Below are 53,069 nucleotides of genomic sequence, written 5' to 3' on the forward strand. Positions count from 1 at the left end.
TCGAGCAGCGCCTCGTACATCTCCCGCGTCATCGCGTTGTGGCGTTCGGGGCGATGGATCACGATCTCGGCCACGCCCGAGGCGTGAACGCGGAGCTGCACGCATTCAGCTGAACTCACAAGGCCTCCGCCGCGCCGGCTGGCGTGTTGATCTCGGCCAGGATTTCCTCGTTGTGTTCGCCCAGCAATGGCGGATGCCGGCGCACCTGCTGCGGCGTACCCAGCAGCTTGACGGGAAAGCCGATGTTCTTGACCTTGCCCTCGATCGGATGGTCGATCTCCATGCACATGCGGCGGTGCGTGCCGTGCTCGCCCTCGAAGGCCTCCGGGTACGACAGGATGGGGCCGGCCGGGATGCCGGCGGCCAGCATGGCGTCGATCCAGTCGGCGCTGTCGCGCTGGCCGAACTCCCGTTCGAGCGCCTCGATCAGCGCCTCGCGGTGCTTCAGGCGCAGCGACACGCTCGCGTAGTCCGGGTGCGCGGCGAGGTCCGGCCGCCGCAGCAGCTCGCACAGCCGGGTCCAGAGCTTCTGGTTGGTCGCGCCCATCACGAAGTAGCCGTCGCGCGCCTTGACCGCCTGGTAGGGCGCGCTCATCTTGTTGCTGGTGCCCAGCGGCGCCGGCGGCACGCCCGTGCCCCAGTACGCGGACATGTCCCAGACAGAGAAGGCCATGGCCGCGTCGAACAGCGAGGCGTCGATGTGCTGGCCCACGCCCGACTTCTGCGCGCCGATGTAGGCCGCGAGCAGCGCGTAGGTGGCAAACAGCGCGCAGCCGATGTCGGCCACCGGCACGCCGGCCTTGACCGGCTTCTCGCCGGGGTAGCCGGTCACGCTCATCACGCCGGACATGGCCTGCGCCATCAGGTCGAAGCCCGGCCGCTCGGCCCAGGGGCCGCTCTGGCCGAAGCCGGAGATGCTGACGTACACGATCTTCGGGTGGATCTTTTTGATCGACTCGTAGTCGATGCCCAGGCGCTGCACCGCGCCGGGACGGTAGTTCTCGACGATCACATCGGCGGTCCGGGCCAGCTTGTAGAAGGACGCGCGGTCCTCCTCGTTCTTGAGGTCCAGCGTCAGCGAGCGCTTGTTGCGGTTCATGTTCAGGAAGCCCATGCTGTCCGGCCCCTTCATCTTGAAGCCCATGGCGCCGCGGGTCTGGTCGCCGCCCGGCGGCTCGACCTTGATCACGTCGGCGCCCAGGTCGGCCAGCAGCATGCAGGCGAACGGCCCGGCCATGACCTGGCTCACGTCCAGCACCCGGATGCCCTGCAGCGGCAGTTGTCGCGCGTGGTTCATTTTTTCAGCCCTCCTCTGTGACCTTGGCGGTGCGCACCACGTCGCCCCATTTCTTGAACTCGGCAGCCATGAAGGCCGCGAACTTGTCGACCGATCCGCCGCCGTCCTCCACGCCATAGCCGTCGAAGCGCGCCACCACATCGGGCAGCGCCAGCACCTTGTTGATGTCGGCGTTGATCTGCAGGGCCAGGTCCCTGGACATGTCCCTGGGGCCCACCACGCCATACCAGCTGGACACGTCGAAGCCCTTGAAGCCCTGCTCGTCCATGGTCGGCAGCTCCGGAAAGCCCTTGGCGCGCTGCAGGCGCGTCTGCACGATGCCCGCCATGCGCCCGGCCTTGACCTGCGCCGTGGCCGCCGTCATGGTGTCGAAGCTGTAGTCGATCTGGCCGCCGATCAGGTCCGTCTGCATCGGGCCCGAGCCCTTGTAGGGCACGTGGATGCTCTTGACCTCGGCCGCCATGTTGAACATCGCGGCCGCCAGGTGCTGCACCGATCCCGTGCCGGAGGAGCCGAAGCTGATCTTCCCCGGGCTTTGCCTGCACTGCTCGACCACTTCCTTGACCGAGCCGGCGGAGTTCTTCGCGCGGGTCACCAGTATGTGCGGCGTGGCGCCGACCATGGCAATGGGCGCGAAGTCCTTCAGCGGGTCGTAGCTGATGCTCTTGAAGATGTGCGGCGAGATGGCATGCGTGTTGACGTGCGCCATCAGCAGGTTCACGCCCTCGGTGAAGCGGGTGCGCGCAAAGAAGTCCGCGGCCAGCGCGCCGGTGGCGCCGGGCTTGTTCTCGACCACCACCGAGCGGCCCCACAGCTGCGACAGCTGCTGGCCCACGATGCGCGCGAACACGTCGGTGCCGCCGCCGGGCGCCCAGCCCACGTAGATCTTGACGATGCCCTTGGGCAGCTCCGTGGCCGCAAGGGCCCAGGGCGCGGCCAGCGCGCCGGCGCTGGCTGCGATGAAGTCTCGGCGTTTCATGTGTGCGTCCTCTGTCTCTGCTGTAGTAGTGCCGCTACTCTCCCGTAGCGCAGAGGACGTCGCAAGAACGTGGAAGGCATGCCTGACTTCGTGATCCGCGAAGCCAGGGCCGCAGGAACGCTGCTTTCTTCTTCTAGGTGCTGATGCCGATCAGCTGGGCCACCACGTTGCGCAAGGTCTGCTCCTGCGCATGGCCTTCGACACACGACAGCACATAGGCGCGCTGGTGCCAGTCGCCCTCGATCTCGGCCGAGCCCAGGTCGTCTTCCGGATGGAAGCTGCGCAGCACCTCGGGCGGCATCAGGCCCACACCCAGGCCATGGCGCACCAGCGCCAGCATGGTGTCGAAGCCGCTGGTCGAGAAGTTGTTGGGGAACGACCGGCCGCGGCTGCGGTAGGCCCCCTGCAAGGCCGACAGGATCGCCGAGCCCTTGCCGAGGCTCACCACCGGCAGGTCCAGGAAGTCGTCGATGCCCACCGGCCGCTGCGCCGCAAACTGGAAATGCCGGCGGCTGTACACGAGCACCAGCCGGTCCTGCCGGTAGTCGAACTTCGGCAGGTCCAGGAACCCGCTCTTCTTCTCGTAGATGCCGACGTCGATCACCTTGTCGCGCAGCAGCTGCTGCACGATCTTGCTGTTCTCTTCCAGGATCTTCAGCGTGATCTGCGGATAGGCGTCACGCAGCCGGGCGATGTCCTTCGCCAGGAACTGGATGATGGCTGCCTTCGGCGCGCCGATGAGAATGCGCCCGTCCTGCCCGCGCCCCAGCACCTGGGCATCGCCCTCGAGCCGGCCGATGAGGTTGTCGATCTGCCGGATGTGCGCCATCAGCCGGTTGCCGGCCTCGGTGACGAGCTCGCCGTGCGCCACCCGCTTGAACAGCCTGGCGCCCAGCTGCGCCTCCAGGTCGCTCACGCGCTTGGAGGCGGCCGCCACCGCCAGGTTCAGCCGGTCGGCAGCCCGGGAAATGCTGCCTTCCTCGGCGATGCACAGGACCAGCTGGACGGTGGTGGAGTCGAGCTTCATGGCGCCGCCGGCCGCACCGTCAGCTGAACACGCTCTCCAGATCGGCTTCTTCCGCGCTGCTGTCCAGCTTCAGGCTCTGCTCGATGTGGTCGAGGTGATGGAGCATCAGCTTCTCGGCGCGCTGGGCGTCGCCGCGATTCACTGCCGCGACGATTTCCTCGTGCTCGTCCGCGCGGCAGCTGGTGGCGGTGGGCGCGTCGTACAGCGAGATGATCAGGCAGGTCAGCGCCGACAGCTCGCGCATCGAGCGCGCCAGCGCGGAGTTGCCTGCCAGCTCGGCCAGCAGCACATGGAATTCGCCCGAGAGGCGCACGATGGCGCGCTTGTCGTCGCGGCTGCGCGCCTCGGCCTCCAGGTCGATGTGGCGGCGCAGGCGCTGGCGCTTGACGTCGTCGAGCGTGCGGACGAGCCGGCGCAGAACGCCCGGCTCGATCAGCCGGCGTGCCTCGAACACGTCCTGCGCCTGCTCGATGGTCGGCTTGGCGACGAAGGCCCCCTTCTGCGGAACCAGCTCGACGATCTGCTCGTGCGCCAGCCGGGCCAGCACTTCGCGCACCTTCGCGCGGCTGGTGGCGAAGATCGCGGCCAGCCGGTCCTCGCCGAGCTTGGTGCCCGGCGCGAGCCGGTGCTCGAGGATCGCCGCCGAGATCTTCTCGGCAATCTCGTCGACGCTGTGCTCGCGGGAGTTGGCGGCACTGGTCTTGCGTACTGAAGCTTTGGTGGACATCGCAGCCGATTCTATCGACGAGCCCTCCCCGCAGCCGGCTGGCGCGCGGCGCCCCCGGCGGCCTCAGGCGCGGCCGGCATCGCGGGCCAGGAGGCGTGACAGTGCATCGGGCAGTCCCTGGTTCGGCTTGACCGGCGGCGGCGCGAAACTGCCCCTGCGCGCCGGCGCGGGCGCCAGCGATGCGAGCGTCTGCGCATGGCAGACGGCGCTGGACACGCCGTCCACCACGGGCACCGGGATCCGGTCCTTGATCGAGCGCGCAAGGCCCGCCAGCGGCGCGCCGGCGATGATGATCACGTCCGCGCCGTCGTCCTCGACGGCCGACATGCACAGGGCCTCGAGACGCTCGCCATGGTCGTCCTGCACGCTGCCGATGTCCTTGAGCGGCCCCTCCAGGCTGCGGATGCTCGCAAGCCGCTCCAGGAGCCCGTTGGCCTGCACGCACTCGCGGTACCAGGCCGTGATGCGGCGCGAGATCGCGATGATGGAGAAGCGCTTGCCCAGCAGGCAGGCGCTCATCAGCGCGGCCTCGGTGAGGCCGACCACGGGAATGTCGAGCGCCTCGCGCAGGCCGTCGATGCCGGGGTCGCCGAAGGCCGCGACCACGATCGCATCGTGCCGCGCGTGGTGCTCCGCGGCCAGCGTGGCGGCCGCATAGGCGCCGATCAGCGACTCGAACCGGGTCTCGATGTAGGCGACGCCGAAGGGCGCCGTCAGCACCTCGATGCGCGTGTCGCCGGCGGCCGCGCGGCGGGCCTCGGCCGCGATCAGGTCCGAGACGCTTTGCGAGGTGTTGGGGTTGATCAGCAGCAGGTTCATGGCAATGTCTCCAGCGTGAGGCTTAGGCGGGTCGACGGGTGGGCAGCAAGGTGGGCCCGGCCCGGCGCAGGAATTCGCCGCGCCCGGCGCGCGGATGGAAGCGCTCGCCGTCCCACACGACTTCGCCGCGCGCCAATGTCAGCGCGGGCCATGCCTTGACGTCGATGCCTTCGTAGGGCGTGTAGTCGACCGCATGATGCAGGTCAGCGTTGCGGATGGCGCGCGGCGTGGTGCCCCAGACCACGAGGTCGGCGTCGGCGCCGACGGCGATCGTGCCCTTGCGCGGATGCAGGCCGTAGGCCTTGGCGGGATTGGTGGAGGTGAGCTCGACGAAGCGGTTGATCGTGATGCGCCCGTCGAGCACGCCGTGCGAGAACAAAAGCGGCAGCCGCGTCTCGATGCCCGGAATGCCGTTGGGAATGTGGCGGAAGGCCACCTCTTCGCCGCCGGGCTTCTTGCCCTCGGGCGCGTCGTAGCGAAACGGCGCGTGGTCCGACGAGAAGATGGTGAACAGCCCGTCGGCGAGGCCGTTCCAGATCACCTGCTGGTTCTCGCGGTTGCGCGGCGGCGGGCTGCAGACGCAGCGCGCGCCCTGGTAGCTGTCGTCGATGCCCAGGTCCTCGGCCGTCAGGAACAGGTACTGCGGGCAGGTCTCGGCAAACACGCTCAGGCCGTGCGCGCGCGCCCAGCGGATCTGCTCGACGGCTTCGCGGCCCGACACGTGCACGATCATGATCGGCACGTCGACCAGCTCCGACAGCGCGATCGCGCGGTGGGTCGCCTCGCGCTCCACCAGCATCGGCCGCGCATGCGCATGGAAGCGCGGCGCGGTGCGGCCGCTGGCTTCGAGCCGCTTGGTCAGCCATTCGATGCAGTCGGCGTTCTCGGCATGGATCATGGCCATCGCGCCGTGCTCCCTGGCCACCGCCAGCACGTCGAGGATCTGGCCGTCGTCCAGCTTCAGGTCGTCGTAGGTCATGTAGATCTTGAACGAGGTGTAGCCCTCGGCGATCAGCTGCGGCAGCTCGTGCTTGAGCACCTCCTCGGTCGGGTCGCTCACGATCAGGTGGAAGGCATGGTCGACGTGGGCACGGCCTTCGGCGCGCTGGTGGTAGTCCTGCACGGCGGCGCGCAGCGACTGGCCCTTGTGCTGCGCCGCGAACGGGATCACCGTGGTGGTGCCGCCGCAGGCCGCGGCGCGGGTGCCGGTGTCGAAGTCGTCGGCCATGCGCACGGGCGGCTCCATCGGCTGGTCGAGGTGGCAGTGGGCATCGACGCCGCCCGGCGTCACGTAGCGGCCGGCGGCGTCGATCTCGCGCCGCCCGGGGGGCAGCGCGAGGCCCAGCTGCACGATGCGGCCGTCGCGGATGCCGATGTCCGAGTCGAAGGTGTCGCTGGCGGTGGCAACGCGGGCGTTGCGCACCACGAGGTCGAGGTCGCGGAAGGTCATGGTCTTTCTTCTGTGAGTCTGTCTGTGTCTTGTCTGCGCGGCTGCGCGAAGGCGTTCAGGCCGGCGGCCCGAACAGCCGGCCCCAGCCCCGCACGGCGCGGGGATCGATGCCGACGGTCTTCAGCGCCCGCCACACCACGGTGGCGACGGAGTCGTAGATCGGGATGCCGAGCTCGCGCTCCATCTCTTCCACCAGCTGCGCGCCGTGCAGGTTGGTGCACATGATGGTGATCGCGTCGGGCCGCTGCTGCGCCACTTCGCGCAGCATGCGGCGCAGCGTGTCGGCATCGACCTCGCTGAATGCGAAGTTCACCGTCAGCCCGAGATGGCGCTCGGCCACGCAGTCGATGCCGATGCCCGCGTAGTTGGCGACGATGCGCCGCTGCACGTCCTCGACATAGGGCGACACCAGGCCGAGCGTGCGCGCGCCCTGCGCAGCCAGCAGCTCGTTGAGCGCCAGCACCGAGGTGCTGGCCGCAATGCCGGTCGCCTCGGTGATGCGGGCGCACAGCGCCTGGTCCTTCTCGAAGCCGAGCCAGCTCGCCGAGGTGCCGCTCCAGCAGATCGTGTCGACGCGCGCGTCGGCCAGCAGCCGCGCGGCCTCGAGGATCTTGCTGTCGTCGAACTGGCTGAGCGAGGCGCCGCGCATCGAGATCTCGGTGACGGTGAAGCGCGAGAAGTGCGCCGACACGCCGGGCACGCCGCTCACCATCGCGCTGGTCAGCGGCTCCAGCGCGGTGTTCGAGGAAGGCGTGAGCACGCCGATGAGTTTGCGTGGGGTCATGGTCGTCTTCAGAGGCGAGGGGTATCGGTCGGGTCGGCCGGTGCGGCCGGCTTTCCCTGGTGGCGCGAGGCCAGGTCGAGCTCGTGCGCCAGGGCCTTGCGGCGGGCGGGCGTCGGCCCGGCATGCGAGGGATTGTCGAGCGCGGGCAGCACGAAGTCATTGACCATCTTGCGGATCGCCAGCACGTTCTTCGACTCGCGCAGGCCGCCTTCGATGGGCAGCATGCTGGTCATCACGACCACCGCGTTGCGCTCGGGCAGCGCCACGATGAACTGGCCCTTGAAGCCCATGGCATGCACTTCGGGCTCGGTGGCGACGATGTCGTTGATCCACCAGAACTGGCCGTACCACGGCGCGGACGACGGCGCGGTCATGGTCCGCATCCAGGCCTGCGACACGATCTGCCGGCCGTTCCAGCGCCCGCCCGAGAGCACCAGCATGCCGAGCTTGGCCATGTCGACCGCGCGCAGCCGCAGGCCCCAGCCGGCCGACACCAGCCCCTTGCCGTCGGCGCGCTCCCAGGCATAGTGCGCCATGCCCATCGGCTTGAAGATCTTCTGCTCAGCAAAGGCCTGCAGCGGCATGCCGGCATCGGCGCCCAGCGTTGCGCTCGCAAGGATCGGGTTGACGTCGGTGTAGTCGAAGGCCTCGCCGGGCGGGCGCCTGGGTGTGGTCTCGGCGGCGAGCTTCAGGCGGTCGGGGGCGCCGTAATAGATCGGGTCGTCGGTCGGCTTGAAGTCGTAGAACAGGCCGGTCGACATCGACATCACGTGCCGCAGCTCGATGGCCTGCTTGTCCGCGAGCGCCGTCTTCAGGTCCGGGCGCGCCTTGGCCAGCACGGGCGCCACCTTCTCGTCGAGGCGGCTGCGGCCTTCGTCGATCAGCACGCCCGCGGCCAGCGCGGTGACGTTCTTGGTGATCGAGTACAGCTCGTAGTTGTGGTCGCGGCCGAGCCCCCAGCTGTAGCGCTCGAAGACCAGTTTGCCGTCCTTGACCACGAGGAAGCTGCGCACGTCGAGATCTTCCTTGCGGATCCACTCGGACAGCCGCACCAGCGGACGCGAATCGACGCCGACGGCCTCGGGCACTGCGGCGGCGATGGCGGGCCCGGCGTCATCGGCCGGGGCCACGGATTGGGCCAGCGCGGCACCGGCCGAGGCCAGGTTCAGGGCCAGCGCGATGGCCGCAAGGCGGACATGGGACATGGACATGGTTGTCTTCTCCTGGAGGGTTGCGTGCCTCAGACCGGCAGCTTCTTGCTGTAGTCGATCAGCATCGTCGAGCAGACGAACAAGCCCGCGCCCGCGGCCGTGAACAGCATCAGCGCCATGAAGTACGAGCCGGTGGCCTGCACGATCAGGCCCACCACGATCGGCACGCCGATGCCCGCCACGTTGCCGCCCAGGTTCATGGTGCCGCCGAGAAAGCCGACCCGGGCGCGCGTGCCGAGGATCGAGGGCACGCACCAGAACAGGCCGCACCAGCGCAGGAAGAACAGCGTCACCGACAGCAGCACGACCACGGCGATCGGGTCCTTGATCTGCGTCACCATGAAGATGGCGATGGTCGCGATGATCGACGAGATGCCGAACAGCGTGCGCAGCACCTTGCTCTGCGAGGCGCCGGCCGCCTGCCACTTGTCGGCCAGCCAGCCGCCGAACATCTCGCCCACGAAGCCCGAGAAGAACATGATGAACACCGCGCCGCCCATCTGCTTGATGTCGAAGCCGTGCACCTTCGACAGGTAGTTGGGCATCCAGGTGAGCAGGCCGTAGAACAGCGCGTTGAAGCACATCCAGCCGAAGAACATGCCCCACACGGAGCGGAAGCGGAAGAAGTCGAGCACCCGTCCGCTCGCGTCCGCCGATTCCTTGGCCGCGTCGGCCGCATGGCTGGCCTCGATGAAGCGCGCCTCGGCCTCGTTCACGCCGGGATGCTGGCGCGGATGGTTGCGGATGTAGCGCCAGGCGAAGTAGCCGGCCAGCACGGTCCCGCCGCCGGCAATGGCGAACGCCATGCGCCAGGAGCCGAGCACGGCGATCAGCCCCGAGATCAGGATCGCGCCGAGCGCGGCGCCCAGCGGCGCGCCGCCATCGAGCAAGGTGGCGCCGCGGCCCCGTTCGGTCTGGGTCATCCAGATGCCGTTGAGCTTGCCGCCCGCAGGGTAGATCGGCGCCTCGGCCGCCCCCAGCCCCAGGCGGGTCAGCAGCAGCGGAACCCAGCCCGTGCAGGCGGCGGCAATCGCCTGGAAGAAGCCCCAGCCCAGCGTCGCGCCAGCGATGACGACGCGCGGACCGAAACGGTCGGCCAGCATGCCGCCGGGAATCTGCATCAGCGCATAGGTCCAGAAGAAGGAGCTGAGCAGCAGGCCCTGCACCGCGGGGCCGATGTCGAATTCCTTGGCGATCAGCGGCATGGCCACCGACAGCGAGGCGCGGTCGATGTAGTTGATCGAGATCAGGAACAACATCATCAGGAAGATCTTCCAGCGCACCTTGGTGGGCTGGTGGGCTGGATTGGCGGTCGCCGCGGGCGCCGATACCGTCGTTGTCGATTGCATTGGTTGTCTCCTTGGAGGCGCACTGCCGCGGGGCCTGGACCCCGGCGCAATGGCGCTTCCCATCGCATGGTTGAAGCACGGCAAGCCGCTGTGCAAAGAGGCCCGTGCGCTCTTCGGCGCATCGGGGCTCCGCGGCCCATCGGCAGGACTGCAGCCGGCGCCGCTGCCGCTCTTCAGGCGTCGAACACAGGCTGTGGAGCGAATCTAAGTTTCGTCGACAGTGTTGTCAACAATGATGTTGATATTTTTATCGACACTATCGTAAACACTTAGAGTGCCCCGACGTGGCGCCCAAGCTGCGACTTGTAGACAGCACAAAACGCGTCACGCGTCCGGACGCAGCAGCCATCACCGAACTCAGCCTGTCAGCAGCCCGCGAAATGCTGCCGTCCTCGGTGCAGAACAGACCGGTGGACTGGTGTGGAGTCGCGCACTTCAGCAGAACACCAGGAAGCGCGCTGATGCGATCAGCAGTTGATCTCTTTGTCGAAAATATTTAAACAATCCACTATTTGCAAACAGAAGAACATTTTAATTAACCAAGGTATTTGCAAAGTTAGATCGTCACCAATGACGCAATATCCATTCGCCAGCCGTCTCGCTATGATGTTGAGTTTCAATCGGGGAGAACTCATGTCCACGGAGACAAATTCAGCAGCGCGCGCTCAACATTCGGAGCCAACCATCACCCTCTATGGCCGCGTTGCGGCAGGATGGCTTGGGAAAGTTAGCTTTCCAGATCCGTACGATCTTCACTTCTCTATCGTCATAGATGACGCATACAGCGGAATCAAAGTAATTGACGGACAACCGTCGATGCTGGAGGCAGGCTATCAGAATTTCTTCCTGATCAAAACAAATCGCTACGACAACGCACTTCCTGCCGAGATAAAAGTCCGCATCCCTTTGGAACCACCGTCGGGCATGTCACAAAGAGAATTTGCCCAGAAAATAATTGATCGATCGCAAAGATTTTCAAGCTATGTGGCCCCGTACTCATTCCCGAAAAATCTGAGAGAATCAGCGATGCGTCCCGGCGAATACAATAGCAGTTCGTACGTCGCAGGATTACTCAGAAGCGTAATGGGATATGTGCCGCTCATTTCCACCCCAGGGTTCCAATCACCAGGGTGGGAAAATCCTCTGCCTCTGCACTACTACAAAGGCGAAGCGATAAGATGAAAATCAGTTGGCTTCTTCCTTTAAACGTGCTTCTGTGGGGCGCGTCGATTCCCGCAATGAATTACGGCGCAATGGCCTTGAGCGAGCATCGAATCGCCAAAGTGCCAGAAGCAGTTTTACCAATTTTCATTTTTGCACTTGTTCTTTGGGCTGGATTTATTTATTGGCGTCTTGTTCCGACGATGCGGAATCCATATCAAAGAATAGTCGTTCTGGTGCTTTTTGTCGGTACGATGTGTTTGGTCGCACTAGGGGCACTTTGGGTGGCGTTCGTGGTTGCAGTTGCAACCTTTGGCTTGTGACGCATCCCAATGCAAAAGTCCCGTCGCATGGACTGCGCGGGACTTTTGGAAACTTGCTCAGATTCATTCTGGCGGAGAGTGTGGAAGCAAAAACTGCAATAGTATCAACGAGTTAAGTCAACGATACCATCGCGCGTACCATCAAATCGGTTCGGCTGCAGCCACCTCCAGCTTAGAAGTGCAATTGCACCTTTTCCGCTGCGAAGTATGCCGCCAATGCGGGGTCCTGAGGGTCTGTAACTTTTTGCTGGACGTAGTCAGCCCGACTCTGCAACGGTTGCCAAACGTCCGTGGACAGCCCGACTCGCAATGCTGACTCTTTCGCAAAAAGCACACAGGCCTGACTAACTTTTAATAAAGTTTGCAAGCGACCGCTAAAACAATTCGGAACGTTTTGCGGATCGAATGATGTATCGAAGTCAAGTGCCGCCTGAAGTGCTTCCTGCGGATAATAATTTACATCGTTTCGAGCATCTATCAGCCAAGTCTTTGTATTGAAGACGGGGGTTTTGGCAATTACGGCTTCGGGACTGGTTAAGAACGCGGATAGCCTCGCAACCATATCATAGTAGGCATCCCACGTCACCTTATGCGAGCCTCTCAACGTTCCATAGGCTGCAGTACGGTATTGAAGCAAAAATGAGCCGCTATTCCCATTCGCTACTTCAATCCAAGATTTTGGACCGCCCATCCAGCATCCATAGGTGCCCATGACGGTTTTTATTGCGAAAAATGCGGCGTAGTAAAAGCTCACACTGGACCAAAAAGACGAACCCGCGCGCAGTCCTTCCAGCCCGCGTGCGTAGCAATTGCTCGCCATGATGAGACTCTGTTCCGCCTCCCTCAACAAGCAATACCGCAGTTCATCAAATGGAAGCGTACCCTCCCGGAATTGGTTCTGCCTGACAGAGTTCAGATAGTCTCGCACCCCCACTCCTGCAACAGAGGGTTGGGGTGTATACCCGGCCACGAACGCCAGCGAAGCAGTCGTTGAAAGGGATCTCATTTGGTCAAACAATTACTTGAGCAACAAGCGTGTCGTAAATCGCCTTAATTCCCGCGGTGCCTTGACTAGCCTTAATTTCTTCCGAACTAAGAGAATTGAGATCGATCCGCTGCAAATACTTGTAGAAGGTAGTCGCCTTCAAGGTAATTACATCTTTCCCCGTGTCATCAACGATGTCATTAAAAAGCCGCATAACAGCTCGAAATACTCGTGCTCCATAGAGGGGCGATGTAGCATTGTCCCAACCCGCAGGATCACATTCCCTCATGGCGGCAATGTAGTCGAATAGCAATTTCAACTGGACGTCGTAGCCAAGCCCGGCAAGTGTTGACTTACCTGAAATTAAACTCTTTACAGCTGGCGCGACTGAGCCCTGTTTTAGAGAAATTCCGGGCTGCTCGCCAGTTAGATCTATACGCTGATAGAGAGTGCTCTTGTCGTCACTCGCGAGATCAAATACCAAGTCTGATGTCCGAACTCCTATCGGATCATCATCGGGCCTTGTTAAACGGAACAAGTCCCATCGCAAGGACGAAGGAACTCGCTTTTGATTGTCATTGATCTCAAGGAAGAGCGCCGCCATTTCTTTTTCCGTCAATCCCAAGTGAATAACGCACATAAAGGGCGCATCAAAATCGGAAAAAGTTTGGGAGTAGAGCCGATGCTGCCCATCAACGATAAGAAACTTAGACTTATCAGAGAACGAAATCAAATTGTCCTTGATACTTCCGATCTTCATATCCGAAGCAAGCACAATCGCGTTTGGGAAGGTCCGCTTTTGGTCAAGGACGGCGACGGCGATTGCTTGCGCTCGCTCTTTATTTACAACTCTCTGAAATCCATCCAATGGCTGCATTATTCGCCACGTTGGAGTGCAATGCGCCAAGAGCCAGCTTCCCGGAATGACAGCAGAGAGCACCATAGGAGAACTCTGCACTAATATGCATGGGAAATTTTGTGTCATAGATTTGATCTGGATTACCCGCTTATGAGCAACTCCGAATACTTCCCCCGGACAGCATTCGTCCCGCCGATGGGACTAAATCTTTTCAGTGCCGTGGTTTTGAAATTTCCAGAATAAAGCTCTCTCACTGACTCGTGGTCTGCGTTTGTGACGAAGACTCTTGCACCTCGAGCTTGCGCTCTTTCCAAAGAGTCTTTCAGTCTTACTTGATCTTGCCAAACAAACAACTGTTCGTTGTATTTAACAAAGCCATTGTTATTATGGCGAACAGTGTAGGGTGGATCGCAAAAAACAACGTCACCCGCCTGCGCTTGATCAATAGCCACCTCAAAATCCCCAGCAATCAATGTTGCTGACTGAAGCGTCTGAGAAGTCGAAGGAAAATCGTCGCTTCCCAAAAGAACTGAGGTCTTAGTGCCAATGGGAACATTAAACTCGCCGTTTAGATTGACACGGTACAGTCCGTTCCAGCACGTTCTATTCAAGTAGATGAAGCGTGCAGCCTTTTGGGCGAAGCCTTCAGGCACGGCTGACCTAACCTTGTAATAGTATTCCTTGCCGTGCAAAGAGTGATGAAGCGCTAGATGCCTCGCCACGGCAAACGGCTGTAGCTGTATTGCTCGATACGTCGCCACAAGCTCCCGGTTGCTATCCGAAAGAATTGCGCTGCGGGGACGCAAAGAAAAGAATACAGCACCACTTCCAAGAAATGGCTCAATATACCGCCCACCAATTGAGCCGACCACTTCCTTCAAGTGAGAGCAAAGCCAGCGTTTTCCACCCGCCCATTTAAGAAAGGGAAGTATGGAATTCGAATCAATAGTTTCGCAGGGGTTCACCGTCTCTTTAATTTTGATCTCCGACTTTGGAGCAGATTTTTTTTCGGGCGAGAGCATACGAGTGATTGACTGAATGTAACGTAAAATTTCGAGAGCCTAGTCCGGGAAACCTAGTGGTCCATGACAGCGGGAAGACGTGAGCCTACCGACGCCGGATGATATATAGCGTGCGCCAGCCGGCTAGGCGCACGCGCATGGCGCGCACCAGCGCCCCAATCGATGAGGCGACCAGCGCACATCACCCGAGTTGCCTCTAGCAGCCCTAACCGCGGTTCAAACTTGGTCAGCGCAACAGCACTTCGATGCCTCGGATCACGCTGCTAGTCTGTGTTCGTAGTACGGCCTTTCCTTGTCTTCAAGGATCTCATCTAGCTGATCAAGCGAGCGCGCCTGCGGAGTCAGCCACGCTTCTACGTTCTCAGGGCGAAGCTGAATGATGCACCGGTCGTGGCCCGCGTCCGCGACCTCGGGGGGCGGCTCATCGGTGACGGCTGCGAACGACCACAGAGCTTCTTCATCTGAACCCTCAGGCGGCGTCCAGTGTGAGTAGACGCATGCAATCAGCATGTCCTGCGTCGGCCGCGGCCGAAACTCGAGCACCACGTTCTCAGGCTCCTCACCTGGCCGGAGCGCGCGGTGCTCTCTGTCGTGCACCTTCACGTTCTCGTAGAAGCCGTTCACGATCATCAGCCCGTGCGTGCGGCCGAACTGCCCCTTCCAAAAGTTTCGAAGATTGTCGCGACGCGCGTTGTAAATCCCGGGGTATTTCGTGTCGTAGAAGGCCGGCTTGCCTGCCGGTCTGCAGAGATAACGCATCGGCTTGAGGACCAACTCGCCCTCATCCATTACCAGCACTGGCGCATACCAGCCCGGGAATATGCGCGAGTCGCGCGGCTTCAGTTCGACGCGCTTCAAATCGTCGATCTTGGCCAGCGCGTTAGCGATCTTGTCGGTGGCAACTCGCTTGTCGGTAAGAGCCTTTTTCGTCTCTTTCACCAGCAACTTCCTGTCAGCGTCCACCAAGCGGACGCGCTGGGCGAACAGGGTCTGCTCGTGCACCATCGCCTGAGTGACATTGAACTCATCGATAAGCGCCTTGACCGCACGCTCTTCTTCGCTCGCTGGGTTGGCGAACAGGGCATCCATCGCCCTCGGGAATCGCAGCATCGGCTGTTGCTTGCGCCTCCAGTACGCCGCGAAGAAGTCCTTGATGGACACCCTCGTGCCAGGAAAGAGGCGCTGGAACGCCGCATAGTCGGCCCGGACCTCGGCGGAATAGCACATCGCGAATCCTTTCCCAGTTGCCCGACAAGGCCAGTAAGTAATCAGTTTGACATCGTGGCGGCAGCCCGACCTATACTGTATGTATGAACAGTATTTTGGCGCAAGCAGTTCCGGTGCCCCTCGGCACCGAGAGCCTGATGCTGCCGATTGCCGACGCGACCGTCCACGCCGGCTTTCCCTCCCCTGCCGAAGACTTTCTTGTAAAGCGCATAGACCTGAACACTGTGCTGGTCACCCATCCTCAGGCCACATTCATGCTCCGAGTCGCCGGCGACAGCATGCGAGACATGGGCATCGACAACGGCGATTTGCTGGTGGTCAATCGCGCGCTGAAGCCGCGGCACGGGCAAATTGTTGTGGCCATTGTTGATGGCGAGTTCGCAGTCAAGCAGCTCTACCTTCGCGCCGGCCGCCTCAAGCTCAAGGCTGGCAACCCGACCTATCCCGAGATAACGCCCTCTGAGGGCCAGTCGGTCGAGGTGTGGGGCGTGGTCACGAGCTGCATCAAACAGTTCTCGACGTGAAATGTTCGCCCTGGTCGATGGCAACAATTTCTACGTGTCCTGCGAGCGGGTCTTTCGACCGAGCCTGCAGGGGCGCCCCGTCGTCGTCCTGAGCAACAACGACGGTTGCGCGATCAGTCGCAGCGACGAGGCGAAGGCTCTGGGCGTCAAGATGGCGCAGCCACATTTCGAATTTCGCCACCTTGAAGAGCAAGCGGGCCTGGTGGCACTGTCGGCCAACTTCACGCTGTACGGCGACATGAGCGACCGCATGATGAGCCTCGCCGCCGGGCTTGGCGCGGAACAGGAGATTTACTCGATAGACGAGTCGTTCATCGACTTGTCGGGCATTTCAGGCGATCTGCGCGGCCGCGCACGTGCCGTGCGCGAGCGCATTCTTCAATGGATAGGCATCCCCTGCTGCGTAGGCATCGGCCCGACAAAGACCCTTGCGAAACTCGCGAACCACATCGCAAAGGTCGCCGAGCGCAAGCCTGGCACCTACCCCGTCCCGCAGGCCCAGGTCTGCGACCTCTCAACACTGACGCCGGACGAGGTGAGTTCGCTGCTGGCGAGCACAGAGGTGGGCGAAGTGTGGGGCGTCGGCCGGCGCATCGGCGATCAGTTGCGCGAGGGCGGCATAACCACCGCCTTGGAGCTATCCCGCCTCGATCCCGCAACGGTCCGCCGCCGCTGGTCTATCGTGTTGGAGCGAACTGTCCGCGAGCTACAAGGCCTGCCCTGCATAGAGATGGATGACGCGCCGGCTCCGAAGAAAGAGATTGCCTGCACTCGGTCATTCGGCCATCCGATACGCGAGCTACCGCCGTTGGTGGAAGCAGTGAGCGAGTTCGCGGCGCGCGCGGCCGAAAAGCTTCGTCGGCAAGGCAGCGTAGCGGCCATGGTGCTGGTGTTCGCCCACACGTCGCCATTCCGGCCCGGCCGTCGCTTCGCACGTTCATTGACAGTCCCGCTGCGTCGGCCAACGTCCGACACTGCCGCGATCACGCAGGCTGCGGTGCTGGGTTTGGAGTGTCTGTTTGAGCCAGGCTACGACCTCGCGAAAGCAGGCGTGATGCTGCTCGAATTGAGCGACGGCAGCATCTTGCAGGGCGAGCTGGATCTCGAAGCGGAAGAGGGCCGCGAGCGCGGCAAGCTGAATCGTGCCGTTGACGTTCTCAACGACCGCTACGGCAAGGGTACGCTGCGACTCGCCAGCACGGGAACAGAAGGCGACAGGCGCGAATGGACGATGAGACAGCAGCGCCGAACGCCCCAATACACGACCGACTGGCGCCAGGCGCCAATCGCTCGGGCGTAGCAGCGTACAGTGCGCAAAGCCCGCTCACTACCCACACTTCGAAATGCTCACCGCCGCCACGATCGCCAGCTTCAATGCCCTGTGCGAGGGAATACAAGCCAAAGCCGCTCAGCACTTCGAACAGCTCGCCCTTCAAATTCAGTCAGAGATGGTGCGGGCAGGCTCCTTCTTGTCCAGCATGACAGTGCAGCGGATGGACCGTGCGACCGCCGACGTCATCGAGGCATCAGCCCAAAAGATTTTCGACGCCCTCTCCATTGCCATTGGAGTTGAGAAACTCAGCAACGATCCGTCCATCGTGAGTCAAATCCAAACGCTGTATGGCGCCCGCCTCAACGAGCTGGCCGAGATGCTGATCGCAGCCCGCGACATGAGGACAAAACCCGTTGGCTTACGAATGACGACGGGTCTCGAACTGCCGAAAGCGCGAGAGGCCCTCGCTGTGGAACTTAAAACTCAGTCGGCCAAAATTCATCTGCTACTCACAGGTATGAAGTCGACCGGCCAGACCGCGCAAGCCGTCAGCAACACATTCAACATTGGCGGCGCGGTGGGTGCCATTCAAACCGGCCCGGGCGCAATCGCACATGTGACCCAAACACAAACCACCTCTCTGCAGGAATTGACTCAGGCGCTCGAGTTGATCCAAGTCCATTTGTCAACGCAAGCCAGCCTTGACCCAGTTCGACGGGCAGAAGCACTGGACATTCTCGATGACGTCAAAAAAGAGTCGGCAAAAGAGAAACCGAACAGCGCAAAAGTCGGCGCTCTTCTAGGCGGAATCAAAGACACGATTCAGACCATTCCCACAATTGCCCCGGCATGGACACAGGTTCAGGCGTGGTACGAGTCCATCAAGGCTCTGGTCAGCTAGCCCGCTCCAGGCGCAGCGCAGGCGTCAAGCCTTCAATACCACTTACAGACAGTAAACGCCAAATACAACTCAAGGGTGGTATCCCCACGAGCGCGGGCAGCGGGCCAACGGCGACAATCGTCGCATGAGCAAGACTGATTTTTTCCCCGTCCCCACCACGATCCTGCGCGCACCTGTGTGGTACGACGATGCGGTGCGCGATGACCACCCGCTTCCGCTCTTGCCAGGAGACTACAAGGTCACGCCCGGTGCGGGCAACGAGCGTTGGACCGTCGCCAACCTGAAGACTGGTGAAACGGTCTACAACGGAACAGGCCCAGTCGAGATCCTGCGCGAGCGCGCCTGAGCCAGATCCTCAAGATCAAATCCGGCCACCCTAGCCAACGCGATCAGGTTCGCATACGCGGCCGGCTCGGGAGCCTCAATCGGGAATAGCTGATGTCGCCGCGAATTGCAAAGGCGATGGGCTGCGACGATGTTCTCGCGCGTGTCCTTGCCACCGTCGCGTCGAGCTTGGAGATGCTCCGCGGTAACGTCGCCGCGCATCGGCTGCAAGCAGTAGTAGCAGACGCCGCCCTGCTCGCGACAAGCAGCACGCCTCAAAGATTGAAGATGTCGAGCCCGCATTGGGGAACTCCTAAGGATTAACTTGGAAGTCCCCGGATGCGCATCGCGCGCAGAGCGGGCACCGGTGCGTCGCGCTTGCCGGCGGTGCACTGCCTTCTGGCAGCGCGGTCGGGTGAAAGCCCGAGCATGCAAATTCTAAGACCCAGGCGCCACTTAGACAATCGTCCGGTGGCAGCCCCCGCTCGACGCCATGACCGCCAGCGCGGCCTGGTGGTCGCACTAGGGTGTCGCCAGCAGATCGCGGTCGTTCTTCACGGTGCCAAGCAGAAGCTGCACTTCGTTGTCTCGCCCCTCAACAACGAGTCGACCTCGCTCAAGTAGCTCTCGACCTCGTGCAGCCATGGCTGCGAGGACTGCGGATCGATCCGCGACACGCTGGCAGGCAGCGGGGTCGCTTGCGGCTTGGTCCCGATCACGGGCGGCGAAGTCGGCAAATTGCTTGCGCATCCGCTCAGCATCGCCAGCAGCAGCACGGCGGCGGCCATCGAGCACGGCCAGTTTCTTTTCGTAGGCATTGACGTTTTCCTGTTGAGCTTTGGCATGGGCGGCCTGCATTGCGAGCACGCGCTGCAGATCCTCGAGCGCGGCAAGCGCGCGGCGGGTGTTCTCGGCCTGACGGTCGAGCTTTTCGTCGGAGACGGCTTTCAGTGCCTTGGACACATCCGCACGCGCCTTGAGCACCTGCGTGCGCTCGAGGCCTATCACGGCCAGGGCCAATACCAACAGCAGCGCCCACAACCATGACGGAACGATGTCGAGAAATTTCGTCATACGTTGGCCCAGTCGGGTAGGTCAACGGTCTGCCCGGCAAGGGCATGCGTACAGTCCCCAAGGAACTGGATGCGGCCATCCGTCACGTATGAATGGCACACGGTGCGCACCCTCGCCTGAGGCCACGGCGCACGCTGCCACTCCTCGAGGTTCTCCGCCGTCACGGGCGGCGTCCAAGTCTCCGAGCGCACGAGAATGGAAGGCGTGAACGTGGGAGCCTCGGGATTGCCGTTGCATCCCCAACGCGCATCGTTCTCGTGAAGCTTCGGCCCCACAGCAACCTGATGCGCACCATCGCAGCCAGGACACCAGAACGTGAGCCGGCCGCCCTCTGCGTCACGCAATATCCGGGACAGGGCGCTCATTTGCTCAGCACCTTGTACGCGCGCGATGTGATCGCCTTGCGCTCGGCCAATTTGAGGCGCGCTGCACCGTTCACCCGGCCGGTAATCTCATAGACATCGCCCCGCTCGGCCGCGGGCAAGCAGCCCTTGTAGACCGCAAAGAACCAGCACGCCGTAAGCGCCGCGTGCAGAGGCTCGAGCACAAGGCCAGGACTGCCCACGTAGTCAAACCCCAGCGCATCGCTGGCCGCCCGATACGCGTCGAGCCAGGTGAGCTGGATGAGACCGCGACCGTGGAAGCCTGCATAGCGAACCTCGCTTAGCGCCTTCGGATTGCGTACATAGTCCTCGGCCCGGAAGCGGCCGTTGACGAACAGGCTCGGAAAAATCTTGCGCAGACGGTCGGGCGAGGTGTAGTAGAGGTCTTCCTCGACCACCGACAGCGGCCCCTCGCGGCCCTCGGACTCGATGGCCACCTGCCCGAGCAAACAGGCGACCGCGCTCGCCGAGGCGATGCCGAATCGCTCGATGCCGTCATTGAGGTGCCAGGCATAGCGCTCAGCGTTCGCGCGTGCGGCACCAGTGCAGTCGATGAGAGTTTGGATGTCGATCATGGGCAATAGAACTCCCGCAAATGTTTGTTGAAAAGTCGATTCATGGCGTCACGCCAGCGCAGCGCAGATAGAGCGCGACGAGGGCCTCGGTGTGCTGGCCGCGCTGCGCAGCGGTCGGGCTGGCCGGGAGCACCGGGAGGGCCGGGCAGTCGCGAACGACTGGTGCCGGCGGCGATGCGCAGGCCACCAGCGCCAGCGCAATCCAAACGATGGCGACGGCCTTCATGGGCGCCCCCCTTGCAATCTCTCGTTCGCGCGCTTGATCGTGCTGTTGACCGCCCCGGCCGACGACGGCACGGGGGCCGCGGCCGTGGCCTTCGCAGCGGCCTTGGCGGTGATCGCCGCCGAGGTGGCCGTTTTTGCCGCGGTGCCAACCTGATCCGCAGCCTCGCCTACGGCTTCCGCTGCGTTGGTCGTCGCCATGGCCGCATTGGTCGTAGCCACGGCCGCATCAGCGACGGCACCAGCAGCGCGGTCGATGCGTTGCCCGTAGGCCCGCTGCAGCCGCTCGATTTCTGCCAGGTGGTCGCTGCGCTGGCGCAGTAGCTGCGCATCGGCGTTGCGCGTCGACCAGAAGTAGCCCGAACCAAAGCCGCCGAGGAACAGACTTCCGATGACGCATAGCGTCTCGAAGAGCCGGCGCCACTGGCGCGGCGGCCGAACCCGCGGCAGGTCCTCGAGCGGCGCGCTGTCTGAATCACTGTGCATGGATCTGCTCCTTCAATTGGCGAACTTGATCGCGCAGCGAGGCGAGTTCGGTCGTTTGCGCGGCGAGGGTTTCGTTCATTGCCTTGAGTTGCCCCCTCATCTCCCACAGCTCTTTCAACGCTTCGTTTCTTTCGGCCGCGAACTTGTCGGCCCGCTCTTCGGCTTTCACGCGCGCCGCGCGCTCGCCTTCGAGCAGCTCCTTCCAAGTGCCGAGTGCGGCAATCTGCCCCTCGCTGTCGGCCCGCTCCTTCGCATCGGTTGGCTGCTGCTTGCGCCACACCTGATAGCCGCCGGCGGCAGAAAGAATGAGGAACGCAAGCTGTGCGATCGGATTGCCGGCGATGTCGCCCATGTCCATGAGGTGCCTCTTCTCTATCTCAAATTACGAACTGCACGAGCGGCATGTCGGCGGGCGCGTCGCCCTCGATCACGCCATCGCGGACAAACACCTCGGCGCCGATGGCACGCGCGCCCAAGCCGCGCGCCGTGAGCACGCCGCCGCCAGGCAGCACCAGCCGCGCGGTGTCGCCATCGACGGCCGTCACGGTCGCGATCTGCAGCGGCTTGGCCGGCAGAAGATCAAGGAAGACGCTGTAGGGATTGCGGCTCATGCTCAGACCTCCACATACGTTTCGACGGTGAGCGTCTGGCGCAGAGTCGGCCAGGCCTCATCAAGCGCAATGCCGCGCACAAGGCCGAGGCGCAACGCATCGCCGCCGTCGTAGCGCACCAGCGAGCCCGGCAAGATCAATCCCGTTTCCTGCAGCACGGGCATGCGCAGGCTCACATGCGCCTGGCGGCCCGTGTTGCTCAGCTCGGCCAAGCCGCGCTGCATGGCAGCATCGCCATGCGTCATCAGCGGATGGGTGACCATGGGCGCCGCGTAGTCGCCGGCGGTGCCGCTGCGCGTGAGGTCGCCGCGCACGCCGTCGCTCGTGGTGCCGTAGACGAAGGCGCGGTTGTAGGCGGGCCGCCGCACCCACTCGATGCCCTCCACCGAGACGACATCGGCGGGCAGCACGTAGTCCGGCGTGAGCGTGTGCCACATCCACGGCGCGGCCGGGTAGCGCGGCAGAATGCGCAGCGTCTGCTCGGTGTTGTGCGGCTGCACGATGGCACCGGCGGCCGTCGCGATGTCGAGCACCGCCGCAATCGGCGTGCCCTGAAAGGCCCACGTCCCGCCCGGCACGAACCAATCGCCGATGCGGTAGTCGATGGCCCAGCCGTTGTTAACTCCATTGATCGTCATGGCAAGCGCCATGAGCTGCGCGGCCGTACGCCCCGATGCAGACGCAAAATTCTGGTCTGAGACAAAGGGCTGATCGAGCAGCGCGGCGCGCCCCTTCCCCTGCACGCGCACGTCTGCACGCGCAAAGCGGCGATCTCGCGCCGGCGCATCGGCCACGAGCCGATAGGGCACGCCGTTGACCATCGCCAGCAGCTCCGCCGGGTCGCCATTGCCATCCTCTTGAACGAGGGGCAGCGCCGAGCCCGGCAGGGTCGCACTCCACCGCCAGGTCCACGAGTCCGCATCGAGCGACATCGAAAACCCCCGAGCCTCGATGATGTCGCCACCATCCACGCGCGTGAGCGCGATGCTGTTTTCCACGGAATAGACCTCCAAGACGGGCACCACGACGGTCTGCCCGGTGCCAGGCGGCGGCGCGTGCCGCTCGCAAAAGAAAATGAGCGTGGTGGCGTGCTTCTGCAGCTCACGAAACTCGAGCGTGGTCGAGGGCACATAGCAGGGATCGCCCTCGGGCGGCACGAGGACCGAGCGCCCCGGCAGCGGCGCCATGGCCGCCTGCCAGCGCACGCGCCATCCCCTCTCGATAAGTTGCGCCACGCCGAAGCCCTCGCCATGCCGATGCGTGAGGGTCGCGGCCTCTTGCCACCCTGAGTGCACGGCGCGTCGCAGCCGGTTGGCCTCTTGATAGCGCACCGCCAGCGCCGCCGGCGCGAGCTGCTGCGCCGCCTGCCACCGAACCCGCGCCGCATTGCGGGCACGGCCTGCCTCTTGCCAGCGCAGTCCGGTCGAAGTCGAGATCGATCCGGCCACCTGGTGCCGCGCGGCCACTTGGTTGCGCGCACGGCCGGCCTCTTGCCATACCGGCGCCGCAACGCCCGCCCGAAGCTCGGCGCGCTTCCAGCGCGACACGCGGCCCGCATTCCCGCGCGCGGCGCTCTGGTGCCGCGCCACGGTGCCGGCGCTCGCCGGTGTTGCCACTTGCCACCCTGACGACACCTTGCCCACGAGCGGGCGCTGCGTTGCGCTGTCGTACTGCGCGATGCCAATCACCGCGAAGACAGGCAGCGGGATGCCCCCGGCGGCAGTCGCAAGCGGCGGCATCGTGACCAGCGCACCGCCAGACACGAAGAAGCCCGGCAGCGGAATGGACCCGAACGCATAGGCAGCACCGCTCGCCGGCTCATCCGGCTCCCCGAAAACAAGGATGTTCGGCGGCCCATCGAGCGGCGGCTGCCGGAAGACGAGATCCTCAACCACCGATGACCACCTCACCGATGAAGAAGGTCCCGCCCTGATAGAGCTTCGCCTCAGGATCGCCCTCGGGGGGGTTCTGCACCACGAGCTTGACCTGCCCCGAGCCCGAGGGGCCGCTCATGGTGAAGTCGGCCACCCAGGTGCCATTCGCCAGCTCGATGCGGCCCCAGGTCGCAATCCCTGTTGCGAGTGCCAGGTCACCGGCGCTGTCCGCCTGCACGAGCGAGAGCCGGCCCGACTCAACCGCGCCCGCCGGCAGCGCGAGGGCAGCAGCAGCCAAGAGTGTGGCGACCGCGCCCCCCTCGGCCGGCTGCGCGCCGCCACACACGAGGAATCGTGAGCCTTCGCCCAGGTACGCCACGAGGCCAGGCCCGGCCAACATCGCATTGATGGCAAGCACGTTCATGGCAGCAGCTCCACCTTGCCATTCGCAAGGGTCAAGCCATCCGTGACGACAGCCCGCTTTCCGTGAGCCTCGTAGTAGGCAACCACCGAATAGCTTTGCAGTTCATCGATGTATTGAAAGTCGTAGCTGCCGTCCGCCTTGGACCATTGCTCGCGCACCACGAGATTGCCGGCCTCACGCATCAGCACCACGCGGCACCGGTACGGCTTGTTGAGTGGGTTCACATAGTCGAGCGTGAAGCCGCGAATCCGGCCATTGCCCTTCCCGAGAACACCGGTGAGGAAGTCGCCGCGGATAAGGATCGGGGCGGCCGCGAGCCGAAGACCGGTGTAGGCCCCGGTGTAGAGTTGCGACATCAGCCGCCCCTCGGGCTGCAGAGCCTGCGCGAGGGCAGTCTTCTTCGGCACCGGGTGGCGAACATAGCCGGGAATGTCGCCCGGCTCGCCGACGCCACGGGTGATGCGGAGTTCGCCAATGTGACCCTGAAAGAACCCTGCGGCGCCGTCCCACCCGTTGTTGCCCACGCGAGTGCCGGAGACGCCGAAATCCGAAGCGCCACCGAGGCCCAGGTTCACAGTGGCTTCGAGCACGTCGTTGACGAACATCAGCGCGTTCACGCCGATCCGCATCACCTTCACGCGATACCAAGCGCCGACCGTCACCAAGGTGGTGGACAGCAGCGCTGGATTGCCCAGACTGGAACCGTCGCCGCCCCATCCGATCTTTCCTCGCGAGGCCACCACCGGGCCTGCGTTGCCGTAGACCATCAGGAATCGGCTGTTGGTACCGAACGTCGGCGTGCCGTTCGCAAGCAGTGTGCCGTAGTGGTTGGTCAGCGCCCCCACGCGAAACCAGACTTCGATGCAGAAGTCACCCGTGCCGAGGTTGAGCGAGCCCTGCGACGGCATTGCAAGGTAGTCGGTCGTTCCGTTGAAATAGCCGGCCGAGTTGCCCCACTTGAACTGGTCGGTTTTGATCTGCGCGCCGCCGGCTGGCGTCCAGACGTTGCCGGCCACATCATCGGAGAAGGCCGCGGACCCGTTGGCTCCCACGAAAGGCAATTGCGCGACCACCGCGATGTCATTGGGATGCCATCCGAAGTGCCCCGCGATCTTTACCCTCGCGCCCGGGTAGTCGCCAGCCCATACGGCCTGTTGCGTCCACGTCACCGCGTCGTCAGAAAACCAGACACTGCAGAAGACAGGAAACTCCGCGCGCCCGGTGCTGCCCGACCCGACTCGGACCCCGTCCACATCCACGGCGCCACCCACGCCGAAGTCCCAAAGGAGATTCACGTCTTGGGCGCTCGGCCAACGCGCAGAGGTGGCGAGCACGTCGTCGCGCAGATCGGCCAGCGAGCCGGCCGCCGGCGCAACCGCAGCGGTAAGCGTTGCCGCCCCATCCACCCGCGCGCCACCTGCGAACAGATGAAACTCGCTCAGCGCGATGGAGCGGCCCGCGGCCGGCGCAAACGCACGAGCACTCCAGTAACGGTGCGCTGCCATCGCTTAGCGCCAAGGACCGGTCACATCGAAGAACGTGACGCCCGACGTGGCGTTGGTCGATGTCTGATTGATCGTTGTGTTTGTCGCGTTGACCGCAATCAAATTGCGGCCCGCGAGCACGCCCGTTCCAGGCTGTCGGTCGTTGAGCTTGAACGAGTCGAAGGCGAGCGTGTGCGGCACGCTGTAGAGGCCGGGAGCCTCGGCGCGAGGGGGCACGCTGGTGGCCGGCGCAAAGTACCGCCGCGTCACGCGCAACGCGCCGTCGATGATGCTGGGGAATGGCCCGAAGAAAGCGTCCATGCCAGACATGCTCGACCCCGTTCCGACATAGGGATAGCAGTTGTTCAAGAGCGATGCGCCGAGCCCGGTCGGCGCCCGCGGGAAGGCCTGCAGCGAGCCTTGCGCATATTCGGGCTGTCCGTTCGATTGGTTGGAGGCCGTGCTCACGTCGGAGTAGCTCAGGAAACAGGCGAAGGCATCGCCGCCGGGCTTGAGCGCGATCGCATCGCCGAAGCCACGTGTGTAGCCTTGATTCCACCCGGCATTCGCACCGGAGCCCGGGCAGACGTGGATGTAGAAGGCCCGGGAGTCGCCGACGACCATCCATTGCACGGGAGTGGCGTTGGCAACAGTGCTCTTGGCCCAGTAGCCGCCGCCCGCCATCTGCAGTGCCGTGGGAAACAGGCCGGCATAGGTGCCGATGTCGGTCATTGACTCGCATCCGACGACCCGCGTGGTCGTCGCCACCGTGTCGTCCAGCCGCAGAATCATCTTGGTGCTTGCCGGATCGGTCGATTGGTATGCGGCCAGGTTCGTACCCGCGAAGGGCTTCGCGAAGCCCAGCGGCGCCATCTTCATGGTGATGGTGCCGGAGTAGCTTCCATCCGGGAGGTTGGTCGCGAACGTGACCGAGGTGGGAGCCGGCTTGCCGGTGATCTTCTGTTCGCCATTGAGCCCCGCCCATCCGCTCGGCCCGCCGGAAACACCAGCAATCAGCACAACGGAATCCAGCGCGGCGGAGTGGGTGCCGGTGAATACCGCGGTGGCGACGCCACCAGCAACAGTGAGCGATGTGAGCGTCTTCAGGTCAAAGCCGTCCTTCAGACACGCATCCAGAAGGGCAATCATTGAGCCCACGGTGCCCGACAGCGCCGGGGAGCCCGACATCAGGCTCGAAAAGTATTTAACGCTGGTATCAACAACGGAAGTCATGCTTGGCCTTTCTCTCTCTCGTTAGGGGCGGTCCACGCCGATGCGCACCAGCAGCTCGAATGAGTCATCGAGCACGGTCTCGGCGCCCATCTGGACGGACCGGATGACCACGAAGGGGAACGTGGCCGCCACGGTGTTGAAGCGGATGACGGAACCAGCAGGCCAGCCACCCGAGCCGAAGCCCGCCGCAGGAATGCGCATGTACGGCACGCCAGAGGGGCCGACCGGCTCGCAATCGGCCGTGAGGCTCTGTCCGGTCACGATCTGGCCGACGTGCTCGCCGATGAGGCTGTAGGCCGTGCCGCTGCCGTTGATCTGCATGCGCCAACGCTCGGTGACGGCGCCCTTGTTCGTGACGGTGATCGGGTAATCGATATCGTTGAACGTCGGATCGGCCGGGTTGCCGATGAGGCCGTCGGACCATTGGCCGTTCCAGCTCTGCTGATCGAACAGGAGCGACACACGGGCCTTCACATCGCCCATGCGCACCGCACTGCTCACGTAGGTGTCGCCGGCGGTGTAGTCGTGCGTGATGCGGCTCGCGAACGACAGGCGCCCGTCGATCGACACATCGGTGAGGGTCAGCATGTCCTCGATGGTGTGTTCGTAGATCACAGGTTGCACAAAGGCCGAGGCATCAGTGATCGTGAGCTCGCCGGCGTCAAGGTTGCGCGTGTACCCGGTCTCGATGGCGAGACCATCGGCCCCAATGAGGCGCGTGCGCGAGAGTCGTTCGCGGCCGGCGCTGAGCGTTTGGCCGTTCGACACCACGGCCGCAGGCAGGCGCTTGGTGTTGCCGATGACGATGAGCCCGCCCTTCCAGAAGATCGGCACGCGGCAATCCGCCGGAAAGCGCACCGGATCGAGGCCCAGCAGCGTGGCGTCAACCGGCAGCGAGGTGGTCGCGACCGCGTTGTAGCGGACCGTGCTGGCGAACACCGGCACCGGCTTCCAGATCTTGCCGTCGCTGCCGACCGCATCGGCGTGGTACCACGGCTCCGACTCGTTGCCGGCCGCGGTCACCCAGTCGCCGAAGCGCACCTTCACGACGCCCGTGGAGGCGTCCACCGTGCCGCGCACGTTGGCGCCGCTGATGAGGCCCGTCATGTCGGCCGTGACATTGATCGTGCCGCCATTGAGCTTGGTCGCCAGCAGTTGCAGCGTGCCCGGGCTGATCGGCGCCACGGGCGTGCGGAACACCACGTACTCGACTGGCTGGCCGCTCAGCGCGGTCAGCAGGCTGTTCACCGTGACGGTGCTCGACGCCGAGGCCGGCCACGCATCGAGGCTGGCCGTGTTGGTGGCGTAGTCGTAGCTGCCGGCCTGCGTGGCCGCGCCGGTGGCCGGATCGAGATCGGTATACAGCGCACCCGCCCGGTCGAAGTAGGTCTTCCCGCCCACCGTGAAATTCACGCTGCCCGGCACGCCAACTTCGCTCGCGTTCGGCAGGAGCTGGATGGAGAGCTTCGGCTGATTGAAGGTCTGGCTCTTCGCGGTGCCGGCACCGGCCACCCGGAAATCCGCCGTCACCAAGGCCGAGGCATCGGCCGGCAGCGTGGCATTGAGCGGCACATAGGTGTAGCCCGTCAGTGTGTTGCGGAATGCGCCAGGCAGCGCCGGCGAGAGCACCGTGCCCAGGATGCCCAGCTGATTGACGGCCCACTGCGGCACCGGCACGGTCACGACCGCCTCCGGGTAGAGCTTGGCGACGCCGGTCGCGTAGGTGATCGTGCCGAACTCGACGCCCAGGCCATCCACGAGCTTGCCGGCGCCGTTGTCCGTGATGGTCTTTGTGGAGGCGAAATTCTGCGGCACCCACATGTCGGCCGGCACACCGCCGGTGGACATCAGCACGAGATTCCAGCTCAGAGCCAGCGAGCGCGGCGCAATGTTGGTTTTGCCGAGGTTCAGCGTGATGCCACCGTCGACATCGCGTGCCGGCGCTTGGAACGCCTTGGCTTCCGGCAGGCCGTGGCTGTAGGCCACGGTGAAGGCCACCGACGACGCCGGCAGCGTGTTCGGCTTCAGGTCGATGCTGCTGGTCGCGTAATTGACCGGGCCGGTGGCGTCGCCCGTGAGCACACCGCTGCCGTTGTCGCTGGCATGGCGGGCCGCGCCATCGTTCCAGTCCACCGCGATGGTGCTCGCTTGCGCCGCCTGGTTGTCGAGCGCCAGCCGGATCAATACCGCCGCGGGCAGAACAGCGCTGCGGTCGCGGTAGTTGGCCTTCGCGCCCCAGAAGTACAGCACCTCGCTGCCCACGTCGGGCAGCACGCCGAGCGTCGGCGCCACGGTGCCGGTGGTGTAGTCCACCGTGCCCGAGCCGATGCTCGAATCGGCGCCGCGCAGGCGGCCCGCGCCGTCGTCGGCCAGCTCGTACCAGTTCGCGCCGGCGCGGTAGGCCACACGCAAGGTGCCAGGCGCCGGCGGCGGAAGGATGGTCAACGGGTAGTTGACGCGCCGGTTCTCGGCATTGACGGCAATGGAGGCTGAGTCGGCCAGCTCAATCGGCGCCGCGGCCGGGCCGAAGGTGATCGCCTTCGTTCCGCCGATCTGCGGCGCGTCGCTCGCAAACGTCAGCGTGCCGCCAACATAGGAAGCCGTGCCGATGGTCAGAGCGCCGAGCTTGAGCCGGCCGCCGTCGTCGGTGATCGTGCCCGCGCCGGTCGCAATCGACAGCGTGCCGGCATAGAAGGGATTGCCGAGCGTGAGCGTGGTGTTTGGCCCGAAGATCGCGCCGGTGGTCAGCGTGACGGTGCCTGCGCCTGAACGCACGAGCGCGATGGAAGAGCCGGCCGCCGAGGTGTCGGTGATCGAGATCTCGGTGGTCGAAGTCGGCGCGATCTGGGCGTCGATGCGGTCCACCTTCACCGACAGGTCGCCGGTGGTGGCGTTCACCACCAGCCGCGACACGCCGTAGAAACGCGCCGCATCGGCCACGAGCATGCGATTGATCGCCGCCGCGGTCTGCGTGCGTTCGAAGAGGCGGTTGGCCGGGGTGCCGGCGTAGTCGTGCTTGAGGCCGTTCTGCAGTTCGCAGACGCACACCTGCGCTTCATAGTCCACGAAGCCGCTGCCGGTGGAATAGCTGTAGGTTCTGCTTTCCACCTTGACTTCGGTGAGCCGCACGGCCTCGCTGTTGCCGCCGCCGCCGATCTGCAACGTGCTGTTGACGTTCGGCGGGGTGGCGCCCGGCCGCTGGAAAATCAGCATGGAGCGCTGCCCCTGCACATGGTTCGCGAGCAGGTAGCCGGTGAATTCCTCGCCGGGCGTCGTGTAAGCCTCCAAGCGGCTCTGGATCGCGGCGCGGCGGTCGAAGAAGTCGTTGGTCACGAACAGGGTCGCCGTCACGTTCGGGTCGAGCGGCGGCCGGGAAATGACGACCGTCCCGCCCAAAGCCGTATCGGTGTTGAGGGTCTGCACGGTGGCTGCCACCTTCATGATGGACACGTCGCCCTGCGCGCGGTCCACCTCGCTGATGTCCTTGAAGATGGCATTGCTCTTGCCATCCGGGATGACGGTCGAGGTCGGCGCGCCGCCACCTTCGGGCACGTCGTCCATGACTTGGGTCGCCACGAGCTTGATATCGGATTCGAAGATGGACATGGTTAGACGGTGATGAGTCGCACGGTGGCGACATAGGGGAAGTCCTCGACGGGCAACTCGGGCCGCGCGAGCGGCTTGCCTTCGATGGGCAGGCCGGGCGCGAACTGCACGGTGAAAGAGCGGCCATCGGCCAGCACGAGCGCGTGTGCGCCGATAGCGTTGGCGTCGGCCAGGGTCTGCAGCGCCGTGAGTGCGCCGCGGCGAATCCATCCGGCATCGACCTCGCCCTGCAGCGTGATCGGCCGGCCCGCCAGGCGCACGCCGGCATCGATCAAGGCCGCGCCCGTAAGCGAGTACTCGAGGCTCTTCTCGACGCGGCTCCATCCGAACTCATCGGACCAAACCATGCCGCGCGGAATCTGCAGGCCAGCGAGCGTGTGAAATTTCGAAGTGGCCATGTCTATCGGCTCTGGCGGTTGGAAGACGTGCCGGCCGCGGCGCCGAGCTGCGCGAGCAGGTCCTCGATGGCGTCCGCACCGGCGGCATTGGTTTGGACCGTCCCGTAGTCGCGGCCGTTGAGGTTGAGGTGCAGGTTCACGGTGCGATTCGATTCGGGCTGCGGGATCGCCGTGGGCGTGTTCCCCTTGCCAAAGAACGTCTCTTTCTCCGCCGCTTTGAGCAGCGCTTGACTCAGCGTGCCGCCGTCCGCGTACTTCTTCTGGCCCGGGTTGTTGAAGAAAGGGATGTCGCCTTTCGCATCGGCGAACTCCATCGCGATTGCGCGCGCCCTCTTCTCGTCGCTGACGCCGGCGGCCTTCAGAAACGCGGCAATGCCCGTCAAGGTGCCCAGGTCACTGCCGGCGTTGACCGTCTTACCGTTCTTGTCGGTCGAGAAGCCGCTTGCGTCGCGGCCGAGACGCTTGTTCTCAAGCGCGTTCTCGCGCTCCTTAAGAGCGTTGGCCTTCTCGCGCACCTCGACATCGCGCTCGCGCGCGTTCGTGACCTCGCGCAGCGCGCCGGCCAGGCCATGGGCCGACTGCATTGCGTCGTTCTGCGCATCGCGCAGCTTGACCGTCGAGCGCCCCGCACTGTCGAGCACGACCTCGAATCCACGCATCGCGGCCTGCGCCTGCACCCAGCCGGGAGCAACACCATTGCCGGCGGCGATGGCTGCCTCTGCCGCCTTCTTCCAAGCCTCGCCGAGGCCGATGGCGGTAGCCTGACCGCTGTCACGGATGATTTCGTAGTCGCGAAGCGCGGTCTGGGCTGCAACCTCGAGCGAGGCCTTCGTCTCGATGCCAGCGCGAGAGAACGCCGCGGCAATCTCAAGGGCGGCCTGCTCTTGAGCCTTGCTGTTCTCTTTGGCCGAACTGGCCGCAGCAAGATTCGCCTTCTTCAGCTCATCAAGCTTCTGGGCGGCGAGTTCAAGGTTGCCGGTCGCGATGGCCTGCGCGTATTCCGCCCGCAGGCGTTCGACCGTCGCGCGGGCTTCCTCCGCCTTCACCCGCTGCAATTCGGCGGCGCCGGCTGCCTTCTGCCCCGCGTCTTGCGCGCTATCACCCGCGGCCTTCATCTCCGCCGCCATGCTTGTGAAGGCTGCCGCACTGCTGGCGGCAGCGGCGGTCGTTGTCTCGGCGCTGCCGGTCAGGCCCGCCCAGCCGGCGCGGGCTTGCTCGGCACCCTCTGCGGCGCGGTCGAAGGCTTCGCCGGCCTTCGCGCCGAACGCATCGGCCACGGCCCCAGTTGCCTCGGCCGAGAGTCGCACCTCTTCGGCGGCGGCCTTGAACGCGGTCGAAAGATCACCGAAGGTGATCTTTGCCAGGCCGGAGATGATGGTCGCGAGCCCAGACTGCACGGCGCTGACCACGTTCGCCATGCCCTCGGCGATCTTGAACATCGCTGCAAGCACGACATTCGCCCCGCCGGCCATGACACCCCAGACCGTCTGGACGATGTTGCTCGTGGTCTGTGCCTTCTGCCCGAAGCTGTCGAGCAACGCGCCGATGCGCTCGGCGAACGCCTGAGCACGCGCTGTGACGGCGGCGAAGTCAACGGTGCCGAGAAACTCGCGCACCCACTTCATACCACTCTGGAACGCGGATGCGATGGCCGAACCGAAGCGCCCGATAGTGCCGTCTGCAACGGCCCCGCGCAGAGCCCCCGCGAGCTGCTCGACGCCCTCTTTCAAAACCGGCAGGACTGGCGTGGTCAGTGCGTTGGCGGCCGAATCCCACGCGGTGCGCAGGCTCGCGAGCGCGCCGTTGAGGTTGGCCTGCATGATGGCCGCCGTGGCCGCGGCGCTGCCGCCGGCATCCTGCAGCGACTTCTTCAACTCATCGAGCTTGCCGACACCCTGATTCAGCAGGGCACGCAATGCCGGGCCGGCCTCCTGCCCCACCGCAGCGATAGCACGCTGGCCTGCTGGCCCGGCCGCGGCAAGCTCGTGCAGCGCTTTCTCGAAATTGGTCGACGTGATCCCGGCCGCGGCCAGCTCCGTGCGGAACTTGCTCGCCGGGTCGGAGAACTGCGCGAGGATGCTGTTGAGGGCAGTACCCGCGCGGCTGGCGTCGATGCCGGCGTCGGCGAACTTGCCAATGATCGCGACGGTGAACTCGAGGCCGAGGCCGAGCGTGTTCGCAAGGGGCGCCGCGTAGCTGAGCGCCTGCGCCAGGCCGGTCACGCTGGTGTTCGTCGCGTTGGCGCCCTTTGCGAGCACATCGGCCACCCGCCCCGACTCCGTGAACGACAGACCCAGACCGTTGACGATCTTGGTCAGGTACTCCGCCGACCCTGCAAGCTCGATGTCGCCGGCCCGGGCGAGCTGCATTGCAGCAGGCAAAGTGGCAATGGCGTCCTTGACGCTCAGACCCGCTTTCGCCAGGTTCTCGAGCGCGCCCGCCGCCTCCAACTGGGTGAAGTTGAAACGGGTGTCGGCCGCAGCGTCGACCGCCGCCTTGCGCAGCAGCCGCATTTCCGCCGCGGTGGCACCCGTGGCCGACTGCACGCGGCTGAGTGCCTGCTCGAGGTCGGCGCCGCCCTTGATCCAGCCCGCAAAGGCCTGGATGCCGAAGTAGCCGGCCACCAGCACCGCGAAAGCGATCACGCGTTGCTGCAGCTTGTCGAACACCGAGGACGCGTTGTCCTTGGCATTGATAAGAATCTGAATCGGCTTAATGGCCACAGGGAGAGAAGGTCAGATGAGTGGGGCGATGGCGGCGCATGGAGCCTCTGCACGAAGCCGCATGCGTCACCACGCCCCCGCGGCGATGCGCGGGGACGGGCGTTCGATCAGGCGACCGGTCGGCCTCCGACGTAGACCGCCTCCGCGTTCGCAGACTTGAGAACGTCAACGTCGAACTCGACCTTCACGAACTCGACTTCGTTCGACACGATGGGCAGGTCGCCGGACGGCGTGAGGCTGCAGCGGGGCATGTACCAGTCCTTGTTGCTGCCCGCCGCGTTGTCCGCGACCACGCGGATGGCGGAGAGGAAGGACGTGTTGCCGCCGGTCTTCAGGCGCGTGTACGAGCCAGCCACGGGCGTGTAGCCGAACTGCACAACGCCGGCCACGATGCCGCCGCCGGCGATGATCTGCACCGCGCCGGTTTCGGGGTCGACGTTGAAGTCTTCTCCCGCCACATAGGGCGTGGTGCCGTCTTCGGATTTGACGGTCACGGCAGTGACATTGCGTACCCCGATAGGGTTCGCCGCCGTCTGGCCGAGCTGATAGATCTTGCCGGGCACGACGGTGCGCAGCTCGGCAGTGACCGCCACGGCAGCCTGCACCACCACCTCACTCGTCGCAGCGAGAAAGCGCTGATAGGTCGCCATGCTCATGTTGTTGCAAGTGATCTTGGCGGTTCGCTTGACCTTGCCAGTCAGCGTGCCGATGAGTTCACTGGCCGCGCTCTCAGCCGAGAATTCTTCGGCCTTCTCCGAATCGATGGTCAGCACGAAGGCCGGGCAGTTGCCCATTTCTTCTTCGCCCGTGAGTTCCTCGAGGGCGTTCATGATGTCCAGACGAAGCCGGCCACGAGGGGCCGACAGTTCCGTCTTGGTGTGCGAGATAGGCATAGCGATGTCCTTTCAGGGTTGCCCGTCGAAGCGGGCGGAAGTAGAAAAAGCGAGTTCGATGCCGACAAGGCCGTTCTCGAGGAAAGGTGGCGGCTTCACGCGCACCAGTTGAAGACGCTCCCAGCGTCTGCCGGTGACCTGCCCAGGCGCCCAGCCGTGAAGCGCCTCGATGACGAGCGCGAAGGCGCTGTCGAGCTGCGGTGCGGCCTCTGCATCGGCGCGCCTGCCAACGAGCGTGACAAGCCACAACGGCCGCACCAGCACTCCCGGCACCTCGCTGGCCGGCACATCCGCATCACCAAACATCACGGATGCAAAGAGGTCAGGCTCCCGCTTTCCGGCGTCGGAGAACATGCCCTTCACGGTCCACGCTTCGGCTAGGCTCGCGCGCAGCCGCTGCACGATGGCGGGTTCGAGCGCCAGCATCAGAGGCTCCCCAGCACGAGGCGAATGAATCCGGCGCCATCGGACTCCGCAGTCACCACCTCGTAGCTGCGCCCGCGCAGAACGATGGTGTCTCCGCGCTCGACATTCGCGAGCAGCTCGGCAGCCCCGCTGCATTCGGGTGCGCTAGCGTCGATCTGCCCGTCGAAGGACTGGGCGGACGGCACATCGAAGATGACCGGCACGTCGACGCCCGCCACCGTCGCGATGGCGTTCGCCAGGTGGCCGAGCACCCCGGCATCCACCATGGCTTCGATGTCGGCGAAGGGCGCGCGCGCGGACATGCTCGGGGCCTCAGCGAACCTTGGCCGACATCGAAGCGTTGACGCGGTACGGCACCGGCAGCGGGGCCGATTGCAGCAGCAGCAGGCGCACGGCCGGGTCCTTCTCCACCCACGACTTCGAGAAGTACGGCATGGCCTGAAAGCCGGACTCTTCGTCCTTGATCGCGCCGTAGGCGCGTGTGCCTTCGAGGTCCGGGCTCGTGATGAGCACCGTGTAGTCGGGCAGGTACGGCGTCAGCGCGCCGGTGTCCGGGTCTTCGTACCAGCCGGCATAGACCCAGATATCGAAGTCGCCGATGTTGCCCATGTAGCGACCGCCCTCGCCGAGCACGGTCGCGTTGAGCTTGTCGGCGCCGCGGAAGCGGTCGAGCAGCTTCTGCACCGAAGGCGCGGCGCTGAAGAGTTGCCAGGACTTCACGTCCATGATGAGCGTGTTGCCGGCTGCGCCCGAGTGCTGCGTGACGCCCATCGACCACTTCTGCACGTCCTCGAGCGGGTCGACGCCGGTTTCGCCCCAGCGGTCGCCAGCGGTGAGTTCGACGGTCAGGTCGGCATGGCGACCGAAGTCCACGACCACGGTCGGATACTGTTCGCCCTTGACGGTGACCTTGCCGGTGCGCAGCGCTTCCACAGCCATGACTTCCTGACGGCGGGCGAGCATCTCGAGCTGATCCTGCAGATCGGTGGCGAGCAATGCCTGCAGGCGCTGCGCCGGCGACAGCTCGCCGCCGATGCGCTCACCGATGGCACGCTTGAACGGGCGCGAACTGTCGAAGACGCGCTTGTCCTTGATGTAGGCGGGCTTGAAGGTCTTGGTAACGAAGCCCTTCGACTGCACGACCTTGCCAGCCACGATGGGCGCGACGAACGGCGCCAGGCGGCGGCGACCGTTCTCGACATCGAAGTGGATTTCCTCGCTCGTCTCGGTCTGCATGGCCGTGAAGAACGAATTGAGGATGAACGGCGCAGGGGCCGGAAGCTCGGCGATCACGCGCGCGAGGACGCCGATGGAAAAAATGTCCATGAAAGTTGCTCCTGATTGAGAGGTTGGATTGCTGGGTGCTGGGCGTCAGGCCACGTCGGCCAGCAAGGTGATGCCCTTGGTGCGCAGGGCTTCGGTGATGCTGGCAACGGTGTGACCCGCGCCGAGCACGAGCGCGCTCGTGTTGAAGTCGCCGCGTGCATAGCCGAGCGCTTCCCGGTCGCCCGCGGTGGCGTCGACCGTTTCGGCCAGGATCAGGTCCGGCTCTTCGCTGCCATCGGTGGCGGCCGAGGCGCTGACGGTGTGCTTCTTCGAAGCAGTGATGACGCCGAGCACCGTGCCGGCCGCGTAGACCGCGCCGGCCAGCAGCGTGACCTTGCGGCCCACCAGCAGGTGGGCGTTGCCGGCCACGAGCACCTTGGAGGCAGAAACGCCCTCCGTCGAGAAACTTGCGCGATAGTTCATGTTCGCAACTCCTGTGAATGGTTGAATCAGCGCGAGCCGCGGAAGCTCGCGACGATCTGGCTCGCGAGAGCGGCCTCGTCGGTCTGCGCGCCGCTGCCGGCCTCGACGCCCGAGACATCGGGATTGCCCACCGCGGCCATGGCGGTGGCGAAGGCATTCACCGGCGCGGCGGTCGCCACCGGTGCGGCACCGAGAACGGCGCCGGCTTGCTCGACGCTCAGGCCGCTGGTGACGCACTGAATGGCCAACTGCGTGCGCCCGGCCGCGGCCTCGTGCGCGAAGATGCCGCTCACGCGAGTGCGCTCGGTCAGCGCGCCCTCCTGGCGGCCTTCGGCGCGTGCCGCATCCACATTGGCCTGCGTGAAAGCGGAGGGAACTGCCGGCGCACCGGCGGGGGCTGCTGCGGCTTGATGACCGCCCGCCTCGTTGGGGGAAATGCCAGACATAGATGCTCCTTTGTCGTTGGCGTTGGATCGGGCGGTCGGCCCGACAGGGAAGGACCGGCCGCGTTGGGCGGCCAGTTCGGAAATCAGTTGGTCTGTGGTGGCGATGCGGTCGGCCAGGCCAGAGGCCACGGCCGCGACGCCGGAATAGCTGGCGGCCTGCGTCTTGCGCACGGCCGCCGCTTCCATGCCGCGGTGGCGCGCGACCGCATCCACGAACATCGTGTAGAGCCCGTCAATCTCGGCTTGCCACGCGCTGCGCACGTCGGCGGGCAGCGGCTCGTAGGGGTTGCCGTCGACCTTGTGCGCACCGGCGAAGATGTGCGTCACGGTGATGCCGTCCTGATCGAGCGCGCGCGAGAAGTCGACGTGCCGCGAGACCACACCCACGGAGCCGGCATAGCCGGTTGCGGTAACCGCCACTTCGTCGGCTGCGCTGGCGCCCAGATAGGCGGCGGACAGCGCCATGCCGTCAGCGATGGCCTGCATGGGCTTGCGACCGCGCAAATCGAACACGCGCTGCGCATATTCGAATGCGCCCTGCGCCTCGCCGCCCGGGCTGTCGTAGACCTGAAGGACCGCGTGAATGTCGGGATGGCTCATCGCATCCTCGAGGTCGGCGGCCAGGTCGTTGTAGCCCACGAGGAAAGTGCTCTCCGCCACATCGAGGCGGCTGCGATGCAGCAACGCGCCGTTGACGTTGAGCACCGCGACGCCTTCGACCACGCGATAGCCGCGGTCGCTCTGCTCGCCGCGCCGCGTCGAGAACAGCTCGGGCGCCAGCTTGGGCAAGCCATCGGCCGAGGCAACCATCAGCGGCATGGCGCCGAGCAGGCGGTCGCTCAGGCCGGCAATGATGGCGTCGAGCTTCTGCGGATGGATGAGCAGCGGCGTGTTGAAGATCCGCGCTGCGAGATGTGGGTATTTCATGCGGCGGTTTCCTCGTTCTGCCCTTGGGATGCGCCAGGCTGTTCTTCGTCGTCGGACTTGCCCTGCCCGGCCGAAGCCAGTGCCACGGCGATGGGCTGCGCGGTGTTGAGGCCACGGTCAGCGGCCATGCGCAACTCGATGGCGCGCTGATCCATGATTTCTTCGTAGTCGTCGCCCTGCTCCGCGCATTCCTTCTCGAGCGTGGAGATGCCCATTTCGATGCGCAGACCGGCGGCCTGCGCTTCCTTCACTGGATCAACCCAGCCACGGCCGCCAAAAATGAAGCGCGCACGCAGATAGGCGTAGCGGTTTTCGTAGAAGCCGGGCGCCTCGATCTCGCCGGCGTTCACGGCTTCTTCGAACCACAGTTCGTAGATGGCCCGAAGCCAGTAGTCGGTGAGCCAGCGGCGGCGGCCGTGGAAGTAACGCCAAGCCTCGAGCAGGGCGGCACGCGCGCTGCTGTAGTTCGACTTGCTGAAGTCCTTCAGCAGCAGCTCATAGGGCAGGTTCATGCCGGCGGCGATGTGTCGCAGCGAGGCGAGCATGAATGCCTCGAAGGCCTGATTCGGGCGGCCTGGCGTGAAGCTGGAGAGGCGCGCGCCGGCGGGCAGCGGAATGACCGCCGCGCCCTTGAGCTGGCGGATATTGCGGGTCTGCGCCACTGACGCATTCCACTGTTCGCGCGGGTTGTCGCCGAACAGCGCGGCAGCCGAGTTCGGATCAAGGTCCGACTCGAGGAATGCGGCAACGAGCGAGTTCGCAAGGCTGGCCTGCAACTCATTCGCCGCGTACTTGCCGGCCATGTGGAATTCGCGCATGACGGCCGTGACAACGGGCTTGCCGCGCGATTGGCCGGTGCGTTCCTTGTCGTGCAAGTGGATGACACGACGACGGCCCCACGCGGTGAAAGCCGGGATGCGGTCCCACTCCATGAGCTGCGCTTCTCGCGTCATGCCATAGAAGCCGAACGCGAACACATCGCCCGGATGGCGCTTGAGGATGTGGTACGCCACAGGCGCACCCCAGCGGTCGAACTCGATGCCTTTGCGGATGTCGTCGCGATGCTCGAGGCCCAGGGGCGTCGCGAGCCGGTCTGCCTCGACCATCATCAAGCGCGTGTTCCAGCGCGTGCCAGGACGAGGCAGCCACAGCGGCAAGCCCAACGCGTCGCCGTTGAGCATGGCGCCGCCGAGAGCTTGCAGCGTGAGGCCAAGCAGGTTCTGCGTGCGCGCCGCGTCGCACTCGGTTGTCTCGGCCCACGAACGGAACTTCGCCTCCACGACGTTGCCCCATTCACGGCTCTGCTCGCGCGTCCACCCGAGCAAGCGATAGTCCGGCGTCGCGCTGAGCCGCAGCACCGATCCGACGATGTTGTCGCGCATCGTCTGCATGCCGCCGGCCATGAGGCCGTTGTTGCGACCGAGGTCGCGCGAGCGTGCAGTCAGCGTGTCGAGGTCGGGCAGCAGATCCGCATCTGCGCTGCCGGCGATGGGGTTCCAGCCATGCAGGGCCAGGTCGTTGGTTGACGCGGCTTCATGCGCGTTCATCCCGGCGCCTGCGGGGCCGCCGGCGCCTGGCGCGGAGATGCGCGGGCCAGCGTGCATGAGACGGCGGTTGCGGCGGCTCATCTTCAAACGATGTAGATCGGGCCGCGCACCGCGCCACCGGAAACACCGACGCCGCGGGCTTCGAGCTCTTCGCTCAACGCCGCGATTTCCTTGCGGATATCAGCGACGTTCTGTTGATACTGAACAGAGCGCCCGTTGTGGGCGGCGGATGTGGGGGAAGCGAGCCGGTCCTGCAGCGACGCCATCAGGCGCGTGCGCATCGCTTGGAGTTCTGAAACTGTGAGGTGGCGGTAAATGCCCATGCAGCGATGACAACAGTTCATCGCGGACAAGTCCGCTGGACAAAGTCACAAACTTCCGTCCCCGCTTCGCCTGTTCGTTTACCCTCTCGTCACTCTATCCACCGCGCATTCAAATGATAAAACCTCCAGCAAGCCCGCTATCAGAAGAACTGGCCCTTGGATCGCTCAAAACGATACTCACCGCGGCTGTAGACGAAACCGGCACGCTTGCCGAGATTGCTGGCATTTTCTTGAATCCCATCGAAGCGCGCAGGCAGCGTTGGATGGAACGTGTTTCCGAAGCGTTGAACACGATAGAGCGAAAATTCAACCGCCTTCCTCAAGACCTGCAAAGTGATCCGGCGTTTGTCAGCATATTGATTCAAGCAACCGGAACCGCAGTCAAGAATCACCGCAAGGAAAAGATAGAAGCTCTTCAAAACGGCATTGTGTCGAGTCTTGACCGTGAGAGATTCCCGGAAGATTCATGTCATCTTTTTCTTCGGTATATCGATGAATTGACAGTTTCACACCTATCAATACTTGCCTCGCTTCTGAGCTGCGAAGGAAGACTGGCAGCAATAGAGTCACTGCCCGAGCTTCATGCTGCGATAGACCCAAAACTTGAGCACCCCTTGGAAGTAGAAGCTTTCCGACTCTTCGTTTTCGATCTGGACACCCGCGCGCTCATTGCCCGCGGGGACATTTACGATCTTCCGACCTTCGCGTCGAAGCAAGAATTCTCTATGTTGGAAAGCTCAACCTTCCAACCGTTGCAGGTTACGGCGATGGGAAAATCGTTTCTGCAATTTATTGCCTCATCGAAGAGCGATTGAGCGCAGCCAGGATTCGCCGGATGTGCCGCGGCGACATTTCATACTGGCGTGCCAGTTCAAAGAGGTTGCTCCCGTTGAACTTGCTCACAATTTCCGCATGCACTCTCTGCCGCTCCTTCGAGCTTCTTCGCGGAAAGTAGATGTGCTCACCGCCAAGCCGCAGCAGGATGCGGTCCATCAGCGACGCCGCGGCCTCGTCCGGCGCCGCCACGCCGAAGCACTGAGCCATAGCGCGCGCTTCCTCTTCGATGATTGCGAGCGGCTCGTCGCTGGAGTGTGGTTCTGTCATTTTTAGTTGAGAGCGATGGGAGAGAAGATGTCGAAGTCCGCCGCATGCGACGCGCCGGACGCATTCGCCGCAAGCGCAGGGGCGGGTGTTTGAACTGAGGGAGGTGAAACGACTGGCGCAGGCGCCGAGAACAGATCGCGCGCTGGCTGCACAGAGGCCTCGAGGTCGCTCCACCGCTTGTCCGCGTAGTTGTGGAGGCCGAGGCCGAAGGCGGCGTGCAGCGCGTAGTTGCGGTTGTCAAGCACCTCATTGCGAGGCCGGCGCTTGACCCAACGGTAGGCTTCTTTCCCGTTGACCTTCACGAGGATGCGCTGTTCGGCCGTGAGCTGCTCGAACCACTCTTGCGGCAGCTCCTGGCTGAAATGCACGAAGCCTGGCCCCGGCTTCTCGATGGCGAGTTGCCCGAGCAACAGGTCCTTCGCCGAGTCGATGCCAACATTCCACAGCTTGATGCCGTTGGGAATCTTCGTGCCGTTCCAACGCACCTCCTGCGGACTGCTGGGGCCTAGGACGGGCACGTTCTCTTCGCCTCGCCCCTTAATGGCGCGCAGCCTCGGAAGCTGGTGCTGTGTCTTGCGCACCCAGTTGTAGACCGCCTGCGTTTGGTCGCTCGAGTCGATGGAAATTGCGCTCAATCCCATCGAGCCGCCGTGCCAAGCTTGCACGTAGCGGCTCGACAGGTAGGCCGCGACCGGCGCCCAGTCATCCTCGGACGCGGGATTGCCATGGATGACGTGGTGGTCGACGTGCCAGGACTCCAAGCCGCGGCCCCACGCCCACACGTCGATTTCCCAACGGTCGCGCTGCACGTCCACACCCGCCGTCAGAATCAGGCCGCCCGCCGGCACCGTCTTCAGTGGGTAGTCCTCGGCACGCGATTGCAGCGCATGCTCATCGGTGCGCTCGCCGACGACTTCCCATGTCTCGCCGAGCGTCTCGTTGACGAAGAGCTGCATCGGCCCCGAGTCGCCGCGGGCGAGCGCGTCGAGCGCTTCCTCGAATTCCTTGACGATGCTTTCCCAAGTGCGCTGCGGGCTGTACGCGGCCCAGATGTGCACGCCCAGTGTCTTCGGCGGGCGAGTGGGCATGCCGGCGCTGTCGCGCCACACCCTGTCCGGCCCGAACCTCTTGCCCGTCTTCTCGCACACCCAGGTGCCCTGCATGGGGAGGCCGCCCTGCAGGAAGTCGCTTTGCCGAATGGACTTGCGGCAATGCGGGCAGACATGGTGCACGCTGGCGGGGTTGCCGCGCTCCCACTTGAAGCCGTGCAGCTTTCCTTTGCCGCCCCATGCGAGCGGATGCTCGAGGCCGCAGTGCTTGCAGTCGATGTAGAACCGGACGAAGCCCTCGGCGTTGAGCACGGCACGCTCGACATGGCACAGCCCTTTGAAGCCAGGCGTCGAGCCGCCAACGAACTTCGGATAGGGCGCGCCTTCGAGGCGGCCCTTCGCAAGGCCGCCCGGGTCGCCCGATTTCTCGATGGTCTGGTCGAAGGCGGACCACTCATCGAGGATGGCAATCGCCACAGTGATGCGCCGATAGGCTCGCTTCGCCTTCCCTCCGAGCAGATGAAGAACGCTGTCGCGAAACTTCTTCATCTTGATGGTGTCGTCGCTGCCACCACCTTTGCGGCGCGCCGCCTGTACCGAGGGCACGCCGTCGCGCGCATCGAGGATGGGATCGATTTCGCTCTTGACGTAGCTGTCGCGGTCGTCGTCTGTCGGCTGCCACAGCGCCTGCTTGCGCCGGCGGTGCGCGATGTTATAGGCCACGAAGGCGGTGATCATCTTCGTGTAGCCGACGCGCTTCGACTTCTCCACGTCGAGTTCCTCGATGCGGTCATCGCTCATGAAGTCGAGGATGCCGATCTGAAAGGACCACGCGATCCATCCACCCTTCTGGTGCGAGCTTTCGCCAGCCAGCTTGAAGTTGTCGCGGGCCCACTCGCTGAGCGTCTGAAAGACCTCGGCGCGCAGGCTGGCAAGGCCGAGGCTCACCGCGTGGATCACGGCGCGCAATGTTTCACGCGAAACGTACTCGGCCACTACTGCCCCGCCTCTTCGCCGAGCGCATCCTCTACGCTGCCGTCGTCGTCAGACGCCAGCCGATCCAGCTCGAGCACCACGAGCTTTTCAGTCGCGCGAATCCACTCGTTGCGCGCGTTCGCAATGACCTGCTGCACGGTGGCCTTCGCTTCGTCCGGCAACTCGGGGCAGGCCTTGCGCAACGCACCCTCGAGCTGCTCGAAGCGATCCACGACCGCGCTCGATGCCATGCCGAGCACGTCGGCGAGCAGGCCGATGGGCGCGAACTCGCCACGCGCCACGGCGTTCTTGATGTCCTGCGCCTCGCGCTGGCTGCGCGCCAGCCTGGCGCGCTCCTGCACGAGGTCAAGGCCGCCGGCCTCGACCGATGCGCGGCCCGCGGCGACCTCGCGCAGGCGTTCGCAGTAGGCGAGCAACCACGCGTGCGCGGTCTGCCCGCGCTCAATGACGCCCTCGCCGACCAACTGGCTCGCCTTCGCCTCGCTCACCCCAACCAGCGCAGCGAACTCCGCTTGCGTGATGCCCACACCCATAGCCTCAACTACCTTCACTTAACCCCCTTAGGAAGGTCGGTGAACAGTCCGAGGACGCGGTTCGAATTACCCGCACGGCAGGCCTCCAGGAGGGACCCGCGCCCTCCCCCGGTCGATGTTGTTTTCTCGCATCGCCCCCTCGGCGCCCTGCGGTGGTGCATGCCTGCCTTGGCCGTCGTCATTCGCCCACCGCCTGCCTGATGCGGTAGCGCAGCCGACGCGCCATGTACGCATCAACATCGGCATGCTCGGCCACCGTCTCCATGCTGAGCAGCGGCACGTACTCACCCACCTGCACGAACAACAGCACAGGGCGCACATCAACACCATGCGTGCCCGCTGCCGCCCATATGCCAGGAGGCAGGTGTGCCGTGGGCCCACTGCGCAAGCGCCCATAGGCCACGAAGTAGCGACGGCCATCGACCTTCTTCGAGCCTTGGTGCACGCGCGCACGACGCTTGTCCGTCATGTTGGCCCGGTAGCCCTGCTCGCCGAACGCGCGGAAGTACGACAGCAACTGCGAAAGGAATGAGCCGCGCAGGTTGCCCCGGCCGTCATCGCTGCCCGGGTAAGGGCTCGCAGGAATGACCGTCTGGTAGCCAGCAGGCAGGATGCCCACACGGCGCAGCGCCACCTCGCTGCGCTTGTCCGCGCGCCTTCCGCCGAACTCCTGCGCTTGAAGGATCTTCTGCGGGTCGACACCCTTGCCACCGAAGTAGGTGGGCTCGATGGCGACATCCTGCCGCTGCCGCGTGGCCTGCCGGACATACACGCTCTTGAGGATGTACGGCGTCGGCTTGTCGAAGACCGCCCGCATTTCCTTTTGCATTTCTCGGCGAACGCGAAAGGCCGTGTCGTTGAGGGCCGCGGCGAACGCATCGCGCGCCTGATTGCCCGTGAACTTGTTGAGTGCACCGCGCACGGACTCGATGCCGTCGAGCTTCAGGTCGATGCGCATTCAGCCTCCTGCTCGACCAGACGGCGCACGCGCTCGGTGTAGACGTGGAAGGTCTCGCGGTTGACGCTCAGGTCCCCCTCGTTCCAAGGGGCCATGCCCAGCTCAGCCGCCTTGGCTTCGATGGTGCTGCGGTTGGTGTCCCACGGCACGACCGAGCCGCGCTCGCTCACGTCGTCGCGCCAACCCGCGTTGCGCAGCCAGGTGTGGAACTCGGGCACGAACTGGCCCTTGTCCTTCGTCCACTTCACGCTGTGCCGCTGCACGGCGATGGCTGCGAGCATGGCCTGCTGCAATGCCGCGTCGGGCCCAAGCCGGCGCCACCGCCGCTCTGCCTTCGCTCGGTTGGCATGGTTAGGGTATCCCGCAAAGACCTGATCGAAACCCGTCGCTCCCCCCTCGGGGGGTAGGGGGGTTCGGTTCTTTGGCGGTTCTGAAGATTCGGGTGTCATAGCTGTGACACCCTTCACGTCGTGGATGACACCCTTTTCGTTCTGGATGACACCCTTCTTCGCAGAAATAAGGGTGTCAATCTGACCTGCTTGTGGATAACTGGGCTCCACGTCTGTAACAAGCGGCGGCGCGACTTGTGAAGGCAACAACTCGCCCCTGATCCACGCCGACGAAATGCGGTATTCATTGACGTAGCCGCGCCCCGTCTTCGACCCGACGCGCTCGAGCCACCCGATGGCGAGCATCTTGGCGATCTGCCGCTGCACCGTGCTGCGGCTCTGCATCGTCTTGCTCGCCAGCGTGTCGATGGCCGGGTAGATGTGCGTCCCGTCGTCGTGCGCATGGTCTGCAATGGCCAGCGCGAGAAGCCGCTCGCTACCGCCCACGGGGTATCGGTCGAACACCATCGTCATCACCTTGATGCTCATGACGCTGCACGCTCCCCCAGGCCGCCGAACGCGCACCCGTGCTGCCGCCAAACCGCTCCTGTGCGCAGCTTCGAGGCATAGCCGCGCGAGAGCCCGAGCTGCTCATCGAGGACAACGCTCGGCTCCGCGCTCATGCGCACTGCCTGCACGATGTCGGCTGTCAGCGTTGAATCGGCCCGCTTCGCAAGCGCGATGCGCACCCGGTGAGCGGCGGTCTTCGGCTTGCCGGCGCATGCCTGCGAGCGCGTGCGCGCCGCCAGGTGGTCGGGATGTACGCACAGGTCGACATCGCATCCGACACCTACCTGCAGGCCGGCCGCGAGCGGCCCACGCACGAGCAGCCACAGCAACCGCCGCACGTTCCATAGCCGCCCGCCAACGCGCCACTGCGGATGCAGGCCATCGAGCGCATAGCAGTTCCAGATCAGGCAATCGCCAACCTCATCGACCCGCTCGAGCAGGCTCGCCAAGTCGATATCGGCCGGCACATCCATTTCCCCACGGCTCATGTCTGCGGCGCCTTCCGCATGCGCCCGCGCAGGAGCGCCATGACGTGGCCCACGGCCGCGATGACCTCCTGCGCGGCGTAGTCCGCACGGCGGACCTGATTGCCCGTGACAGCGCCCTCGCCTTCGCGCACCGCATCTGCCGTGGCCCGTACGTAGTCCGCGAACGCTGAGTGCAACCGCATCAGCGCCTCGACCGGATCGGCGCCGGACTGGTCCGGCGTCGCCAGAGTGCAGGTGTGGCCCAGGGCCTCGGCCATCGCATGGAGCACCGCGAAATTGCCGCTGAATGCCTGCATCGCGATGAGTTCACGCGGGTTGGGCTGGTGCGTGGTCGTGTTGGGATTCGCCTTGTGCGTCAGCGTGTTGACGGGAATGCCCATGCGCGCAGCCAGCGCCGTGACGCCGCCCGGATATCCGTGCACCGTGTTGTAGACCGCATCAAGGATGTCCTGCCCCGCGGGTCTGGAGGGATTGGGCTCATCGCCGCCATAGGCGAGATGGCCGGGAATTGAGAAAGTTGCGTTCATGCAAACCTCAAGAGAAGAGAAAGACCCGCCGGCCATGGAAGCCTTCGCCCCCACGCCCAGCGAGCGAATCGATGCCATCGAGCAATTCCTGCAGCAGCTCGTGCTGTTGCTGGAGGTGGAGCCCGAAATCAACCGGGAAACCGTCTCGGCGTGGATCGCCATCTGCTCGGCGAGCGCGCTGGCGCATGGCGCACGCACACCGCGGCAGACGAAGACGCTCGAGGGGCTGTGCCGACGCGTGCTGACGCCCGCCGTCGACGTGGTGCGCCCGGCGGACGTGCGATGGTCGTGAGAACGTGGCAATGCGCCGCTCGCGTTGCGCAGCGAGCGCCTGAAGGTGGAGGGAGGTCCGGGTCATCTGAGGCGCGGCACCCTCTCTGCGGCGTCACATCGGTGGCGATAGACGCACGTCCCGAACAAGCCCATGAGCGCCAGAGCGCCGAGCAAGCTGTGTCCGAACCAAAACAGCGCGCCACCAGAGAGCACGCTGCAGACCACCAGCAGGAGATGACCGAACGCCGGCGGAGGCAAGCGACCGATCGGAGCCAAGATGCACGCGCACCCGCCCAAACCAGAAATGACTAGCCAGGCCACCAGCACACGGCCGGCGCCCTGCATTGCCGCCGCCTTCCATGCGAAGAGCAACGCAATTTCCGCCAGTACCGCGACCCAATCCACGAGGGTGATGAGGGCGCGCGACTTCAGAAGACCGTCACGCATGCGCGTCCTCCCCCTCCACGCGGGCGCCGCACGGCGTGGGGCAATGCTCGGTCAACGGCTCATCGCCATAGATGTCATCGAACGTGATCCGGAAGCCGCGCCCCTTCGCGAACTCGATGAGCCGTCGCGCCACCTTTGGCGGCATGGTCTGGCCGCACTCGTAGTGGCCGATGTTTCCCTGCGTACAGCCGATTCCATCGGCCAGAACCTGCTGCGTCACGCCGAGGCGCTCGCGGATGGATTTGATGTTTCGCACCACCCAATACTAGCGGCACTATTTCATCAATGCAATAGGGGCACTAGTTGAAAGACTTACTAGCCGCGCTAATGATTGCAGGACTATGAATACCGTAGCAAAGAAGTCAAAGCAGGGAACGCTTACAGCCGAAAACCTCGAAGAATCGAGGAAGCTGAAGGCGCTCTATCTTGCCGCAGAGCACGGCATGAGCCAAGAGGCATTCGGTCAGAAATACGGCATCGGCAACCAAGGCGCGGTATGGCAGTGCCTCAATGGCAAAGGTATGCCGATCAGCCTCAAGGCTGCACGCGGGTTCGCCGAAGGATTGCGCGTCGACATCGCGGCGTTCAGTCCGCGCCTAGCAGAGGAAGCCGCGAAGAATGTCGCCTACGTCCCGGACGAAGATGAGTTCGTGCGCGTGCGACGCGTTGGCGTTTCCTTTTCGCAAGGGCACGGCCAGGTGGTCTATGAAGAGGGCAACAAAGCACCCCTTACCTTCCGCCGGGACTTTCTTCGAAAGCTGGGGCTGACCGAGCGCACAGCCCTAGTCGTTGACGCCGTTGGACGAAGCAACGAGACCGACATTCGCGATGGCGCAGTGCTTCTGGTAACCAACTCCGAAAACGCTCGCGAACGCATTCGCGATGGCAAGTTCTACGCATTCCGCTACGAGCGCGAACTCTTCATCAAGAAGCTCTATCGCCTCGAGAACGGCGCCGTCAAGGCCGTGTCCGCGAACCATGACAAGTCGGAATTTCCCGACCGCATCATTGATGGCGAAGAGGTGGATTTTGAGATCATCGGGCGAGCGCTCTGGATGGGCGCCGAACTCTAGGAGAGAGGGAATCAAATGCGACTGTTGACGAATGCGCCAGCCCTGCTGCTGGCTTCGAGCGCGATCCTGTGCGCTCCCGCGTGGGGCATGTACAAGTGCGTGGTGGACGGCAAGACTTCATTCCAAGAGACGCCGTGCGCTGGAGCACAAGCACAGACGAAGCTCAAAGAGCAGTACGCGCCACCTGTCGCGACAGCGGCCCCCTCCCCGAGCGCCTTGAGCGATCAGGAGAAACTCGCAACGGCAGAGCGAGAGCGACTCCGGCGCGATGCCGAATACGCGCTACGCGATGCGAATGCCGCAGTGTCGAACCATCGCGCCGCATGTGACCGCGAACAGCAATACATCCTGGGCGACAAGGTTCGATCCAACAACAACCTCGCCGGGGCCGTGCGCGACCAATCCATTTCGGCCGAGGCACAGGCTGCCGCAACTCGATGCGACACCAGAGCGCGCGAACTGCTCGCGCAAGTCGAAAGCGCCCGCAAGCGCTGCGACCAGCTCGGCTGCCGCTGAGCAGCCCTTTCCGAAACTCAATAGTGGCACTGTTACAAAAAAGTGCCCGCGATCACTAGTCGCCCTATTTACTTAGATAACTAGTCGCCCTAGTATTCAATCTTCGCAACACGGAGATTGATATGAAGCGACAGGCGAACACGATCCCGGCCTCGGCCGCCCGCAGCTACCGCTGCTTCTACGAGCCGGCATCCAGCGAATCGGGCCTGCTCCCGCACGTCGACCTCGACGCCAAAGACGGTAGCGCGGCCCTCGAAGCCGCCCACACCAAGACCGGGCACCCGATTGCCCGCGTCGAACGCCTCGAGCACGCGAGCTAAGCGATGCGGGGCATCAAAGCTCACCATGCCACGAGCGCGGGCGCAGCCACCGGCTTCGTCCCGACCGGCTCGGCGCGCGTGGACATTTGGATTCGCAAGGTCAGCACGCGCCGCCAGGCGTTCTATCGCTGCCCCGCAGTCGGCATCGCCGCGTGGCAGCCCATGGGCCTGCCGCTCGCGGACAAGGCGCTGAAGGCCGGCAAGGTCTCGCTGCCCGGCATCGCAGACGGCGTGGTTCGCGCCCACGTCGAAGACACGCCCTCACACCCCATGCGCGCGCAGTTCGCAGCGCAGGCGCAAGCGCTCAACGGTGAAATCGATGCGTTGAACCTGTCCGCCGTCCGTGCGGCCGGCTCGATGCGCGGTTTCGCGAAGGCGGCCGATCAGGCGCAAGGCGGTGCCGCATGAGCACGCCCTTTCGTCTCATCAGCGATTGGCAGAAGCACTTGAAGGTGAACGGCCGCGAGCCGAAGACCCTCGAAGAGCTGGCCGTCGCAAAGGCCGACTACGAGCACGGCCGGCGCCTCGCCGAAATCAAGGCGTTGCGCGCAAAGCTCGCGGCGCTCGACCAGTTCCTGCCCGCGCTCGCAGAGCGTGGCATCCAACTCGCGCACCGCGACCTCTGCACATACGACCACGGCAAGACCGTGCGCATTCAGACCGCGATGTGCTCGCGAGACGACAAGCTCTTTTCCGCCCTCATCGACCTCGGCTTTCGCGAAATCGAACGCAAGGACTGGGGCACCAAGGAAGAGCAGGTGAAGCTCAAGTTCGGCCGTTCGCTCGTGGTGACCATCGACGTGACGAAGGCCGTGACCATCGCCGCCAACGATGCGGGGGTGCCAGCGTGAGAACGTCACCCGTACAGCCCGCACCGGGCCTGCTCAAGACCATCGCGATGCTCGCGGTGCCCATCGTCATGCCCGTCATCGTCGCTGCGATGGCGGTCTACGGATGGAGCACGCCGTGATTCAGCTCGCGCTTGAACCTCGCCGCCGGCGCCCCGCGCCGCTCCCGCCCACCGGCCCCGTGAGCGGCCTGCTCGACCCGCGCTTCAAGTACCAGCGCGCCTGCGAAACCGACATCCGAAAGACCTTCCAGCGCGTGATCGCTGAGCAGAAGAAAGGACAGCGCCTGTGACCACCACCACTACCGGCGTCTTCTTCGTGGGCAAGGACTACCCGGGCCGCCCGGCCGTCAGCGAGCACGTCGATGACAACAAGGACTTCGTGCTGAAGATGCGGCTCATCGACAACCAAGGCCCCGGCCGCGTCGAGGGCTATGTCGTGCGCTGGCTCGGCCCCAACGCAGAAGCCTGGCGCAAGGCGCACCCCGCGCTCAAGGCCGGCGACGCGCTGCGCCTGGTGCTCATCAATCCGCGCTCCCTGCTGGGCCCGCGCGGTTCGCCCGAGACAAGCGCGAGCGTCAGCAGTTGCGAGCTGCTGCCCGCCCGCGCGCCCGCAGCGCAGCCCGCCTGAGGCGCGCCCCTTCCCCACCCCGCCCTTTCATCAACCACAGGAGAGCCACGCCCGTGAAAGCGTTTTCCCTTTTCATTGTCGAGCTCAACGAAGGCACCACCAATGCCGCGTTGAGCGCCGACTTCGCCGAGCTGCTGCGCACGGTGCAAACCACCGGCCGCGCCGGCTCGCTCACGCTGAAGGTGAAGGTGGCCCCGGCCACTCGCTCCAACAGCGGATCGGTCGACAAAGTGACCATCACCGCCGACCGAAAGCTCGAGCTGCCCAAGCCCGAGCAGGCGAGCGACTTCTTCTGGCTCACCGAAGACGGTGAGACCTCCCGCAATCACCCGCGGCAGCAAGAGCTGCAGCTGCGTGATGTTTCCACCGCCACCCCTCCCCCAACCTTGAAGGAAGCCTGATCCATGGACGCCCTCAACGCGCCTACCGCCCAACTCGTTCGCGATATCACCGCCGCCGGCCTCGAGCCAAAGGTGATCGCAGGTACGACGCACCTCATCGCGCCGCCCTCGTTCCAGCACATCGACCTCACCGGCAAGATCGAGCAGGCGCAGCCCGCACCGAACCGCCTGCGCGGCACCATCGCCCTGGGTTCGCTCGAAAGCCTGCTCACCTACCTTGCCGACCAGCGGGCCCAGTCATCGGGCTACGTGTACGCCGACATCGACGCTCGCACCATCACCGCCGTGTTCAACGACACGAAGGCGGGCCCGGGCTGGCGCGACCATCGCGCCGTGTTCGCTGCGGTGCTCACGCCGGAAGCGAAGCGCTGGCTCGACAAGGACGGCGAGGTCTTCAGCCAGACCGAGTTCGCCGAGTTCATCGAAGACAACATGGCCGACCTGCACGGCGAGGATGCCGAGAAGCTGCTCACGGTCGCGACCACCATTGCCGCGGCAACGGGCATTAACTTTTCGAGCGCGAAGCGCCTGCAGGACGGGCAGACCCAGCTCACCTACGTGGAAACCGTCAACGCCACGGCCGGCGCCGAGGGCGGGCTGTCGATTCCGAAGACCTTCACGCTCGGCCTCCGCCTCTTCAAGAACGGCGGCGGCTACAAGCTCACCGCGCGCCTGAAGTACCGCCTGAACAGCGGCGCGGTGAAGTTTCACTACGAGCTGGAGCGTCCCGAGAACGCCATCGAAGATGCCTTCACGGGCTACGTCGAACAGGTGCGCAGTGCGACCGTGAACACCCCCGAGGGCGCCACGCCGCTGGGCTACACCGTCCTGATCGGCAAGCCGTGAAGCCAGCGCGCATGAAGCAACACATCATCGGCTTGACCGGCTTTGCCGGCTCGGGCAAAGACACGGTGGCCGATTTGCTGGTGGCGCATGCGCGCTTTCGCAAACTGGCCTTCGCTGATGCCCTGCGCGGCGAGGTCGCCAACGGGTTCGGGCTCATGCCCGACGAACTGGCATCGCCTCACCTCAAGAGCATTCCCATTCCGGCCCTGCGCATGCGCGGCGCGCCGCAGGACTTCCTCGCGGCCGTGGTCTATTCGCTCAGCGCAGCGGCACCGGACCACCGCACGCCGCTCAGCGACGAATGGCTCGACATGCCGCGCGCACCGCGGCAGATTCTTCAATGGTGGGGCACAGAGTACCGCCGCATGCAGCATCCGCGCTACTGGACACGCGCCCTGCTCTCGCGCCTGGTCGCATACCAGCGCGACGGCGAAAGCCGCTTTGTCATCACCGACGTTCGGTTCGACAACGAGGCCGACACCGTGCGCGCCGCCGGCGGCACGCTCTGGCAAGTGACTCGGCCAGGTTGCAACGGCGAGGCCGAGAACGCCCATGTCAGCGCGACGGACGGCGCGCGCTTCAAGCCCGAGGCCGTCATCTCCAACATTCACGACGTGCGCCACCTGCAGGGGCTGGTGCTGTCCGAGTTTGTCGCGCGCGACCTCGGCATTGACCGCGCGCGCGTGAAGCTCGAGGTGGCGCCATGCTGACCCCGCAGTTCATTCTCAATCTGTCGGCGAAGCTGGTCATCGTGCTGTTCGCCGGCTCGGGCGGCAGCTGCACCGGCATCGAGCAGGCCATCGGCCGACACGTCGATATCGCGGTCAACCACAACGAGAACGCCGTTTCGTGCCACCGGATCAACCATCCGCAGACGCGGCACTACCGCAAGGACGTGCGCGAGCTGTGCCCGCGCGAGCTGACCGGCGGGCAGTCCACCGGCTACTTCCATGCGAGCCCGGACTGCACGCACTTCAGCCAGGCGCTCGGCGGGCAACCACGCGATACCGAAATCCGCTCGCTGTCGTGGATCGTGGTCCGGTGGGCCGGCCAGGCGCTGCCCGATGTCATCACCCTTGAGAACGTCGAGCAGATCCGCAAATGGGGCCCGCTGATCGCGAAGCGCGACAAGGCCACCGGCCGCGTCATCAAGCTCGATGGGACGGTGGCCGCACCGGGCGAATACGTGCCGCGCCGCCTGCAGCACTTGGTGCCAGACCCGAAGCGTATCGGCAAGACGTGGGAACGCTTCCTCGCCCTGCTGCGCACGAAGGGCTATGTCATCGAGCACCGCCTGCTGCGCGCCGCCGACTACGGCGTCCCCACCACGCGCCTGCGCCTGTTCATGGTGGCGCGCCGCGACGGCCTGCCGATTCAATGGCCGGAAGCCACGCACGCGCAGAAGCCGGCGAAGGGCCTGAAGAAGTGGCGCAGCGCGGCCGAATGCATCGACTTCTCGCTGCCCACGCAGAGCATCTTCGACCGGAAGAAGCCGCTCGTTGACGCGACGTGCCG

At 64.6% G+C, this 53,069-nt stretch carries 67 protein-coding genes (2 of these 67 only partly in view); 21 read left to right on the plus strand and 46 right to left on the minus strand.

The annotated features are described in order from the left end of the window. From ACAM58_RS20975 to ACAM58_RS21020, 10 genes are all read right to left on the minus strand, one after another. A protein-coding gene (locus ACAM58_RS20975) for an enoyl-CoA hydratase (RefSeq protein WP_369663474.1) crosses the window boundary here: on the minus strand, window positions 1-119 show its start. Its footprint begins 640 nt before the window's first position; the window shows 119 of its 759 coding nt (coding positions 1-119); the start codon lies at window positions 117-119; its stop codon lies beyond the left edge, outside the window. After that, window positions 116-1,297, minus strand: coding sequence for a CaiB/BaiF CoA transferase family protein (locus ACAM58_RS20980; protein ID WP_369663475.1), 1,182 nt, complete (start codon window positions 1,295-1,297; stop codon window positions 116-118). Before ACAM58_RS20980 ends, ACAM58_RS20975 begins: the two co-directional genes overlap by 4 nt. A 4-nt stretch (window positions 1,298-1,301) precedes the next feature. After that, window positions 1,302-2,276 carry a Bug family tripartite tricarboxylate transporter substrate binding protein gene (locus ACAM58_RS20985; RefSeq protein ID WP_369663476.1) on the minus strand — a complete coding sequence of 325 codons (975 nt, stop codon included), beginning with the start codon at window positions 2,274-2,276 and terminating at the stop codon, window positions 1,302-1,304. Window positions 2,277-2,409: 133 nt separating this feature from the next. Continuing rightward, window positions 2,410-3,303: a LysR family transcriptional regulator gene (locus ACAM58_RS20990; protein ID WP_369663477.1), complete on the minus strand. Its 894-nt coding sequence runs from the start codon at window positions 3,301-3,303 to the stop codon at window positions 2,410-2,412. Between the two features lie 19 nt (window positions 3,304-3,322). Then, window positions 3,323-4,030 carry a GntR family transcriptional regulator gene (locus ACAM58_RS20995; RefSeq protein ID WP_018906766.1) on the minus strand — a complete coding sequence of 236 codons (708 nt, stop codon included), beginning with the start codon at window positions 4,028-4,030 and terminating at the stop codon, window positions 3,323-3,325. Between the two features lie 63 nt (window positions 4,031-4,093). After that, the gene (locus ACAM58_RS21000; RefSeq protein WP_018906765.1) at window positions 4,094-4,849 is read right to left on the minus strand and encodes an aspartate/glutamate racemase family protein; all 756 of its coding nucleotides are present in this window, start codon (window positions 4,847-4,849) and stop codon (window positions 4,094-4,096) included. 22 nt (window positions 4,850-4,871) lie between these two features. Further along, window positions 4,872-6,299, minus strand: a complete 1,428-nt coding sequence (gene hydA / locus ACAM58_RS21005) for a dihydropyrimidinase (protein ID WP_018906764.1) — start codon at window positions 6,297-6,299, stop codon at window positions 4,872-4,874. A 55-nt stretch (window positions 6,300-6,354) separates the two neighbouring features. Next, on the minus strand, window positions 6,355-7,083 hold the full coding sequence (locus ACAM58_RS21010) for an aspartate/glutamate racemase family protein (RefSeq protein ID WP_018906763.1): 729 nt from the start codon (window positions 7,081-7,083) through the stop codon (window positions 6,355-6,357). 8 nt (window positions 7,084-7,091) lie between these two features. After that, on the minus strand, window positions 7,092-8,294 hold the full coding sequence (locus tag ACAM58_RS21015) for a serine hydrolase domain-containing protein (protein ID WP_369663478.1): 1,203 nt from the start codon (window positions 8,292-8,294) through the stop codon (window positions 7,092-7,094). Between the two features lie 29 nt (window positions 8,295-8,323). Next, window positions 8,324-9,643, minus strand: a complete 1,320-nt coding sequence (locus tag ACAM58_RS21020) for an MFS transporter (RefSeq protein WP_015867054.1) — start codon at window positions 9,641-9,643, stop codon at window positions 8,324-8,326. Window positions 9,644-9,927: 284 nt separating this feature from the next. On the opposite strand from ACAM58_RS21020, the gene ACAM58_RS21025 reads away from it, so the two are divergent. The 3 genes from ACAM58_RS21025 (at window position 9,928) to ACAM58_RS21035 (ending at window position 11,127) form a co-directional block, all read left to right on the plus strand. Continuing rightward, window positions 9,928-10,143, plus strand: a complete 216-nt coding sequence (locus ACAM58_RS21025) for a hypothetical protein (RefSeq protein ID WP_369663479.1) — start codon at window positions 9,928-9,930, stop codon at window positions 10,141-10,143. Window positions 10,144-10,276: 133 nt separating this feature from the next. Then, window positions 10,277-10,825 (plus strand): hypothetical protein, encoded by a 549-nt coding sequence (locus ACAM58_RS21030; RefSeq protein WP_369663480.1) that lies wholly within the window; start codon window positions 10,277-10,279, stop codon window positions 10,823-10,825. Beyond that, window positions 10,822-11,127: a hypothetical protein gene (locus ACAM58_RS21035; RefSeq protein ID WP_369663481.1), complete on the plus strand. Its 306-nt coding sequence runs from the start codon at window positions 10,822-10,824 to the stop codon at window positions 11,125-11,127. Before ACAM58_RS21030 ends, ACAM58_RS21035 begins: the two co-directional genes overlap by 4 nt. Window positions 11,128-11,299: 172 nt before the next feature. Here ACAM58_RS21035 and ACAM58_RS21040 read toward each other — a convergent pair whose 3' ends face one another. The 4 genes from ACAM58_RS21040 to ACAM58_RS21055 all read right to left on the minus strand — a co-directional run bounded on the left by ACAM58_RS21040 (window position 11,300) and on the right by ACAM58_RS21055 (window position 15,220). Continuing rightward, on the minus strand, window positions 11,300-11,947 hold the full coding sequence (locus ACAM58_RS21040; protein ID WP_369663482.1) for a hypothetical protein: 648 nt from the start codon (window positions 11,945-11,947) through the stop codon (window positions 11,300-11,302). Window positions 11,948-12,137: 190 nt separating this feature from the next. After that, complete coding sequence (locus tag ACAM58_RS21045; protein WP_369663483.1) at window positions 12,138-13,055, minus strand: DGQHR domain-containing protein; 918 nt, start codon at window positions 13,053-13,055, stop codon at window positions 12,138-12,140. A gap of 56 nt (window positions 13,056-13,111) precedes the next feature. Further along, the gene (locus ACAM58_RS21050) at window positions 13,112-13,993 is read right to left on the minus strand and encodes a DNA adenine methylase (RefSeq protein ID WP_369663484.1); all 882 of its coding nucleotides are present in this window, start codon (window positions 13,991-13,993) and stop codon (window positions 13,112-13,114) included. 255 nt (window positions 13,994-14,248) lie between these two features. Then, entirely contained in the window at window positions 14,249-15,220 is a 972-nt protein-coding gene (locus ACAM58_RS21055; protein WP_369663485.1) for an SOS response-associated peptidase family protein, read from the minus strand. A gap of 83 nt (window positions 15,221-15,303) precedes the next feature. Between ACAM58_RS21055 and ACAM58_RS21060 the strand changes: the two genes are divergently transcribed. From ACAM58_RS21060 to ACAM58_RS21075, 4 genes are all read left to right on the plus strand, one after another. After that, window positions 15,304-15,744, plus strand: a complete 441-nt coding sequence (locus ACAM58_RS21060) for a LexA family protein (protein WP_369663486.1) — start codon at window positions 15,304-15,306, stop codon at window positions 15,742-15,744. A gap of 1 nt (window position 15,745) precedes the next feature. Continuing rightward, window positions 15,746-17,044 (plus strand): Y-family DNA polymerase, encoded by a 1,299-nt coding sequence (locus ACAM58_RS21065; RefSeq protein ID WP_369663487.1) that lies wholly within the window; start codon window positions 15,746-15,748, stop codon window positions 17,042-17,044. A gap of 43 nt (window positions 17,045-17,087) precedes the next feature. Further along, entirely contained in the window at window positions 17,088-17,918 is an 831-nt protein-coding gene (locus tag ACAM58_RS21070) for a hypothetical protein (protein WP_369663488.1), read from the plus strand. 124 nt (window positions 17,919-18,042) lie between these two features. Beyond that, complete coding sequence (locus ACAM58_RS21075; protein WP_369663489.1) at window positions 18,043-18,264, plus strand: hypothetical protein; 222 nt, start codon at window positions 18,043-18,045, stop codon at window positions 18,262-18,264. Here the strand turns inward: ACAM58_RS21075 and ACAM58_RS21080 are convergent. The 23 genes from ACAM58_RS21080 to ACAM58_RS21190 form a co-directional block, all read right to left on the minus strand. Then, window positions 18,219-18,545: an HNH endonuclease gene (locus ACAM58_RS21080; protein WP_369663490.1), complete on the minus strand. Its 327-nt coding sequence runs from the start codon at window positions 18,543-18,545 to the stop codon at window positions 18,219-18,221. The genes ACAM58_RS21075 and ACAM58_RS21080 overlap by 46 nt on opposite strands. 219 nt (window positions 18,546-18,764) lie before the next feature. Beyond that, window positions 18,765-19,316, minus strand: coding sequence for a hypothetical protein (locus ACAM58_RS21085; RefSeq protein ID WP_369663491.1), 552 nt, complete (start codon window positions 19,314-19,316; stop codon window positions 18,765-18,767). Then, complete coding sequence (locus tag ACAM58_RS21090; RefSeq protein ID WP_369663492.1) at window positions 19,313-19,681, minus strand: DUF6527 family protein; 369 nt, start codon at window positions 19,679-19,681, stop codon at window positions 19,313-19,315. Before ACAM58_RS21090 ends, ACAM58_RS21085 begins: the two co-directional genes overlap by 4 nt. Beyond that, window positions 19,678-20,274 (minus strand): glycoside hydrolase family 19 protein, encoded by a 597-nt coding sequence (locus ACAM58_RS21095; RefSeq protein ID WP_369663493.1) that lies wholly within the window; start codon window positions 20,272-20,274, stop codon window positions 19,678-19,680. Before ACAM58_RS21095 ends, ACAM58_RS21090 begins: the two co-directional genes overlap by 4 nt. 40 nt (window positions 20,275-20,314) lie before the next feature. Next, complete coding sequence (locus tag ACAM58_RS21100; RefSeq protein ID WP_369663494.1) at window positions 20,315-20,500, minus strand: hypothetical protein; 186 nt, start codon at window positions 20,498-20,500, stop codon at window positions 20,315-20,317. Then, the gene (locus ACAM58_RS21105) at window positions 20,497-20,982 is read right to left on the minus strand and encodes a hypothetical protein (RefSeq protein WP_095744670.1); all 486 of its coding nucleotides are present in this window, start codon (window positions 20,980-20,982) and stop codon (window positions 20,497-20,499) included. Before ACAM58_RS21105 ends, ACAM58_RS21100 begins: the two co-directional genes overlap by 4 nt. Then, complete coding sequence (locus tag ACAM58_RS21110) at window positions 20,972-21,340, minus strand: hypothetical protein (protein ID WP_095744669.1); 369 nt, start codon at window positions 21,338-21,340, stop codon at window positions 20,972-20,974. Before ACAM58_RS21110 ends, ACAM58_RS21105 begins: the two co-directional genes overlap by 11 nt. A gap of 19 nt (window positions 21,341-21,359) precedes the next feature. Beyond that, complete coding sequence (locus tag ACAM58_RS21115) at window positions 21,360-21,593, minus strand: hypothetical protein (RefSeq protein ID WP_369663495.1); 234 nt, start codon at window positions 21,591-21,593, stop codon at window positions 21,360-21,362. Window positions 21,594-21,595: 2 nt separating this feature from the next. Continuing rightward, window positions 21,596-23,488 (minus strand): hypothetical protein, encoded by a 1,893-nt coding sequence (locus ACAM58_RS21120; protein WP_369663496.1) that lies wholly within the window; start codon window positions 23,486-23,488, stop codon window positions 21,596-21,598. Further along, window positions 23,481-23,891, minus strand: coding sequence for a hypothetical protein (locus ACAM58_RS21125; protein WP_369663497.1), 411 nt, complete (start codon window positions 23,889-23,891; stop codon window positions 23,481-23,483). Before ACAM58_RS21125 ends, ACAM58_RS21120 begins: the two co-directional genes overlap by 8 nt. Next, complete coding sequence (locus ACAM58_RS21130; RefSeq protein ID WP_369663498.1) at window positions 23,888-25,396, minus strand: LamG-like jellyroll fold domain-containing protein; 1,509 nt, start codon at window positions 25,394-25,396, stop codon at window positions 23,888-23,890. The genes ACAM58_RS21125 and ACAM58_RS21130 overlap by 4 nt, the downstream gene beginning before the upstream one ends. A gap of 3 nt (window positions 25,397-25,399) precedes the next feature. Beyond that, window positions 25,400-26,608, minus strand: a complete 1,209-nt coding sequence (locus tag ACAM58_RS21135) for a hypothetical protein (protein WP_369663499.1) — start codon at window positions 26,606-26,608, stop codon at window positions 25,400-25,402. 21 nt (window positions 26,609-26,629) lie between these two features. Further along, window positions 26,630-30,214, minus strand: a complete 3,585-nt coding sequence (locus ACAM58_RS21140) for a hypothetical protein (RefSeq protein ID WP_369663500.1) — start codon at window positions 30,212-30,214, stop codon at window positions 26,630-26,632. A gap of 2 nt (window positions 30,215-30,216) precedes the next feature. Next, window positions 30,217-30,612 (minus strand): hypothetical protein, encoded by a 396-nt coding sequence (locus ACAM58_RS21145; protein ID WP_369663501.1) that lies wholly within the window; start codon window positions 30,610-30,612, stop codon window positions 30,217-30,219. A gap of 2 nt (window positions 30,613-30,614) precedes the next feature. Then, window positions 30,615-33,335, minus strand: coding sequence for a phage tail tape measure protein (locus ACAM58_RS21150; protein ID WP_369663502.1), 2,721 nt, complete (start codon window positions 33,333-33,335; stop codon window positions 30,615-30,617). A gap of 107 nt (window positions 33,336-33,442) precedes the next feature. After that, entirely contained in the window at window positions 33,443-34,228 is a 786-nt protein-coding gene (locus ACAM58_RS21155) for a hypothetical protein (protein WP_095744660.1), read from the minus strand. Window positions 34,229-34,240: 12 nt separating this feature from the next. After that, entirely contained in the window at window positions 34,241-34,654 is a 414-nt protein-coding gene (locus tag ACAM58_RS21160; RefSeq protein WP_369663503.1) for a hypothetical protein, read from the minus strand. Then, window positions 34,654-34,956: a hypothetical protein gene (locus ACAM58_RS21165; protein WP_369663504.1), complete on the minus strand. Its 303-nt coding sequence runs from the start codon at window positions 34,954-34,956 to the stop codon at window positions 34,654-34,656. The genes ACAM58_RS21160 and ACAM58_RS21165 overlap by 1 nt, the downstream gene beginning before the upstream one ends. A 10-nt stretch (window positions 34,957-34,966) precedes the next feature. Next, on the minus strand, window positions 34,967-35,980 hold the full coding sequence (locus ACAM58_RS21170; RefSeq protein WP_369663505.1) for a major capsid protein: 1,014 nt from the start codon (window positions 35,978-35,980) through the stop codon (window positions 34,967-34,969). Window positions 35,981-36,025: 45 nt separating this feature from the next. Further along, window positions 36,026-36,403, minus strand: a complete 378-nt coding sequence (locus ACAM58_RS21175; protein ID WP_082572013.1) for a head decoration protein — start codon at window positions 36,401-36,403, stop codon at window positions 36,026-36,028. 26 nt (window positions 36,404-36,429) lie between these two features. Next, a complete protein-coding gene (locus ACAM58_RS21180) occupies window positions 36,430-37,776 on the minus strand; it encodes a S49 family peptidase (RefSeq protein ID WP_369663506.1) in 1,347 nt (448 codons plus the stop codon). Continuing rightward, window positions 37,773-39,404 carry a phage portal protein gene (locus ACAM58_RS21185; RefSeq protein WP_369663507.1) on the minus strand — a complete coding sequence of 544 codons (1,632 nt, stop codon included), beginning with the start codon at window positions 39,402-39,404 and terminating at the stop codon, window positions 37,773-37,775. The genes ACAM58_RS21180 and ACAM58_RS21185 overlap by 4 nt, the downstream gene beginning before the upstream one ends. A gap of 2 nt (window positions 39,405-39,406) precedes the next feature. Then, window positions 39,407-39,604, minus strand: a complete 198-nt coding sequence (locus tag ACAM58_RS21190) for a hypothetical protein (protein ID WP_369663508.1) — start codon at window positions 39,602-39,604, stop codon at window positions 39,407-39,409. A 155-nt stretch (window positions 39,605-39,759) separates the two neighbouring features. Here ACAM58_RS21190 and ACAM58_RS21195 point away from each other — a divergent pair, with 155 nt between their 5' ends. Next, on the plus strand, window positions 39,760-40,461 hold the full coding sequence (locus ACAM58_RS21195) for a hypothetical protein (protein ID WP_369663509.1): 702 nt from the start codon (window positions 39,760-39,762) through the stop codon (window positions 40,459-40,461). Here ACAM58_RS21195 and ACAM58_RS21200 read toward each other — a convergent pair. From ACAM58_RS21200 to ACAM58_RS21230, 7 genes are all read right to left on the minus strand, one after another. Then, window positions 40,436-40,750 (minus strand): Mor transcription activator family protein, encoded by a 315-nt coding sequence (locus ACAM58_RS21200; RefSeq protein ID WP_369663510.1) that lies wholly within the window; start codon window positions 40,748-40,750, stop codon window positions 40,436-40,438. The genes ACAM58_RS21195 and ACAM58_RS21200 overlap by 26 nt on opposite strands. 2 nt (window positions 40,751-40,752) lie before the next feature. Continuing rightward, window positions 40,753-42,795 carry a phage terminase large subunit family protein gene (locus ACAM58_RS21205; RefSeq protein WP_369663511.1) on the minus strand — a complete coding sequence of 681 codons (2,043 nt, stop codon included), beginning with the start codon at window positions 42,793-42,795 and terminating at the stop codon, window positions 40,753-40,755. Continuing rightward, window positions 42,795-43,328, minus strand: a complete 534-nt coding sequence (locus ACAM58_RS21210; RefSeq protein WP_369663512.1) for a hypothetical protein — start codon at window positions 43,326-43,328, stop codon at window positions 42,795-42,797. The genes ACAM58_RS21205 and ACAM58_RS21210 overlap by 1 nt, the downstream gene beginning before the upstream one ends. Before the next feature lie 178 nt (window positions 43,329-43,506). Beyond that, window positions 43,507-44,286, minus strand: a complete 780-nt coding sequence (locus tag ACAM58_RS21215) for a hypothetical protein (protein WP_369663513.1) — start codon at window positions 44,284-44,286, stop codon at window positions 43,507-43,509. Then, window positions 44,271-45,164 (minus strand): helix-turn-helix domain-containing protein, encoded by an 894-nt coding sequence (locus ACAM58_RS21220; RefSeq protein ID WP_369663514.1) that lies wholly within the window; start codon window positions 45,162-45,164, stop codon window positions 44,271-44,273. Before ACAM58_RS21220 ends, ACAM58_RS21215 begins: the two co-directional genes overlap by 16 nt. Then, window positions 45,161-45,673, minus strand: coding sequence for a hypothetical protein (locus ACAM58_RS21225; RefSeq protein WP_369663515.1), 513 nt, complete (start codon window positions 45,671-45,673; stop codon window positions 45,161-45,163). Before ACAM58_RS21225 ends, ACAM58_RS21220 begins: the two co-directional genes overlap by 4 nt. Further along, window positions 45,670-46,200, minus strand: coding sequence for a phage regulatory CII family protein (locus tag ACAM58_RS21230; protein WP_062362255.1), 531 nt, complete (start codon window positions 46,198-46,200; stop codon window positions 45,670-45,672). The genes ACAM58_RS21225 and ACAM58_RS21230 overlap by 4 nt, the downstream gene beginning before the upstream one ends. Here ACAM58_RS21230 and ACAM58_RS21235 point away from each other — a divergent pair. Next, a complete protein-coding gene (locus ACAM58_RS21235) occupies window positions 46,199-46,492 on the plus strand; it encodes a hypothetical protein (RefSeq protein WP_157755004.1) in 294 nt (97 codons plus the stop codon). The two genes, ACAM58_RS21230 and ACAM58_RS21235, sit on opposite strands and share 2 nt — an antisense overlap. 62 nt (window positions 46,493-46,554) lie before the next feature. Here ACAM58_RS21235 and ACAM58_RS21240 read toward each other — a convergent pair whose 3' ends face one another. Continuing rightward, on the minus strand, window positions 46,555-46,920 hold the full coding sequence (locus ACAM58_RS21240) for a hypothetical protein (protein ID WP_369663516.1): 366 nt from the start codon (window positions 46,918-46,920) through the stop codon (window positions 46,555-46,557). Further along, entirely contained in the window at window positions 46,913-47,176 is a 264-nt protein-coding gene (locus ACAM58_RS21245; RefSeq protein WP_369663517.1) for a helix-turn-helix domain-containing protein, read from the minus strand. Before ACAM58_RS21245 ends, ACAM58_RS21240 begins: the two co-directional genes overlap by 8 nt. Before the next feature lie 85 nt (window positions 47,177-47,261). Between ACAM58_RS21245 and ACAM58_RS21250 the strand changes: the two genes are divergently transcribed. The 12 genes from ACAM58_RS21250 to ACAM58_RS21305 form a co-directional block, all read left to right on the plus strand. Next, complete coding sequence (locus ACAM58_RS21250; RefSeq protein WP_157755002.1) at window positions 47,262-47,993, plus strand: S24 family peptidase; 732 nt, start codon at window positions 47,262-47,264, stop codon at window positions 47,991-47,993. Between the two features lie 15 nt (window positions 47,994-48,008). Beyond that, window positions 48,009-48,509, plus strand: coding sequence for a DUF4124 domain-containing protein (locus tag ACAM58_RS21255; RefSeq protein WP_369663518.1), 501 nt, complete (start codon window positions 48,009-48,011; stop codon window positions 48,507-48,509). A gap of 122 nt (window positions 48,510-48,631) precedes the next feature. After that, entirely contained in the window at window positions 48,632-48,829 is a 198-nt protein-coding gene (locus tag ACAM58_RS21260) for a hypothetical protein (protein WP_095744644.1), read from the plus strand. 3 nt (window positions 48,830-48,832) lie between these two features. Next, window positions 48,833-49,237 carry a hypothetical protein gene (locus ACAM58_RS21265; protein WP_369663519.1) on the plus strand — a complete coding sequence of 135 codons (405 nt, stop codon included), beginning with the start codon at window positions 48,833-48,835 and terminating at the stop codon, window positions 49,235-49,237. After that, entirely contained in the window at window positions 49,234-49,680 is a 447-nt protein-coding gene (locus tag ACAM58_RS21270; protein ID WP_369663520.1) for a hypothetical protein, read from the plus strand. The genes ACAM58_RS21265 and ACAM58_RS21270 overlap by 4 nt, the downstream gene beginning before the upstream one ends. After that, complete coding sequence (locus ACAM58_RS21275) at window positions 49,677-49,799, plus strand: hypothetical protein (RefSeq protein ID WP_276307480.1); 123 nt, start codon at window positions 49,677-49,679, stop codon at window positions 49,797-49,799. The genes ACAM58_RS21270 and ACAM58_RS21275 overlap by 4 nt, the downstream gene beginning before the upstream one ends. Further along, entirely contained in the window at window positions 49,796-49,969 is a 174-nt protein-coding gene (locus ACAM58_RS21280) for a hypothetical protein (protein ID WP_155736556.1), read from the plus strand. Before ACAM58_RS21275 ends, ACAM58_RS21280 begins: the two co-directional genes overlap by 4 nt. Then, a complete protein-coding gene (locus ACAM58_RS21285) occupies window positions 49,966-50,307 on the plus strand; it encodes a hypothetical protein (RefSeq protein WP_095744640.1) in 342 nt (113 codons plus the stop codon). The genes ACAM58_RS21280 and ACAM58_RS21285 overlap by 4 nt, the downstream gene beginning before the upstream one ends. 53 nt (window positions 50,308-50,360) lie before the next feature. Further along, the gene (locus tag ACAM58_RS21290; protein WP_369663521.1) at window positions 50,361-50,708 is read left to right on the plus strand and encodes a hypothetical protein; all 348 of its coding nucleotides are present in this window, start codon (window positions 50,361-50,363) and stop codon (window positions 50,706-50,708) included. Window positions 50,709-50,711: 3 nt separating this feature from the next. Then, on the plus strand, window positions 50,712-51,554 hold the full coding sequence (locus ACAM58_RS21295; protein WP_369663522.1) for a DUF2303 family protein: 843 nt from the start codon (window positions 50,712-50,714) through the stop codon (window positions 51,552-51,554). Between the two features lie 11 nt (window positions 51,555-51,565). Continuing rightward, window positions 51,566-52,264, plus strand: coding sequence for a hypothetical protein (locus tag ACAM58_RS21300; protein ID WP_369663523.1), 699 nt, complete (start codon window positions 51,566-51,568; stop codon window positions 52,262-52,264). Beyond that, window positions 52,258-53,069, plus strand: the 5' end (the start) of a protein-coding gene (locus tag ACAM58_RS21305; RefSeq protein WP_369663524.1) for a DNA cytosine methyltransferase. 994 nt of this gene lie beyond the right edge of the window; only the first 812 of its 1,806 coding nucleotides appear in the window; its start codon is at window positions 52,258-52,260; the stop codon falls past the right edge of the window. The genes ACAM58_RS21300 and ACAM58_RS21305 overlap by 7 nt, the downstream gene beginning before the upstream one ends.

This window comes from Variovorax sp. V116, assembly GCF_041154435.1.
In the GTDB taxonomy this organism is placed as follows: Bacteria; Pseudomonadota; Gammaproteobacteria; order Burkholderiales; family Burkholderiaceae_C; genus Variovorax; species Variovorax paradoxus.

Bases quoted from the DNA above. Each gene is read 5' to 3' on its own strand.
- ACAM58_RS20980 (WP_369663475.1), bottom strand. From the start codon at position 1,297: ATGAACCACGCGCGACAACTGCCGCTGCAGGGCATCCGGGTGCTGGAC.
- ACAM58_RS20985 (WP_369663476.1), bottom strand. From the start codon at position 2,276: ATGAAACGCCGAGACTTCATCGCAGCCAGCGCCGGCGCGCTGGCCGCG.
- ACAM58_RS20990 (WP_369663477.1), bottom strand. From the start codon at position 3,303: ATGAAGCTCGACTCCACCACCGTCCAGCTGGTCCTGTGCATCGCCGAG.
- ACAM58_RS20995 (WP_018906766.1), bottom strand. From the start codon at position 4,030: ATGTCCACCAAAGCTTCAGTACGCAAGACCAGTGCCGCCAACTCCCGC.
- ACAM58_RS21000 (WP_018906765.1), bottom strand. From the start codon at position 4,849: ATGAACCTGCTGCTGATCAACCCCAACACCTCGCAAAGCGTCTCGGAC.
- hydA (WP_018906764.1), bottom strand. From the start codon at position 6,299: ATGACCTTCCGCGACCTCGACCTCGTGGTGCGCAACGCCCGCGTTGCC.
- ACAM58_RS21010 (WP_018906763.1), bottom strand. From the start codon at position 7,083: ATGACCCCACGCAAACTCATCGGCGTGCTCACGCCTTCCTCGAACACC.
- ACAM58_RS21015 (WP_369663478.1), bottom strand. From the start codon at position 8,294: ATGTCCATGTCCCATGTCCGCCTTGCGGCCATCGCGCTGGCCCTGAAC.
- ACAM58_RS21020 (WP_015867054.1), bottom strand. From the start codon at position 9,643: ATGCAATCGACAACGACGGTATCGGCGCCCGCGGCGACCGCCAATCCA.
- ACAM58_RS21030 (WP_369663480.1), top strand. From the start codon at position 10,277: ATGTCCACGGAGACAAATTCAGCAGCGCGCGCTCAACATTCGGAGCCA.
- ACAM58_RS21035 (WP_369663481.1), top strand. From the start codon at position 10,822: ATGAAAATCAGTTGGCTTCTTCCTTTAAACGTGCTTCTGTGGGGCGCG.
- ACAM58_RS21040 (WP_369663482.1), bottom strand. From the start codon at position 11,947: ATGGCGAGCAATTGCTACGCACGCGGGCTGGAAGGACTGCGCGCGGGT.
- ACAM58_RS21045 (WP_369663483.1), bottom strand. From the start codon at position 13,055: ATGGTGCTCTCTGCTGTCATTCCGGGAAGCTGGCTCTTGGCGCATTGC.
- ACAM58_RS21050 (WP_369663484.1), bottom strand. From the start codon at position 13,993: ATGCTCTCGCCCGAAAAAAAATCTGCTCCAAAGTCGGAGATCAAAATT.
- ACAM58_RS21055 (WP_369663485.1), bottom strand. From the start codon at position 15,220: ATGTGCTATTCCGCCGAGGTCCGGGCCGACTATGCGGCGTTCCAGCGC.
- ACAM58_RS21060 (WP_369663486.1), top strand. From the start codon at position 15,304: ATGAACAGTATTTTGGCGCAAGCAGTTCCGGTGCCCCTCGGCACCGAG.
- ACAM58_RS21065 (WP_369663487.1), top strand. From the start codon at position 15,746: ATGTTCGCCCTGGTCGATGGCAACAATTTCTACGTGTCCTGCGAGCGG.
- ACAM58_RS21070 (WP_369663488.1), top strand. From the start codon at position 17,088: ATGCTCACCGCCGCCACGATCGCCAGCTTCAATGCCCTGTGCGAGGGA.
- ACAM58_RS21075 (WP_369663489.1), top strand. From the start codon at position 18,043: ATGAGCAAGACTGATTTTTTCCCCGTCCCCACCACGATCCTGCGCGCA.
- ACAM58_RS21080 (WP_369663490.1), bottom strand. From the start codon at position 18,545: ATGCGGGCTCGACATCTTCAATCTTTGAGGCGTGCTGCTTGTCGCGAG.
- ACAM58_RS21085 (WP_369663491.1), bottom strand. From the start codon at position 19,316: ATGACGAAATTTCTCGACATCGTTCCGTCATGGTTGTGGGCGCTGCTG.
- ACAM58_RS21090 (WP_369663492.1), bottom strand. From the start codon at position 19,681: ATGAGCGCCCTGTCCCGGATATTGCGTGACGCAGAGGGCGGCCGGCTC.
- ACAM58_RS21095 (WP_369663493.1), bottom strand. From the start codon at position 20,274: ATGATCGACATCCAAACTCTCATCGACTGCACTGGTGCCGCACGCGCG.
- ACAM58_RS21100 (WP_369663494.1), bottom strand. From the start codon at position 20,500: ATGAAGGCCGTCGCCATCGTTTGGATTGCGCTGGCGCTGGTGGCCTGC.
- ACAM58_RS21105 (WP_095744670.1), bottom strand. From the start codon at position 20,982: ATGCACAGTGATTCAGACAGCGCGCCGCTCGAGGACCTGCCGCGGGTT.
- ACAM58_RS21110 (WP_095744669.1), bottom strand. From the start codon at position 21,340: ATGGACATGGGCGACATCGCCGGCAATCCGATCGCACAGCTTGCGTTC.
- ACAM58_RS21115 (WP_369663495.1), bottom strand. From the start codon at position 21,593: ATGAGCCGCAATCCCTACAGCGTCTTCCTTGATCTTCTGCCGGCCAAG.
- ACAM58_RS21125 (WP_369663497.1), bottom strand. From the start codon at position 23,891: ATGAACGTGCTTGCCATCAATGCGATGTTGGCCGGGCCTGGCCTCGTG.
- ACAM58_RS21130 (WP_369663498.1), bottom strand. From the start codon at position 25,396: ATGGCAGCGCACCGTTACTGGAGTGCTCGTGCGTTTGCGCCGGCCGCG.
- ACAM58_RS21135 (WP_369663499.1), bottom strand. From the start codon at position 26,608: ATGACTTCCGTTGTTGATACCAGCGTTAAATACTTTTCGAGCCTGATG.
- ACAM58_RS21140 (WP_369663500.1), bottom strand. From the start codon at position 30,214: ATGTCCATCTTCGAATCCGATATCAAGCTCGTGGCGACCCAAGTCATG.
- ACAM58_RS21145 (WP_369663501.1), bottom strand. From the start codon at position 30,612: ATGGCCACTTCGAAATTTCACACGCTCGCTGGCCTGCAGATTCCGCGC.
- ACAM58_RS21155 (WP_095744660.1), bottom strand. From the start codon at position 34,228: ATGCCTATCTCGCACACCAAGACGGAACTGTCGGCCCCTCGTGGCCGG.
- ACAM58_RS21160 (WP_369663503.1), bottom strand. From the start codon at position 34,654: ATGCTGGCGCTCGAACCCGCCATCGTGCAGCGGCTGCGCGCGAGCCTA.
- ACAM58_RS21165 (WP_369663504.1), bottom strand. From the start codon at position 34,956: ATGTCCGCGCGCGCGCCCTTCGCCGACATCGAAGCCATGGTGGATGCC.
- ACAM58_RS21170 (WP_369663505.1), bottom strand. From the start codon at position 35,980: ATGGACATTTTTTCCATCGGCGTCCTCGCGCGCGTGATCGCCGAGCTT.
- ACAM58_RS21175 (WP_082572013.1), bottom strand. From the start codon at position 36,403: ATGAACTATCGCGCAAGTTTCTCGACGGAGGGCGTTTCTGCCTCCAAG.
- ACAM58_RS21180 (WP_369663506.1), bottom strand. From the start codon at position 37,776: ATGAAATACCCACATCTCGCAGCGCGGATCTTCAACACGCCGCTGCTC.
- ACAM58_RS21185 (WP_369663507.1), bottom strand. From the start codon at position 39,404: ATGAGCCGCCGCAACCGCCGTCTCATGCACGCTGGCCCGCGCATCTCC.
- ACAM58_RS21190 (WP_369663508.1), bottom strand. From the start codon at position 39,604: ATGCGCACGCGCCTGATGGCGTCGCTGCAGGACCGGCTCGCTTCCCCC.
- ACAM58_RS21195 (WP_369663509.1), top strand. From the start codon at position 39,760: ATGATAAAACCTCCAGCAAGCCCGCTATCAGAAGAACTGGCCCTTGGA.
- ACAM58_RS21200 (WP_369663510.1), bottom strand. From the start codon at position 40,750: ATGACAGAACCACACTCCAGCGACGAGCCGCTCGCAATCATCGAAGAG.
- ACAM58_RS21210 (WP_369663512.1), bottom strand. From the start codon at position 43,328: ATGGGTGTGGGCATCACGCAAGCGGAGTTCGCTGCGCTGGTTGGGGTG.
- ACAM58_RS21215 (WP_369663513.1), bottom strand. From the start codon at position 44,286: ATGCGCATCGACCTGAAGCTCGACGGCATCGAGTCCGTGCGCGGTGCA.
- ACAM58_RS21220 (WP_369663514.1), bottom strand. From the start codon at position 45,164: ATGAGCATCAAGGTGATGACGATGGTGTTCGACCGATACCCCGTGGGC.
- ACAM58_RS21225 (WP_369663515.1), bottom strand. From the start codon at position 45,673: ATGAGCCGTGGGGAAATGGATGTGCCGGCCGATATCGACTTGGCGAGC.
- ACAM58_RS21235 (WP_157755004.1), top strand. From the start codon at position 46,199: ATGCAAACCTCAAGAGAAGAGAAAGACCCGCCGGCCATGGAAGCCTTC.
- ACAM58_RS21230 (WP_062362255.1), bottom strand. From the start codon at position 46,200: ATGAACGCAACTTTCTCAATTCCCGGCCATCTCGCCTATGGCGGCGAT.
- ACAM58_RS21240 (WP_369663516.1), bottom strand. From the start codon at position 46,920: ATGCGTGACGGTCTTCTGAAGTCGCGCGCCCTCATCACCCTCGTGGAT.
- ACAM58_RS21250 (WP_157755002.1), top strand. From the start codon at position 47,262: ATGAATACCGTAGCAAAGAAGTCAAAGCAGGGAACGCTTACAGCCGAA.
- ACAM58_RS21255 (WP_369663518.1), top strand. From the start codon at position 48,009: ATGCGACTGTTGACGAATGCGCCAGCCCTGCTGCTGGCTTCGAGCGCG.
- ACAM58_RS21260 (WP_095744644.1), top strand. From the start codon at position 48,632: ATGAAGCGACAGGCGAACACGATCCCGGCCTCGGCCGCCCGCAGCTAC.
- ACAM58_RS21265 (WP_369663519.1), top strand. From the start codon at position 48,833: ATGCGGGGCATCAAAGCTCACCATGCCACGAGCGCGGGCGCAGCCACC.
- ACAM58_RS21270 (WP_369663520.1), top strand. From the start codon at position 49,234: ATGAGCACGCCCTTTCGTCTCATCAGCGATTGGCAGAAGCACTTGAAG.
- ACAM58_RS21295 (WP_369663522.1), top strand. From the start codon at position 50,712: ATGGACGCCCTCAACGCGCCTACCGCCCAACTCGTTCGCGATATCACC.
- ACAM58_RS21300 (WP_369663523.1), top strand. From the start codon at position 51,566: ATGAAGCAACACATCATCGGCTTGACCGGCTTTGCCGGCTCGGGCAAA.